The following is a 55417-nucleotide window of genomic DNA, read 5'->3' as shown; positions in this document are numbered from 1 at the left end:
GCTGGGCGTTGGGGATGCGATTCCCCGCCGAGGACCTCACCGGGCTCACCGACGGCGCCATGGCGGCGTTCACCGCGGCACGCACCGAGGCGCTCTGGCGTCACGGCCGGCTCGTCGGCCTCACCTCGGGATACCGCGATCCCCAGGTCCAGCAACGGTTGTTCGACGAGGAGGTGCGGCGCTCCGGCTCCCCGGCCTCGGCCCGCATGCTCGTGTTACCGCCGGCGGAATCCGGCCACGTCAAGGGCATCGCGCTGGACGTACGCCCCCGCGAAGGCGCGCGCTGGCTGGAGGAGCACGGCGCCCGCTACGACCTCTACCGCGTCTACGACAACGAGTGGTGGCACTTCGAGCACCGCCCGGACCGCCGCGGCACGCCACTGCCACGACGCCCCCACCCCGGCGTGAACCCCATGGCCGAGAACGGGGACCAGGTGTAGCCATTGTCCGTCAGGACGTTCAGCCGTCGGGATACGAAGGCGTGTCGAGGTCGCGGATGCGCGAGTGCCGCGCCTGGAACCAGTCGGTGGCGAGGTCGGTTCCGGTGATCCGTCCGATCAGTGTCAGGGCGGAGCTGACGCTCTCGTCCGCTTCCACGGGGTCGACGTTGTCATCGGTGATCTCGAAGCGCAGCCTTCTGCATGGCCGCCTCTCGTCTTGGGGCGTTCCCCAAGACGCCTTCTCCAGGTGGTGCGTTACGGAGTGCTTTCGATGGCCGTGATCTTTTCACACCGAAGAAGTCAGGCGCGGGAACCGGTTGTCGCAGCCCGGGGCGCGACTGGTAAAAGCCCAGCCAGCAGCCCCGTTCAGGGGATATCTGGGGAAGGTACGGGTGAGCCGTTGGGTTTGTACCTACGGGAGGGTGCTGAAGCGGTACCCGACTGTGGGCCTGGTGCTCTCCCAGCCGCCGATCGCTTTGGGGGGATGACCATGGCTATCCGCTACTACCTAGTCGGCGCGTCCATCCGCTTGGTGCAGCCAGAGCCGGGAGACGGCTTCGAAAACGGCGAATCAGCGTCACGCCGACGCCGCCGCAGTAGACGACGCCGCCGTTGAGCGGTCCAGTGTCAGGGCATCCCTGCGTCTCAGGGGAGCCCTGACGGCACTTCTGTGACGAGATCCCAAGGCTTCGAGCCGGACGCTCTGGCGATGGCGAACTTTTACCTCCGGCATCGGGGCAGTGGACGAAGCCGGGGGGATTTCTGTGGCGAGGCCCCTTGGACATCGCGGCTCGCCGTTCTCGCGTCCAACGGTGCCGCCGTCGTCTTCACCTGGGGAAGACGCCACACAGGGGGAGACTTCCGATGGTACGAAAGGCTCGTCTGGCTCTGGTCGTGATGCTGGGCGTGGGAGTGGTCGCACTGAGCGCGGCCGCGCTGGGAGCGATGATGCCGGCGCGGGACGGTGCGCCGGCCGGTGCCGTGATCAAGAATGCCGAAGGCCAGACGGTCGGCTCGCTCCAGGTGGAGGACGCCGGGAACGGCAAGTCCAAGATCACGGTCGGGGTGACGAACTTGCCGGCCGGTTTTCACGGCTTCCACGTCCACGCCAAGGGCGTCTGCGACGCGCAGTCGAAGGACCCCGACACCGGCAGCCCCTTCTTCAGTGCGGGAGGACACTTCGACCTGGGCTCGCAACCGCACGACCGCCACACCGGGGACCTGCCCAACCTGCTGGTCGGCGCGGACGGCACCGCCACCGCCTCATCGGTGACCGACCGCTTCCAGGTGGCACAGCTCTTCGACGGCGACGGCAGCGCCATCATGATCCACTCTCTGGCCGACAATTACGCCAACATCCCCGACCGCTACCGGAACGCGGAAGGTGAGGCCGGGCCCGACGCCGAGACGCTGAAGGCCGGCGACTCCGGCAGCCGCATCGCCTGCGGTGTGATCACCAGAGGCTAGCGGGGTCCACGCCCTCCCACGCGCCTTGACGTCGGGAGCCTGAAAAACGTCGACGTGGTGATGAACCAAACCGCCGGTTGCGTAGTCGATCAGATAGAACCCTTGGCAACGGCGGATCGCCGCCCGAGCGAAAGGTGATCCTTAGTGGAATCGACATCTTCGCCCGGCATGCTCTTCGTTCTCGGGCTGGCGAACCTGGCGTGCGGCGTCTGGCTCCTGCGCAGGGCACGGCGGTTCCGCGCCCACGGGGTCCGGGTGCCCGGCCTGGTCACCGGCCTGGAGAGGAGCAGGGACCCTGACAGCAAGGCGTGCTATCCCGTCTTCCGCTTCACGACCCGCGATGGCCAGGAGGTCGAGATCACCTCGCGTTACGGCGAGAGCAGGCCTCCTCGACCAGGAGATCGCGTCACCGTCCTCTACGACCCTGAGAAGCAGCGGAACGCTCGCATCGACACCGGCGGCCAGGACGGTTCCACGATGGGGAGGTGGGTCGTGGGCATAGGCCTTTTCCTCATCACCCTCGGCGCGCTCACCGCCTTCACCATCATTTGATTCCGGCTGGCTCCGCGGCCGTCGTTCACCCGATCACTCAAGGAGTGTTCATGTCCACGCTGGTGTTAGTCCACGGTTTCTGGCACGGCGCCTGGTGCTGGAACGAAGTCGTCCCCCATGTGGTGGCCGGCGGCCGCCTGACCGTCGCGGTGGACATGGCGGGGCATGGGCTGTACGCCCGCCGTCCTCGATGGTCAACCGAACAGCCGTACAACCCCGAGGCGGTCGGGACCGAGGTCTCGCCCGTGGCGGACGTGACTCTCGACGACGCGGCCGAGTTGTTGACCTCGCAGATCAAGCGGATCGGCGGTGGCGAGCCGGTCACGGTGGTCGCCCACAGCGCGGCCGGTCCCGTACTGACGCGAACGGCCCAGCGGACACCCGAGCTGGTGGCGCACGCCGTGTACCTCACCGCGTACATGCCGGCGTCGGGCGTGTCCGCGGCGGCGTACACGCGGCTTCCCGAGGCCGCCGACGACCGGGTCGCGCCGTTGCTGCAGGGTGACCCGGCCGCCATAGGCGCGCTGCGGCTCGACTTCGCCACGGACGACGCGGTCTACCGGCAGGGGCTTCGCGAGGCGTTCTACGGAGACGTGGACCCGGTCCTCGCCGACGCCGCCACCGGCCTGCTGACACCCGACGGCCCGATCGGCGTCATGCTGGGCGCCACCACCCTGACTCGCGACGGCTGGGGGTCGGTGCCGCGCACGTACATCGTCTGTACGAGGGACATGGCCATCCGGCCGGGCCTGCAGGCGAAGTTCGTCGCGGAGGCCGACGCCGCGTTCCCGGACAACCCGACCTCCGTCGTCACGCTCGACGCCTCCCACTCGCCATTTCTCTCCAAGCCCGGCGAACTGGCCGACCTCCTCATCCCGCTCGGCTGAAACGACGGCGTAGGACACCCATGTACGGCGGGCCCACGGACGAGCTCCTCGACAGAGCCGCTGACCCCCGCGCGCAGGGGTCAGAGCAGCTTGTCCTGGGTGAAGGGGACGTCCCTGAGGCGCCGGCCGATGGCGTGGTAGATCGCGTTGCCGATGGCCGCGGGCACGCCGGTCCCGGGCGTCTCGCCGAATCCGCGGATCCCGGCCAGCTCGGCGTCCGGTTCCGGCCGGTCCACGAACAACGCCTCCACCGACGGCGCGTCCGCGCAGACCGGGACCAGGTAGGTGGACAGGTTCGGGTTGACGACCCGGGCGGTGGCCGGGTCCACCATCGTGTGCTCCATCAGCGCGAAGCCGAGCCCCCACATCACACCGCCGATGACCTGCCCGCGCGCGGTCCGGTGGTTGAGCACCCGCCCCAGGTCGTGCGCGGTCACCACCCGGGTCACGCGCAACCTGCCCAGCCTCGGCTGGATCCGCACCTCCAGGAACACCGCGCCGAACGAGTGCCCGGGTGTGCTGTTCCGCTTGTCGCCGGTCACCTCGACGGAGCGGCCGTGCCGGGTCATGACCGCGCGGTAGGTGTCCACGCGGTCGCCCCCGGCGGACAGACGGCCGTCCCGGGCCACGACCTCCTCGGCGGGCACGCCGTGCAGCGGGGAGCGCGGGTCGGCGACGGCGAGCGCGATCACGGCCTTCCGCGCCTTCGCCGCCGCGTCGGCCGCCGGGGCGGCCACGCTGGGCATGGTGGACGACCCCGCCGACAAGGACGCGTCGGGGTAGGCGGTGTCGCCCAGCAGCGTCGTGACCTGGTCGAGCGGCATGCCGAGCCCTTCGCAGACGATCTGGGTGAGCACGGTGTAGGTGCCGGTGCCGATCTCCTGGGTGGCGGCCCGCAGGGTCGCGCGCCCGTCGGGGCCGATGGTGAGGCGAGCCCGGGACGGGATGACGGTGTGCGTGTGGGTCTCGGTGGCCATGCCCCAGCCGACGTACTCGTCTCCGTCCCTGGTGGTCCCCGGCCTGGGGCTGCGCCGGGCCCAGCCGAACGCCTCCGCCGCGGCCCGGTAGCACTCCAGCAGCCGCTTGTCGGCGTACGGCACGGGAGGATCGGGCTGCTGGTCGACCTCGGTGTGGTTGCGTATCCGGAGCTCCACCGGGTCGATGCCGAGCTCGTAGCTCAGCTCGTCCATGGCGGTCTCGAGGCCGAAGTGAGCGGTCGTCTCCGGCGAGCGCATGTAGCTCGACGTCGGCAGGTCGAGCCGCACACCCAGCTGCCGTACGTGGACGTTCGGGCAGGCGTACAGGCGCACCGTGGAGTCACCGCCGTTGTAGACGTTCTCGTCGACGCGGGTCACCTGAGCCGTCGAGGTGCTGACGACGGCGGTCAGCGCGCCCTGCCGGGTGGCGCCGAGCCGGAGGTGGTGGCGGTACTCGGCGCGGTGACCGTTGGAGGTGTACATCTGCGCGCGCGTCAGCACCAGCTTCACCGGCCGGCCGCAGAGTCGCGCCGCCGCCGCGGTGAGCAACGTGTGCGGATAGGTGGGACCCTTGGCGCCGAAACCACCGCCCAGGTAGGGGGAGACGACCCTGACGCTCCCCTCGGACATGCCGAACGCGATCTGGACGGTGTTGCGGGCGAAGACCACGCCCTGGGTGCTCTCGTACAGGGTCAGCGTGCCGTCGTCCTCCCAGACGGCGGTGGTGGTGTGCGGCTCGATCGGGTTGTGGTGCTGCATCGGGCTGCTGTAGGTCCGGTCGACGCGTACGGCGGCCTGTCCGAGTGCCGCGGCGGCATCGCCGCGGCTGTACTCGTTGGGCTTGTCGCGGAAGTCGTCCGGCAGGAACGCCTCGTCGAGCACGTCGGCCATCCGGGCGACCGGATCCTCCGCCCGATAGCGCACCTTCACCAGGCCGGCGGCCTCCTGTGCCTGCTCCAGGGTCTGGGCCACGACGTACGCGACGGGCTGCCCGTGGTGGTGCACCCGCGTGTCCTGCATGGGGATGAAAGGCCTGTTGTACGGGAAGTTCGGCAGGTTCAGCCGCGGCATGTCGGCGTGGGTGTGGACCGCGACGACGCCGGGATGCGCGAGCGCCGCCCTGCGGTCGATCTCGAGGACCTCGCCGCGGGCGATCGTGCTCATCACCAGGGCGCCGTGCAGCACACCGGGCACCTCCTGGTCCGCGGCGTAGCGGGCCGCGCCGGTGACCTTCGCCCGGCCGTCCACCCGCGCCACGCCCTGCCCCACCAGCCCGCTCATCGAAGCCCTCCCAGCTCGCCGAGAACGCTCACCAGCGCCCGCTGGACGAGCTCGACCTTGAACCTGTTCCCCTCGTACGGTTTCGCGTCCCTGACCAGGATCCGGCCCGCCTCGTCGATCGCCTGCCGGGTGAGCGGCCGGCCCCGCAGCGCCGCCTCGACGCGGGTGTCCCGCCACGGGCGGGTGCCCACGCCGCCGAAAGCCAGCCGTACGTCCCGTACGACATCGCCCCTCGTCCGCAGCGCGGCCGCCACCGACACCACCGCGAACTCGAACGTGGCCCGGTCGCGCAGCTTCAGGTAGCGCGACTGCCCGGCCAGGGCGGTGCGCGGCACGTCCACCCTGGTGATCAGCTCACCCGGGCGCATCACGGTCTCCCGGTCCGGCGTGGACCCGGGGAGAAGGTAGAAGCCGGCGATGGGGACGGCGCGCTCGCCGCCGGGACCGAGCAGGCGCACGGTCGCGTCCAGGGCGGTCAGCGCCACCGCCAGGTCCGACGGGTGCGTGGCGATGCAGTGCTCGCTGCCTCCCAGGATCGCGTGTCCCCGGTTCTGCCCGCTGATCGCCGGGCAGCCGCTGCCCCGTACCCGCCTGGCGCAGGGAGAGGCCGCATCGCGGAAGTAGCCGCACCGGGTGCGCTGCAACAGGTTCCCGCCGATCGAGGCCATGGTGCGGATCTGCGGGGACGCCGAGGCCAGCAGCGCCTCCGACAGCATCGGGAACTCCCGCCGCACTCCGGGGTGCTCGGCGACCTGCCGCATCCGGGCCGCCCCGCCTATCCGCAACGAGCCGGAGCCGACGGTGATTTTGCCGAGGTCCAGCCGGTTGACGTCCACGAGGTGGTCGTGCGCCTCCGCGCCGTCGCGCATCAGGTTCAGCAGGTCCGTGCCGCCTGCCACGAACGTCGAGCCGGGGGTGGTCGCGGCCAGCCGCACCGCCTCGGCCGGATCGCGCGCGACCGTGTAACCGAAGGCCCTCATCGCCGCACCTCCTTCGCGGCGTCGGCGACGGCGGCGACGATGTTCTGGTAGGCCGCGCACCGGCACAGGTTGCCGCTCATCCACTCGCGGATCTCCGCCTCCGAGCCCGCATGCCCCTCGTCGATGCAGGCCACGGCGGACATGATCTGACCGGGAGTGCACGCGCCGCACTGGAAGGCGTCGTTCCGGATGAACGCCTCCTGTACGGGGTGCAGCTCCTCTCCTCGCGCCAGCCCTTCCACCGTGGTGATCTCGGCCCCCTGCCGCATCACCGCCAGCGTCAGGCACGACTTGACCCGCTCGCCGTCGGCCAGCACCGTGCACGCCCCGCACTCGCCCCGGTCGCAGCCCTTCTTGGTGCCGGTGAGGCCGAGCCGCTCCCTTAACGTGTCCAGCAGCGTCACCCGCGGCTCCAGGACGACCTTGCGCAGCCGCCCGTTGACCGTCATGGCGACCTCCACCGAGGCCCCGGGGGCGACGGTGTACGCCTGAGCGGTGGTGGCCGGGGGAGTCGCGGCGGCGGGAGCGGCGACGCCCGCAGCGGCCACGGCGGTGCCCGCCGCGGCGGCCTTGAGCACCGCACGACGGCTGGGCGCGGGCGTTTCAGGGGCTTTCGTCCGTTGTCCCGGTGGCACGTCCGGTTCGGAGGTGGATCCGCTGCCGTGGAAGATCATCATGCTCCTTCTCCGTACGGAACCGGCTCTGCGACAGGGCCCGGTCCCTGGTCCCGGGAGCTCCTTCCGGCCGGTGACCGGATGACATGTAATCGATGGCAACAATATTTCGTTAACGGCGATGCGGTCAAGAGGTGCTAACGGGAAAGTGTTAACGGTGATACGGCGCGGGCCTTTCCGGAGGGGTCACGATCTTGTCACGCGACCTCCGGCATCCTGGCCGCTTGAGCATCATCAAGCCCATGGCCAAGAAGAGCTCTAAGCGGTAGTCCGGTCGGTGAAGCCTTCGTCGATCATCGTGGGGGCGCTGGTGCTCGTGACCGTCCCGGCGCTGGTGTGGATGCTGGGCCCCGGGAGCCACCTGGGTTCTGGAGAACATCGACGGCGTCACCCTCGATGACGGCATCCCACCACCGGCCACCTCGCCCCCGAACGAGCTGACCGGCACCGACTGGGCCGCCGCCGTCGCGGCCGTTCGCGGCAACGTCCTGGCCGTGGCCACCGGCCTGGCCGCGTTGCTGGCGGTGTTCTACACCGCGCGCAACGCCGACACCGCGCGGCGCACCTTCCGGCTCGGCGAGCGCGGCCATGACACCGACCGCTTCAGCAAGGCGGTCGAACAGCTCGGCGGCGGCCCGGCCCCGGTCCGGCTCGGCGGCCTGTACGCGCTCGAACAGCTCGCGCAGAACAACCCGAGGCTGAGGCAGACGGTCGTGGACGTGATCTGCGCGTATCTCCGGATGCCGTGGACTCCGCCGCGCGAGGAGGACCGGCAGCAGCGGATCCGCGCCGCCCAGCGCGCCGCCCGCACCCGTTCGCCTGGCCGTACCGAGACCCGGGCCGGCCGGGCGCCGGAGGAGGAACGCCAGGTTCGGCTCACCGCGCAGCGCCTTCTCGCCGACCACCTGGCCTGGTGCGAACGCCGCTGGTGGCAGCGCCCCACCTCGGTCAACCCGCGCTTCTGGCCGGGCATGCGCCTCGACCTGTCCTACGCCACCTTGCTCGACTTCGGTCTCGCCAACTGCCGTGTCCTTCACGCGGACTTCCACGGGGCGACCTTCATCGGCCGCACCTCGTTCAGCCGCGCGACCTTCGTCGGCGACGCCTCGTTCACCGGCTATGCCTCGTTTCACAGCGCGACCTTCACCGGCCACGCCGATTTCGGCGGGGCGGCCTTCACCGACTACACCGCGTTCCGGGGCGCGACCTTCGCCAGTTACGCCGACTTCTACGGAGCGACCTTCGGCGGCTCGACCTGGTTCGAGAAGGCGTCCTTCAGCGAGGAGGCTTCGTTCCTCCTGGCGACCTTCAAGGGCACCACCTCTTTCGACGAGGCGACCTTCAGCGGCCCTGTCTCGTTCAACGAGGCGACCTTCGCCGGCCGCGTCACCTGCACAGACGTCCGGGTGACGCACCCGAATCCTGGGAACACATGGCCGCCGGGATGGCGTCTGGAGTACGGGCGCGGCGGCGCGGTATTGACGCCGGACGGGTGACCCTCGAGAAGACGAAGACGCCCCCACCGGGTGACAGGCGGGGGCGTACGTCGTCGTTCCGAGGAGGCTGGTTCAGCAGACGCTGATCCACTCCGTCGCGTACAGGATTTCGTTGGGGATGCCGTGCCTGCCGTTTCCGTAGGACGCGATCTCCGCCTGTGAGGCGTTGTAGAGCCGCACCCTCGCGCCGCCGTACTGGTTGTTCACGACAGCGCCCGCGTTGATGAAGTTGTAGACCTTCCGCCATCCGCACTTGAACATGGGGAAGCCGGTGTGGGTTCCGTCGCCGTCTCCCACGGTGATGCATGCGTAACCATTGAATTGCTCGGTCTCGCAGATATCCAGGAACTCCTCCCGCATCTCAGGGAAACTCAGGTCCATGCGAGGCTCGCCGGAGTAGAGCGGAACGACCCGAGGGGTCCAGGCCGCGGTCGCGATGGCCGTCGATGTGGCCGTCGCCGACGTCGTCGACGCGACGATCATGGTCGGCACCACCAGTGCCAACCCGATGAGCATGACAAGTGCCCTGAGCGCGCGCCTGGGGCCGGGAATGCTGCGAGTTCCCATCAGTCCTCCTGACTGTCAGTTCTGGGCTTCATCCTCATGCGGTGCGAATAGATCAGCCCAGGACACCCTGAGGACATTCACCGGACACAGCGGCCCCGCCCGAAGGCGTCGATGGGACGCCGGTGCACGGGGCCCACCACGCGTCGACCGCGGCGATGTCGGCGTCGGTGGGATGGGCGAGCCGGTTCACCAGGTCCACGGTCGGCGACGGCTGTCACGTGTGTGCCCGGTGACCTGGGGAAGCAGGCTAATTGCTTCGCCCCTTCTGCACAGGAGGACGGATGATGCGTGTCCGTGAAGTCCCGGCCCCGATGACCGTTGCCCCCGACGCCCAGCTCGCCGACGTGGTGTTCGCCGACGACCGGGTCGACGGCGACATGGTCCTGTTCCGGCGCCGGTCGGCCGGCGGCTGGCGTCCGGTGACGGCCGGGCAGTTCGCGGCCGACGTCCGCAGCTTGGCGGCAGGATTCCTCGCTGCCGGGATACAGCCCGGCGACCGGGTCGCGCTGCTGGCCGCCACCAGCTACGAGTGGACGCTGGTGGACTACGCCCTGTGGGCGGTGGCGGCGCTGCCGGTCCCGATCTACGAGACCTCCTCGGCCGAGCAGGTCCGCTGGGTGCTGGAGGACGCCGGCCCGGTCGCGGCGGTGGTCGAGCACGAGACGCATCGCCGCTTGGTCGAGGACGCGGCCGAGGGCCTGCCCGGGCCGCGGGTGTGGCAGATCGACGACGGCGGTCTGGACCGTCTCCGCGAGGACGGGCTGGCCGTGGACGAGGCCCGGCTGCGTGAGCGCCGCCGGGCGGTGTCGGCAGACGACCTGGCGACGATCATCTACACCTCGGGCACCACGGGCCGCCCGAAGGGCTGCATGCTGAGTCACGGCAACCTGCTGTACGAGGCGCGCGTCGCGATCGACAGCCTGGAGCGGATCTTCGGCCGGGACGCCTCGACCCTGCTGTTCCTCCCACTGGCCCACGTGTTCGCGCGGGTGATCCAGGTGGCCTGCGTGGAGCGGGGTGTGTGCCTGGCGCACAGCGCCGACCGGGCCAGGCTGACCGAGGACCTGGCCGCCCTGCGACCGACGTTCCTGCTGGCGGCGCCCAGAGTGTTCGAGCGGGTCCACAACAGTGCTCAGCAGCGGGCCCAGGCCGAGGGCAAGGGCAGGATCTTCGACTGGGCCGAGCGGACCGCCGTGGCCTACAGCCAGGCGCTGGACGACGGGCGGCCGGGCTGGCGCCTGCGGCTGGCACACCGCCTGTCCGACCGGCTGGTGTACGGACGGCTGCGGGCCGCGCTCGGCGGCCGGGTCGGCTACGCCATCTCCGGCGGAGCGCCGCTGGGCGCACGGCTGGGCCACTTCTTCCGAGGAATCGGCATCACCGTCCTGGAAGGGTACGGGCTGACCGAGACCAGTGCCGCCGCGACCGTCAATCTGCCCCACGCGCAGAAGATCGGCACGGTCGGGCCGCCCCTCCCCGGGGTCGAGGTCCGGATCGACGACGACGGGGAGATTCTGATCAGGGGCCCGATCCTGTTCCAGGGCTATTGGCGCGACGAACAGAAGACCAGGGAGAGTCAGACCGCCGATGGCTGGCTGCTCACCGGCGACCTCGGCGCCCTGGACGAGGACGGGTTCCTGACGATCTCGGGCCGCAAGAAGGAGATCATCGTCACCGCCGGCGGCAAGAACCTCGCCCCGGACCCGCTCGAGGACCGCCTGCGCACCCACCGGCTCATCAGTCAGGCCGTGGTCGTGGGCGACCGTCGGCCGTACACCGCCGCCCTGATCACCCTGGACGCCGAGGCGCTGGCGTCATGGAAGCGGGCCGCCGGCAGGCCCGAGCACGCCGGCCCGGCCGAGCTCCGTGACGATCCGGATCTGCTGTCCAGGCTGCAGACGGCCGTGGACGAGGCCAACAGGGCGGTGAGCCGGGCCGAGTCGATCCGAAGGTTCCGGATCCTCGCGGTCGACCTGACCGAGCAGAACGGGTATCTGACCCCGACCCTGAAGGTCAAGCGTTCCTTGGTCCACAAGGACTTCGCGGCGGACATCGAGGAGCTGTACCGCTGAGCGCCGGACGCCAGGACCGGCAGACCGGCCGCGTCGCGGGCAGGCGATCGACGCTGGACCGGATGGTGGCGGACACGCCGGCGTCCCGTGACCGGGTGGTCGACGCCGCCCGCGCGCTGTGCATCGTGGTCGTCACCCTCTGGCACTGGACCTTGTCGGTCAACCATCGCACCGCCGACGGCAGCCTGGCCATGCCCAACCCGATCGATGCCGTGCCCGGTGGCTGGCTGGCCACCTGGGTGCTGCAGATCATGCCGGTGTTCTTCCTGGTCGGCGGGTACGCCAACCTGGTCGGCCGGCAGCGGGCCCAGGCACGCGGGACGACCGCCGGCCAGTTCGTCCGGGGCCGGTTGCGCCGGCTGCTGTGGCCGACCGCCGTCTGGGCCCTGGTCTGGCTCGCCGGCGAGCTGATCGCCGCCGCCCTGCCAGGCCCGCACCGGTGGATGTGGGAGTGGTTCCCCGGTTACCTGACGCCGCTGTGGTTCCTGGGTGTGTACGGCCTGCTGATCGCCGCGGTGCCGATCACCGCGAGCTTGCACGACCGCTACGGAGCCGGAGTCCTGGCGGCGCTCGTGCTGCTGATCGCCCTCGGCAGCGTGGCGAACCGCGGCGCCGGCCTGGCCTGGGCGGGCTGGGTGACCGCCGCCCTGGTGTGGGTGTTCTGCCACCAGCTCGGCTACGCCTGGCGCGGCTGGGAGCTGGGGCGGCGGCCGCCGGCGCAACGGCTGGCGGTCGCCGGGATCGGGCTGGCCGGGCTGGCCGGGCTGACCGTGGGAGCGGGCTACCCCCTCTCGATGGTGGGCACCACCGGCGCCGAGTCCAACATCTTCCCGACCAACGCCGCCATCGCCGCCCTGGCCGTCTTCCAACTCGGGCTGCTGGCCCTGATCACGCCGGCCGCCGAGCGCCTGCTGCGCCGGCCGGCTGCCTGGAAGCCGGTGGTGGCACTCAACGTGGCCGCGTTGACCATCTTTCTCTGGCACATGACCGCGTACCTGGTGGTGCTGTGGGCCTATGAAGGGCTGGGCGGCACTCTGTCGGCGGAGCCGACCGCCGGCTGGTGGGCGCAGCGCTGGCTGTGGCTCCTGGCCCCTTCGGCCGTGCTGGCCGTGCTGGCCGCCCTGTTCCTCCAGGTCGAGCTGGCCGCCCGCCGGCCCCGTAAAGAGGCAGGTCGCTGACCTCGGCACGCTGATCCGCTCGCCGTGACGGCCCCCTTGCGCCGGGATACCCCACCGCCGGTCCGAGGGCATCAGCCGTGCGGCGTAGTCGCATCAGCCTCCGGTCGTACGAAGGCGGCGCTCTTGTGGTGGACGCGCCCGGCCGCCGCCGCTTCCTACCGTGACGCCGTGACCATCAACGAAACGGCGCAGAGCGGGCGGGTGGCGGCGGGGCTGGCGGCGTCCGCCGGCGGGCTGGCCATGGCCGTCACGGGCGTGATGCAGGCGATGCGGCCCATGGACGATGATCCTCGCGTGCTCGGTGAGGAGCACCTCCTTCTGGGCCTGTTCGCGGCCTCGCTGATCCTTCTCGTTCCCGGCCTCGTCGCGCTGGCCCGCCACGGCGGCCGTACCGCCCTCGTGGGAGCCGTCGTCGTCTCGGCCGGCCACGTCCTGCTGGCGTTCGGCGCCACGTCGTCGAACCTGCGCGGCGAGGACTACGCGTGGTTCCCCTTCGTGGCCGTACCGGCGAACCTCGGCATGCTCGTGGGGGCGATCATGATGGCGGTGTCGCTGTGGCGGGCCGGGCAGGTGCCCCGCGCCGTGGCGGCGGCCCTTCCGGCCCTCTGGGCGTGCGAGATCATCCTCGCCCAACTCGGCGGCGGGCTGATCGCCGGCCTCTACTGGCTCGTCGTGGGCGTCCTGCTCACCTCCGGCACCTGGCGGACTCGCCGGTGAGCTCGCGTTCGGTGGTCCGGACGAGCCCTGATGGAGTGCAGACATCTCCGTCTTCTGAGGGTGACCCCGGGCGGGGCGAGCAGAACCGGCCGCCGGCCGAGACGCTTTTCGCGTGGGGGTCGGAGATCCTCAGGGGGTTCGCCGCCGGTGCGAGTGTCGTGCTCGCCGTCATGTTCGGGTGGGCGATCGTCGTGGGCCTCATCCTGGGACTCGTCGGCGCGCTGCTCGGCATGGACCCGAACACCCCTGAGCTGGACAAGTTCTTCGACGACTACTTCGAGCCGGTGTACTACGGCCTGCCGGGCCTCGCGGTCCTGGTCGGGGGCGGCGGCTGGGGGATACTCCGCCTGCTGGAGCGGCGCGAGGAGCGGGCGGACCGGCACGCGATCGTGCTGGAGAGCAGGGCCAAGGCCGTCCAGGACGTGGTGCGCGAATCGGCGAGCGTGTCGGAGGACCTCGACCGGGAGATCGCGGAGAAGCTCGCCCGGCTCACCGAGCTCAGCGCCCGTCTCGAAGCGGTGCGCAAGGAAGTCCAGCTGACGGAGGAGCAGACCAGGATGGTGGACGTCGTCATCGGCAAGCACCTGGTCGGCCAGGCCAGGGCGCAGCTCGTGCAGCAGGTGGTCTTCCTGGTCCTGGCCTTTCTGCTCGGCTTCGTCGTCAACTGGCTGTCCACGCCGGCGCTCGACACGCTGCGGGGCTGGTGGACCACCTGAGCGTCCCCCAGGCCGCCGGAGCGTCCTCGCGTTCGCGCGTACCGGCTGTGCCGCACGCCGAGAGCTAGCCGGGAGTCCCGTCGCGTTCGCTTCTCCGGGCGAGGCTCTGGGCTTGGCCCGCGTGTATGTCGCTCACCCATTCCCAGCCGGGCTGGGCCGAGGGGCCGAGTCGTGGGTCGTCGGGAGTACGGCCGTCACGCAAGGCGTGCACGTACGCGCGGTCCAGTTCGATCCGCGCGCATATCTGGTCGGCTCCGCCGACGGACCCGTGACCGGGGACGAGGACATCGGCGTCGCCCGCCACGTCCTCGAGCAGTCGCAGCCCGACGAGGTACTCCTCGACCGGGTCGTTGGTGCCGTTGAAGTCGTCGAGCATCGGAACCAGGACATCCGACAGCATGTCGCCGGCGACGAGAACCCCGCGTTCCTCGATCAACAGCGCCGCATGGCCCGGGGAATGAGCCGGATGCTCGATGATCCGGACTTGAGGGCCATCCCACGGAATCCGGGTGGTTCCGGCAGGCAGAGCGGTGATGAGGCCGAACAGGTCCAGCGGTGTCTCGTCAGCGATCTCCGGCGGCAGCCCTTCGGCGACCCGGGCCTTCCAGTCCGCGTTCGAGCGCAGATCTCGCATGGAAGCCGCACAGCGGGCCGTACCGTAACGGGGCGCGTCGCCGAGCGCTGCGTGCCAGAGCACGTGATCCCAGTCAGGATGCGTCGAGAAGCCTGCCACAACAGGCCGGCCCAGCTCGCGAAGGTCGTTCGCGAGGCACGCCATTTCGTCGCCCGTTATCCCGGGGTCGATGAGCATCACGCCGGCCCGGCCTAGCACGACGACGGTGTTGTTCTGGAGCAACTCGCTCTGATGGACGAGCACACCCTCCGCGACCTGCCTCAGCACGAGCTCGCCTCCTTCGCGTCCCGTACGGCGTAGTGATGCATCGTGACGCCCTGCTCGAACGATCGCTGCTCCAGCAGGTCGAGATCGATCGGCAGGTCATAGTCGTCGAACAGCGGCCTGCCGAAGCCGAGGATCGAGGGATGGGTGAAGAGCAGCAACTCGTCAAGAAGCCCCGCCCGGAGCAGCTGCGTCGCGAGCGCCGCGCCGCCCACGCTGATGCTGCCGTCGGTCTCGGCCCGCAGCGCGGCGAGCCGCTCGATCGCGTCGTCCCCGCCGATGATCCGGGTGTTGTGGCCGGCGCTGCGGCGGGTGCGGGAGACGAGCACCTTGGGCTTGGCGGTCCAGATCTCACCGTACTCGCGCATGACGTCCGGCAGCGACGCGTCCTCGCTTGACCGCGGCCAGTATTCCTCCATGGCCTCGTAGTAGACCCGGCCGTGGACCATGAGCGCGAGCGCCCGCGTCCGCGCGTTGGCCTCGCGGTGCAGCTCCTCGTCGACGCGCAGCCACTCGCCGGCGCCGTTGTCCCCCGGAACCTGCTCGATCCGCAGGTCGAGGGATACCTGCATCGAGTAGATGAAGCGACCCATCAGCTCCTCTTCCAAAGTGGTTGCAGTGTGCAACTACTATATGGGGGGCGAAATACCTGTCAAGGAGGAACAAGTGGAACCACGGTCCGGGTGTCCGATCAACGCCGCCGTCGAGGTGCTCGGAGATCGCTGGTCGCTGCTCGTGCTGCGCGACGTCATCTTCGGCGACCGCCGCCACTTCCGGGCGCTGCTCACCGGGTCGATCGAGGGCATCGCCTCGAACATCCTCGCCGACCGTCTCGTACGGCTCGTCGAGGCGGGGATCCTCACCCGCGGCACCGCCGTGCGGGGGCAGCGCGCCCGCTACAGCCTCACCGAAGCCGGCATCCAGACCCTTCCGATCATCTACGCCCTCGGCAACTGGGGCCTCGACTGGCGGCCGGGCGGCGACGAGCTCCGCAGCCGGCAGCGGCTCATGCGCGATGAGGGCCCGGCGTTCATCGAGGAACTGATGGACGAGCTTCGCGTCCGCCACCTCGGTGCCCCGCCGAAGCCGCACGACGGTCCGGGGCCCTTCGAACGCCTCGACGCCGCCTGTGCCACGAGTGACGGAACGGCCCCGCCCTGACCTTCCCGGGCTCCGGTGGCTCGGCGTCACGTTGTTCGGCGCCACCGACATGAGTGAAGGGCTGCCCCGTCGTCCGGGGGAGCCCCTCACCTGCGGTCGGCGTTCAGGCGCAGCCGCGCGCCTTCACGGAGAAGGCCGGGATGGTCAGGCTGGCGCTGCTGGAATGCGGGGTGACGTGGACGGTGCCGCCTTCGAACCGCAGCTCGTACTCGCCCTGTCCGCGGCACGCGTAGTGGTCGGTGTAGGTGCTGGTGTTGCCGGAGCGGGCGATGTACACGCTGTTGCTGCGCGACTCGGTCCAGGCGGGGACGCCGTCCTTCGACAGGGACAGCTTCGAGCTCATCGAGCAGTCGGAGTTGGACCACAGGGCGACGCCGTGCCAGCACTCCAGGGTGAGCGTGTTGGTCGGCTCCAGGGTGCGTTCGCCGAAGGTGTGGGTCTTCCACGCCTCGGTGAGGCAGATCGTGGCCCTGGCGGAGTAGTTGCCGGAGGTGATCTCCTTCATGGCGCAGCCGCGGGGAGGGTTCTGCGAGGACGCGGAGGCGGGGTGTGGGGCCGCCGTGAGGGCCAGCGCGGCGGTGAACAGCATGGTCAAGCTGCGGAACGGTCTCGTCATGGACGCATGTTACTCAGAGCGACTGTCCTAACACGAAGAGCGGTCGGTCGATTTCTTTCGTGGTGCCGGTGTCAGTGGGTGCAGGTGGCCGAGACGGTGACGTCGTAGATCCACCACGCGCCGCCGGGCGCGGTGTAGACCAGGGACGACGTCGTGGCGTAGCCCGTGCACGCCTGGCCCGCCGCCAGGAGCGCCGCGCGGGCGGCCTGCGCGCCGTTCTCGACGGCGACGTTCGGGCTCGTGCCGCCGGCCTGACGGGTCTCGGTGCGCGGGACGGTGTACGACACCGGCGGCGGGACCTCGCAGTTGCCTGACGCGGTCGCCTCGTAGATCCACGCCGAACCGTCGGGCGCGGTGTAGAGGTGCCTGGTGGTGACAGACACGCCCGAGCAGACCTCGCCGGCCGCGGCGGCCTGCTGGTTCAGCGCGGCGCGGGCGTTGGCCTCGGCGGCCGCCTTTCCCGCCGCCGGGCTGGGGCCCCAGCCCGAGGAGGTGGCGGAGCGGTAGGCGGCGGCGAGCGCGGCGGGAGCGGACAGCACCGCGCCGGCGGTCAGCGTCAGGGCGAGGACGAGGGCGAGGCGCAGAACCTGGGCAGGACGACGAGCGCTGAGTGCCATGGTGTCCCTCTCGCAAGGAGGTTCGAGATCGTCACCATAGAACCGGGCAGGCCGGGCCGACCAGCGCCGGGGGCGCGGGCAGGCGTCCGCGCACGTCGAGACTGAAACTTTCACCTGGGTGCGCGCCGCTCGCGTCAGGACATGGCGTAGTCGTCGGGCTGTGCGGCCTCACAGCCGGGAGTTCAGCACGGCGACCTCGGGCCACGGGTCGAAGCCGTGCTCGATCAGCCAGCGGACCGCCCGCAGGCTCCGTAAGGACCACCACGCGCGGATCACGTCGAGGTCGACCTCGGTGCCGTAGCCGGCGACGACGTCGCCGAGGCGCTCCTCGTGTCCGAGCGTCAAGGTGGCGAGGTCGAACAGGGCGTCGCCAGGCCCCGCCTCGGACCAGTCGATCACGCCGGTGATCTCGTCACCGTCGGCGAACACGTGGGTGACCTGCAGGTCGCCGTGCGTGAACACCGGTGTCCACGGCCGGAGCGCGGCCTCGGCGACCCGGCGGTTCCGGGTGACCACGTCGGCGGGGAGGACGCCGTTCGTGACGAGCCACGCGCATTCGCCGTCGAGGCGCGATGCGACCTCGTCGAGGCTCCGGCCGGGCCAGGGCGGCGGCGGCGCGTCGTGCAGCGTGCGTGCGGCGGCACCCGCCGCGGCCCACGCCGCCGACGACGCGGTCGACGGTTCGCCGAGGCGGCCGAGCGCCGTCCCCGGCAGGGCGGCGAGGGCGAGCACGGGCGGCTTCCGCCACAGGACCTCCGGGGTGGGGATCGGCGCCATGGCCATCGCCTCGACCTCGACGTCGGCGCGCGTCCGATCAGCGTCGATCTTCAGGAACACGTCGCCGACGCGCAGGGTCGCGCGCTCCTGATGGGCCACGACGACCTCGACCTCCTCCACATCGGCCATTATCTCGGGATGACCACCGACATCGCCGGATTTATCGCGTACGACTGGACGGCTGACCGCCTTCGATCCCATGCCAGGGTTACGACATGACCGATACGCCATGGGAACCGCCGCTGGCCGGTGACGAGAGCGCCCACCTGCTCGGCGCGCTCGATCGGCTGCGCACCACCTTCCGCTGGAAGGCCGACGGCCTGGACGAGGAGTCGCCCGCTCCCGCGCCACGCTCGCCGCCGCGCTGGCCGACGGCGGCCTCGACCAGCTCGCCCACGTCTCCACCCCCGACGGACGGCACGCCAGCCTGCGCCGCCTGGTCTGCGACCTGATCGAGGAGTACGGCCGGCACACCGGCCACGCCGACCTCCTGCGCGAGGCGGTCGACGGCCGGGCCGGCGAGGACCCTCCACCCGGCTGGCGCCAGGTGAGCTAGGCACCGAACGCTTCGGACTGACGATCAACCTGGCTGGTCGTCGTACCACTTGGGTGTGGCGACCTCCCGGGGATCGGGGGCGGTACCGGATCCGGGGATGACGTAGAGGTCGACCGTGTCGGAGCTGTGGTCGCGCGAACCGTTGACGATCCAGTCGTCCTCGACCCGATCCGCGGAGACCGGCTGGTCGAAGAAGCCGCCCTCGGGAAGGTCCCACAGCAGGCGATAGCCGACCTTCAATCCGCGTCGGTGCACTTCGGAGCGTACGGCCTCGACCGTCTTGCCGTGAACCTCGTAGCCCTCCAGGGATTCGTCCCCCGGGGCGTAGAGAAGGGGGTCCGCGTAGGCCTCGCCCGGTTCGGCAGGACGGCCGACTCCGAAGACGACGCGTCCGGGGAAGTCCGAGGGCATCCAGACCTTGCCGCAGAATGCCGACGCGCACGGTGTCACCGCCTGCGTCCCGATGCTTCCGTGCCAGTCGAAGCCCTCCGGCACGGCCGGGCCGATCAGGTTGCCGACCTCGGCCGGCGCCACCGGAATGACCTTCACCGTGACGTTCAGCCCGACCGCGCGGAACGCTTCCTCGAAGCGCCGGCGGTCGGCCGTGGGGTCGGTGATGGTCACGGCGAAATGGTGGCCGGACTTGTTGATGGAGACCGCCGCGTTGGCGTACTCGGTCGCCGGACCGCCTGGCGATCTGCTCGCTGGTCAGCTCCTCCCAGCAGGCCAGCGCCAGCACCTCGCGGCCACGCCGTACAGCCACAGCAGCCCCGCTCACCGTCGGGCCAGGCGGTGAGGAACGTCTCGGAGATGACATCGGCGGTGTCGTCGGCCGAACCGGTACGGCGGGCTGCGTACTGATGGATGGCCGGGTAGTACGCGTCATAGATCGCCTCGAAGCGATCTCGATGTGTCACAAAGTCTCCTCGCGAAAGTGCCGGACACCTTGGTAAATGTCCGGCACCCTGCGCCGTGTTGCAGGTGGCCGGAAAGGAGTCCGGTCCGAGGTGCTCGGGGCACGTCGGGTACATCTTCCGAATACGCGGGTACCGTACGAAACGGATCTCCCCCCGGAAGGCCCGGCGCCGCCTGAGCGCCGGGACCGGTACGGCGTTCGGGGGATTCGGGGACATGACGACGTTGACCGTCAACGGCAGGGACTATCCGCTCGACCTGGATGACGCCCGCCTCACCCTGCTGGACGCGCTCCGCGACCGGCTGGGTCTGACCGGCACGAAGAAGGGCTGCGACCAGGGCGCCTGCGGCGCGTGCACGGTGATCGCGGACGGCAGGCGCATCCTGTCCTGCCTCACGCTCGCCGCCCAGTGCGACGGCCGGGCGATCACCACGATCGAAGGGCTGGGCTCCGAAGGCGGCCCGCATCCGATGCAGGAGGCGTTCGTGCGGCACGACGCCTTCCAGTGCGGCTACTGCACCTCCGGGCAGATCATGTCGGCGGTGTGCCTGCTGGCCGAGGGGCGCGCGGGCTCGGACCCGGACATCAGGGAGTTCATGAGCGGCAACCTCTGCCGCTGCGGCGCCTATCCGAACATCGTGGCGGCCATCCGCGAGGTCGCCGGGGCGGGTGGCGGCGATGCGTGAGTTCACCTACGTCCGGGCGGCCGAGGTGGGGCAGGCCGTCGCCACGGTGAGCGCCGACCCGGAAGCCTGCTACCTGGCAGGCGGCACGACCCAGCTCGACCTCATGAAGGACGGCGTGCTGGAGCCCGGACGGCTGGTGGACATCACCAGGCTCCCGCTGCGCGGAGTCCGGCTCGACGGCGACACGCTGCGGGTGGGGGCGCTGACCACGATGGAGGAACTCGCGGCCGACCCGTACGTGAGCGCGCGGGCGCCGTTCGTCCGCGAGGCGCTGCTGCTCGGCGCATCGGTCCAGCTGCGCAATATGGCCACCATCGGCGGCAACCTGCTGCAACGCACCCGCTGCCGCTACTTCCGCGACCCGACCGTGCCCGACTGCAACAAGCGCCGCCGCGGCACCGGCTGCGCGGCCGTCACCGGCGCCGCCCGCATGCACGCGATCCTCGGAGCGAGCGAGCACTGCATCGCGTCGCACGCCTCCGACCTGGCCGTCCCGCTGGTGGCGCTCGACGCGATCGTGCGCGTCCGGGGATCCGCGGGGGAGCGGACCATCCCGCTCACCGACTTCTACCTGCTACCGGAGGCCACGCCCGATGTGGAGCACATGCTCGGCCAGGGCGAGCTGATCACCGCCGTGGACGTCCCGCTGCCTCCGGAAGGCACCCGGTCGGGCTACCTGAAGGTCCGCGACCGCATGTCCTACGAGTTCGCGCTCACCTCCGCGGCTGTGACCCTGCTGCTCGACGGCGGCCTGATCCGGGAGGCACGGGTCGCGCTCGGCGGGGTCGGCACCGTACCGTGGCGGGCCCGCGAGGCGGAGGAGATCCTGCGCGGCGCGCCGGCGGGCCCGGCCGCGTTCCGGGAGGCCGCCGAGCGGGCGGTGCGTGACCCGTTCACCATGCCGGGCACCGCTTTCAAGGTGGAGCTGGCCAAGCGCACGCTCACGCGCGCGCTGCGTACCGTCGCGGGGGTGGCGTCATGACGACCGTCGAACGGCCCCGGATCGTCGGCGCCGGAACGGACCGGGTGGACGGCCCGCTCAAGGTGACCGGCGCGGCGCCGTACTCCAACGACGTCAGCCTGCCCGGCATGGCCCACGCCGCCGTCGCGCGGGCCACGATCGCCTCAGGACGGATCACCCGGCTCGACACCGGCCCGGCCGAGAGCGCCCCGGGCGTGCTGGCGGTGCTCACGCACCTCAACGCGCCGCGACTCGGCTCCGGCCCGGAGTCCCTCCTGCGTACGCCGCCGCCCCCGCTGCAGGACGACCGGATCCTCTACTACGGCCAGTACGTCGCCGTCGTCGTGGCGGACACGCCCGAGCAGGCCAGGGCGGCGGCGCGGCGGGTCGAGGTCGGCTACGAGCGGGCCGAGCCGCTGCTGGATCTCGACGACCCGCGAGCGGAGCGGGTGGCGGACCCGTGGGGCAGCGACGCCTCATGGGGCGACGTGGCCGCCGGGCTCGCCCGCGCGGACGCCGTCGTCGACGCGTCGTACACCACCGCAGAGAACACCAACAACCCGCTCGGCCTGTTCACCACGCTGGCCGCGTGGGACGGCGACGCGCTCACCGTGCACGACTCCACCCAGTGGCCCGTCCTGGTGCGGGCCACGCTCGCGCGGATGTTCGGCGTGCCGGAGGCGGGAGTGCGGGTGCTGGCCCCGTACGTCGGCGGTGGCTTCGGCGCGGGGCTGCGCGTCTGGCCGCATGTGGTGCTCGCCGCGATGGCGGCCAGGCGGACCCGGCGGCCGGTCAGGCTCGAACTGGCCCGCCCGGAGATGTTCACGGGCATCGGCCACCGCCCGGCCACGGCGCAGCGCGTCCGGCTCGGCGCCACCCGCGACGGCCGGCTGACCGCGATCGAGCACGAGAGCGTGTCGACCCTCTCGATCGAGGGGGACAACATCGAGCCGTGCGCGTCCGTCTCCACGACGGCGTACGCCTGCCCGAACGTCTCCACCCGGGACCAGCAGGTACGGCTGAACATCCCGTGGACCAACTCGATGCGCGCGCCGGGCGAGGCCCAGGGCAACTTCGCGCTCGAGTCGGCGATGGACGAACTGGCCTACATGCTCGGCCTCGACCCGCTGGAGCTGCGGCTGCGCAACTACGCCGAGGTCCACCCGCGGTCCGGCCTGCCGTGGTCGAGCAAGGCGCTGCGCGAGTGCTACGAGGTCGGCGCCGACCGCTTCGGCTGGGCCCGGCGCGGGGCCGAACCCAGCTCGATGCGCGAGGGTGACTGGCTCGTCGGGTACGGCCTGGCCGGGGTCAGCTACTTCTGGTACCAGGCGCCCTGCCGGGCCAGGGTGACCGTGCGCGGCGACGGGACGGCGTACGTGCGCAGCGCGGTGACCGATATCGGCACCGGCACGTACACGGTCATGACGCAGCTGTCGGCCGAGCTGCTCGGCCTGGAGCCGGGGCGCGTCACGTTCGGGCTCGGCGACACCGGCATGCCCCCGGGGCCCCAGGCGGGCGGCTCCGGACTCACCGCGGCCCTGGGCAACGCCGTGCACGCGGCCTGCCGTGCCCTTCTGCGGGCCTTCCTCGACCTGGCGGGCGCCGACCCGGCCTCGCCGCTGGCCGGCTGCGGGGCCGATGACGTCACCGTCACGGACGGGCGGATCCACCGCGTCGGCGAGCCCGGGCGGGGCGAGTCCTACACCGGCATTTTGGCCGCGCACGGGCTGGAGGAGCTGAGCGCGGACGGCGACAGCGAGCCGCGCCGGGCGGAGGAGGCCGGGATGGCGCCCGCCGGGCCGTTCGGCGCGCGGTTCGTGGAGGTCCGGGTGGATCCCGAGCTGGGGCGGCTGCGCGTGGCGCGGGTCGTGTCGGTGATCGACGGCGGCCTGATACTCAACGAGAAGCTGGCCAGGAGTCAGATCATCGGCGGCACGGTCGGCGGGATCGGGATGGCGATGTTCGAGGAGACCGTCACCGATCGGGGAACCGGCCGGATCGCCAACGCCACCCTGGGCGACTACCTCGTGCCGGTGAACGCCGACGTCCCGGACCTCGACGTGACCTTCGTCGGGGTCCCGGACGCGTACAACCCGGTCGGGGTGAAGGGCGTCGGCGAGATAGGGCTCGTCGGGATGGCCGCCGCCATCGCCAACGCCGTCTTCCACGCCACGGGCAGGCGCATCCGCTCCGTGCCCATCACGATCGACGATCTTCTCTGAGCACCGCGACCCGGCGGCAGCCCTCGCTACGGCGGGCCTATCTGCAGACGCGGCCAGCCGGCGAGGTCCCGCAGGAGCTGCCGGTCGTGCGTGGCGACGACCACGGCGGCGCTCGTCTTGAGCATCGCGTCGGTCAGCTCGTCGACGAGCGCCGGTGACAGGTGGTTGGTCGGCTCGTCCAGCAGGATCAGGCCGGGCCGCCCGGCCAGCGCGAGCGCCAGGTCGAGGCGCCGCTGCTGTCCCTGGGACATCCGCCCGACCGGCGTACGCATCGCCTCGGAGTCCAGCAGCCCGAGCGATCCCAGCGGGACGGCGTCGGCGTCGCGCAGTCCCTTGTGGGCCACCAGCCGTCCCACGTGGCGTGCGTACACCTCGCGGGCGGTGAGCGCGGGGTCCTGCCCGGCGGTCTCCTGGGTGACCTGGGTGATCCGTGCCCCCTGCGCCGTCCAGACATGCCCTTCGGTGGGTTCGAGCGCACCGGCCAGCACCGCGAGCAGCGTGGACTTCCCGGCGCCGTTCGGTCCGGTGACGAGCAGCCGGTCGCCCCCGTCGAGGGTGAGATCGATGGGCCCGGCCAGCCGCCCGCCGACGGCGACGCCATGCGCGCGCAACTGCGGCGCCCCCGGCCGGACGCCCAGGTCCGGCCACCGCAACGACGGCGGCGGTTCGGGCACGTCGATCCGGTGCGCCAGCAGGGCTTCCCGCTGACGGTTCAGGGCCTGCACGACGCCCGGCGCGCGGGACTGGCGCTGGTGCTTGCCGGTCCCCTTGTCCGGCCGCCAGCCGGTGGAGAGCCGGTCGCGGGCCTTCGACACCGCGTCCTGCAGCCGCCGGTGCTCGGCCTGCTGCTGCTCGTGGTCCTGCTCCCAGCGCTCACGCTCGCGACGCCGGGCGTCCTGCCAGGCGTCATAGCCGCCTGCGTACAGCCGCGGCTTCCCGTCACGGGCCGGGTCGAGGTCGAGGAACCGGTCCGCGACGTCGCGCAGCAGCGCCCGGTCGTGGCTGACGACGGCGAGGCCGCCGTCGTGCTCGCGCAGCCTGCGGGTCAGGAAGTCCAGCCCGCCCGCGTCGAGGTGGTTGGTCGGCTCGTCGAGCAGCAGCACGTCGTGCCGCGCGCCGAGCAGGCAGGCCAGCCGCACCCGGTAGCGCTGACCGACCGACAGCGTGGCCAGCGGACGGTCGCGGTCGGTGCAGGCGCCGAGGGCTTCGAGGGCGACGTCGACGCGGCGCTCGGCGTCCCACGCGTCGAGCCGGGTGGCGGCGTCGAGCGCGGTGGCGTAGCGGTCGTCGGCGGCGGGGTCGCCCTCGGTCATGGCGAGGGTCGCCTCCTCCAGCGCGTCGAGGGCCGCGAGCGACGCGGCCAGCGCCTCGGACGTCAGGGTGCCGACGGTCTCGCCCTCTCGCGCGGACAGCTCCTGGCGGGCCAGGCCGATCGTGCCGGCACGGTGCACGGCGCCGTCGTCCGGTGTGATCAGTCCGGCGAGGACGTGCAGCAGCGTCGTCTTGCCGCGGCCGTTCTCGCCGACGACGGCCACCCGCGACCGGGCGGAGACGGTGATCGAGACGTCGTTCAGGACACGCCGGGACCCGCGGGTGACGGTGACGCCCGTGGCGCGTACGTGTGCGCTGTCACCCGCCTCGACGGGCAGGGACATGGTTTCGGTATTGGGGATGAGGTTCAACGGTGCTCCGCAGCTCGCAGTGGAGCCGGGCAACAGCAGAGGGCCGCCCGGCGGGAACCGGGACGGCGAGCGCGGATTCAGCAGGAAGAGGGCGCCGCCGTCAGCGGGCGGAGCGGATCTTCTGCGACCAGATACCTCGTGCCATGACGGCCACGTTAGCAGCCTTGAGGCGCCACACTCATCCGGATTTCGCCCGGGGCGCATGATGGTGACTTCCGTCTCACGAGGCAACCTGGACGGCGACTGTGCATGGAAGAGGTATGCGATTCGCGATTCAACGAACGGTGGAGGAGCCGGAGCCACCGCCTGCCCCGGCCGTGGACGAGGCTGTCGTGGCCGAACTCTTCCTGACTCAGCGGCTGGGCCTGGTCCGGTTGGCGTACTTGCTGGTGGGCGATCAGGAGACGGCCGAGGACGTCGTCCAGGACGCCTTCGCGGCGCTGCACCGCCGATGGAGCCGGTTGACCGACCGTGATCGGGCGCTGCCCTACCTGCGGGCGAGTGTGGTGAACGGATGCCGCATGGTCCACCGCCGCCGGTCCATCATGAGCAGGTTCACCGGCGATCGGCAGAAGCCGTTCCGGTCGGCGGAGGCTGTCACGCTGCTGGGGGAGACGCGCCGGGAGGTGTCCGACGCGGTACGCGCCTTACCTCGCCGCCAGCGAGAAGCCGTGGTGTTGCGTTACTACCTCGACCTGTCCGAGGCCGAGATCGCCGAAGCCATGGGAGTCAGCCGCGGAACAGTGAAATCGACCGTCTTTCGAGCCCTGAAGGCGCTCACCGTCAAACTGGAGGGAAACCGATGACTTCCTGGCTCGAAGATCAGCTCAAGGACGCCCTCACCGCCGACGCCGAGCGGATCCGCCCGGAAACCCTGCGCCCGGCGGCGCGGGCCCTTCCCGCGCGCCGGCTCGCCCTGGCGGTCCCGCTCGCGGCCGCGCTCGTCGTCGTGGTCATCGGCGCGGTCGCCGCCATGGTGGCCGGGACACGAGGCGCGCCCACCGCGCCCGCGACGCACGCTCTCACCGGCCCGCGTTTCCTGCTGATGGCGAGCGCTGACGGCGTGACGGTCCACGACGCCCGTACCGGGAAGGTCACGAGCCGGCTCGGGCTGCCCCCCACCCCTGAGGGAAGCTTCCGGGAGCCCGGTGGATATCTGCTCGCGGGCGCCGGCGACGGTGAGACCTTCTACATCGCCCAGAGCGTCCAGTCGCGCGAGACGCAGGTGAGCAGCACCAGGTTCCACCGAGCGCGGGTCGACGGACAAGGGAGGCCGGCCGAGCTGGTTCACGACGTGATCCCCAAGGTGCTCGGTACGACGGCGAGCTCCCTTGCTGTCACCGGCGACGGCACCCGGCTCTCCTACAGCCTCGACGGCAAGGTGTGCGGTAAGGGGAAGACGTTGCGCTTCTGCCCCGGGGCCCAGCTCACGGTCGTCGATCTGCCCACGGGTACGACACGCACGTGGACGACGAACGTCTCGGGACAGATCGAGAGCCTGTCATGGGCGGCCGATCGCCGCACCCTCGGTCTCGTGGTCGGATCCGAGGCCCGGGTCCTGGACACGGCCGCCTCCGGCACCACACTCGCGGCCAGTCGCGTCGTAGCGCCAGGGCAGGAGGTCACGGCCTCGACGATCAACCCGGACGGCCGCAGCATGCTGATCGGCCACAGCCGGCTGTCCGACGGCCGGCGACCGCACCGCTACACCGTGGACGAGTACTCCGTCACAGACGGACGCAAGATCCGCACCCTGTTGAGCAGGGACCACGAGGGCGAGAGCATCGCGCGCTGGAACCTGATCCGTTACGACGGCACCGGGCGCCACCTGCTGCTCGCGGGCAACTTCCATCCACTGAGCAGAGTCGACGAGGGACACGTCACGTCCTTGGTCCACCCCGGATCTCCCGATCCCGAGCTCTTGGGGTCCCGCCCGGTGATCGAGGCGGCCTGGTAACCGGCCCTCGACGACCCGTTCCCGTTCGGTGGGGCGCGATGTCGGGCGGCTGGACGGGCCGGCCGATTCCTACGCCTGCGAGCTGTCCGTCCTGCCGTCGCCGCGCCGCGCTTCGGCATCGTCTGGTGAGCCGTCGTCCCCGTCTGAGGCCTCGTCGTAGCGGGTGTAGAGCGCGGCCACGGCCCGCGACGGGTCCAGCTCGGCCAGGATGGCGTCGCTGATGGCGGTGACCTGGTCGAGCTGCTCGTCGGTGAGCACATCGACGATGTGGTGCCGGACGGTGGCCACGTGCCCGGGCGCGGCCTGCCGCACCTTCGCCCACCCCTGGTCGGTGAGCCGGGCGTTGATCGCCCGGCGGTCCTCCGGGCAGGGGACGCGCTCCAGCAGGCCGCGGTCCTCCAGGCGGGTCACCACGTGCGAAAGCCGGGGGAGCGTCGCGTTGGTCTGCTGGGCCAGCTCGGTCATGCGCAGGGTCCGGCCGGGCGCCTCGGACAGCATCGCCAGCGTGTAGTACTCGAACTCGGTCAGCCCGGAGTCACGGCGGAGTTGCGCGTCCAGGACCCCGGGGAGCAGTTCGAGCACCGCCCGCAGGCGGATCCAGGCGCGTAGCTGCCGCCGGTCGAGCCACGGAGTGTCCACGTCAGGTCCCTCGTCCAGGAATAGTTGTAGCGACAAGTTTGCTCTCATGGGTACCAGTCGTGCAACAACCACTACAAGGAGCACCGACATGACACAGGTGAGCATCATCGGCCCCGGCGCCATGGGTTCGGCCATCGCCGACCTGGTCCGCAGGAGCGGCAACAGCGTCGAACTCCTCGGCCGGGACGACACCGGCAAGCCCGTCACCGGTGACATCGTCGTCCTCGCCGTCCCGTACGGAGGGGTGGCCGGAGTCATCGCCCAGCGCGAAGGACAGTTCGACGGCAAGGTCGTCGTCGACATCACCAACCCGGTGGACTTCTCCACGATGGACTCCCTGACGGTCGCGGCCGACGGCTCGGCCACCGCCGAGATCGCCGAGGCGCTGCCCCGCTCCCAGGTGGTCAAGGCGTTCAACACCAACTTCGCCGCCACCCTGTCCCAGGGCAGCGTCGGCGAGCAGCCCACGACCGTGCTGATCGCCGGCGACGACGCCGGCGCCAAGGCCGCGCTCGCCCAGATCGTCACCGACGCTGGCCTGCGCGCCGTCGACACCGGCTCGCTGAGCCGGGCCCGCGAGCTGGAGGCCCTCGGCTTCCTGCAGATCGGCCTCGCGGCCGGCGAGAAGATCGCCTGGACCGGCGGATTCGCCGTCGTCGCCTGACAGCCGCCCCGCGACCCCGCGCGGGATGACCGACGGCCGCGCCCCCGGCGGCCCTCGGCCCGATGAGACACCCATGATCTCCCCGACGAGGAGCCCCGATGACCACCACCACGACCGCCGCCGACGCCCGCATACCCGCCGCGCACCCGTTCGCCACGCACCTGAAGCGCGCCGCCGCCCTCGAGGCCGCCGAACCGCACCGGCCGTGGACGGCCCAGGACGGGCCGCTGCCCAGCCTCTACCTGTCCCACGGCGGCGGACCCATGCCCTTCGAGAGCCCCGAGTGGCTCACTCCGCTGCACGACTGGGCCCGGGCCCTGCCCAAGCCGAAGGCGATCCTGGTCGTCTCCGCGCACTGGGAGTCCGCGCCGCTGTCGGTGAGCGCCGAACGACCCAGCGAGCTGGTGTACGACTTCGGCGGCTTCGACGCGTTGTACTACACCTTCCGCTACGACACGCCCGACGCCGGTGAGCTGGCGCGGCAGGTCGTGGGAGTCATGCCGGACACCGGGCAGGTGCACCGGCACACCAGCCGCGGGCTGGACCACGGCGCCTGGGTCCCCTTGAAGATCATGTACCCGGCCGCCGACATCCCGGTGCTGCAGCTGAGCCTGCCCACCGAGGACCCCGATCGGCTGCTGTCCATCGGCGAGCGGCTGCGGCCGCTGCGCGAGCAGGGCGTGCTGGTGATCGGCTCGGGGCACATGACGCACGGCCTGCCGTTCCTGACCAGGGAGATGTTCCTGGAGAACAAGGTGCCCGGCTGGTCGTCCGACTTCGACGCCTGGGCCGCCGACGCGCTGGGCCGCGGTGACGTCGCCGAGCTCGCCCGCTTCCGCACCGCCGCCCCCGGCATGCCGTACGCGCACCCGACCGTCGAGCACTTCACCCCGCTGTTCGTCGCCCTCGGCGCGGCCACCGACCCCACCGCCCCGGTGGTGACCACACTCGACGGCTACGGCGTCGGCCTGTCGCGGCGTTCCTTCCAGGCGGCCTGAGCGCCCGTGTGATCGCCGGAGCCCGCCTGACGCCTCCCACGAAGATCCCCGAGACCCGGAGACGCCGATAATCGAACGGGTCGATCCACCGCACCGCCCTTCGGAAGGTCCGCATGCCCCCTGTCCCTCCCTCCGCCCCTGACCCCCTCGACCCCCACGACCTGCTGGCCAGGCTGATCGCCATCGACTCCGTCAACCCGGACCTCGCGGGCGACGGCGCGGGCGAGAGCGCCATCGCCGATTTCTGCGGCGAGTGGCTGGCCGCCCGCGGTTTCGAGGTGCACCGTCTGGACAAGCGCGGCGGCCGGCCGTCGGTGGTCGCGATCGCTCGCGGGGCCGGTGGCGGCCGGTCGCTGATGCTCAACGGTCATCTGGACACGGTGGGTGTGGCCGGCTACGACGGTGACCCGTTCGATCCGGAGATCCGTGACGGGCGGATGTACGGCCGCGGGTCCTTCGACATGAAGGGCGGTCTCGCGGCGATGATGATCGCCGCCGTCCGGGCCACGGCCGGCGGTCCGTTGCGCGGCGATGTGCTCCTCGCGTGCGTCGCGGACGAGGAGCACGGCAGCACCGGTACGGAGGAGGTGCTGGAGTCCTTCACCGCGGACGCGGCGATCGTCACCGAGCCGAGTCATCTCGAAGTCACCCTGGCGCACAAGGGCTTCGCCTGGTTCGACGTGGTGATCGAGGGTCGTGCGGCCCATGGTTCGAGGCCCGACCTGGGTGTGGACGCCATCGCCAAGGCCGGGCACTTCCTGGTCGCGCTGGAGGAGCTGGGGACGCGTCTAGCTCAGGGTCCGGCGCACCCCCTGCTCGGCACCGGCACCGTGCACGCCTCGGTCATCGCCGGAGGCCAGGAGCCCTCCACCTACCCGGCGCACTGCCGCATCACCCTGGAGCGGCGCACCGTACCGGGCGAGAACGCCGACACGGTGGAGGCGGAGCTGACGGCCGTGCTGGATCGCCTGGCCGCCGCCGTGCCCGGCTTCCGCTACCGCCTCACGCGAGGCCTGCACCGCGAACCGTTCCAGGCCGACCCGGAGGCGCGGATCGTCCGTACGCTGACCCGCCATGCGGAGGCGGTCCTCGGGCATCCGCCGGTGGTGCGCGGCGAGCCCTTCTGGACGGACGCGGCCCTGCTGGACCGCGCCGGCATCCCCTGTCTGCTGTTCGGCGCCGACGGCGAGGGCGCGCACGCGGCCCGCGAGTGGGCGGATCTGGCCTCGCTGGACCGTCTCACCGGGATCTTTACCGCCACCATCACGGACTTCTGTTCCTGACATCCCGGCCGATGCGTCCTGGTCACGTGCCGTCCGGTACGAGGGGCAGGAGGATCTCGTAGAGCTCGCGAAGCCGGTCGGCGTCGACAGGAGGGTAGACGACGCTCGCTCCGACCGCGAGCAGGTAGGGCAACAGGGCCGCGGTCCGTGCCTCCTCGTCGCCGGCGACGGCTGATCGCCACACCCGCTGGAGCGCGGACAGTCTGGCCTCGTCCAGGCGGGTCTGCACGACCCGCACATCCGCGTCCCACGTCGCCCACGCCCGCAGGGCGGTGTCGATCTCCGGCCGATAGAGCCCGGTGTCCCCGGGGCGGACGAGCTCCGTCAGCCGGGTGAGGATCGCCCGGGCACCGGCCGATTCCCCGATCTCGGAAATCGCACTGTTGAGCGCTTCGACCGACAGGCGCTCGAAATGGGCGAGAAGCGCCTTCTTGTATCCCTCGGCGCCATCGAAGTGATGGTGGAACGACCCTTTCGACAGGTTGAGCCGGGCGGCGATCCGGTCGATGCGAATCCCCGCCGCACCTTCTTCTGCGAGAATCTTCAGGCCTTCGTCCAGCCACCGGTCTCGTGCCGTGCTCATCAGATCAACGTACCATCGGGTATGGAACGCTCCGCGCTCTCGGAGAGTCACGTCATGAAGCTGTAGACGCCCACGGCGACGCAGATCAGCAGCATCCCGGTGGCGTTGAGGAAGAGGTTGCGGCCGAAGTCCCGGGCCGCGATGTGCATCGCGATGGCGACCACGAAGTAGAGGACGAGCGCGGCACAGGTCACGGCGGCGAGGTAAGGCAGCCAGATGCCCAGGATCAGCCCCGCCGCGGCGGCGAACTTCAGCGGCGGCATGATCCACCAGTAGCGCCGCGGCCAGTTCACGTCCTCGAAGCACCGGGCGATGAACGGAACGGGCTTGACACACATGACGGCGTCCCCGGCCTGGATGATCGCCAGGACGACGATCGGCCAGACCGGATCGGGCAATGCTGACACGTCTGTCCCTCGGTCGATGGATACCTGAACCGTACCATACCGTATAGTACGGTCTCGGTACGAGCTGATGTCCCGGATCAGACGTGGGCGATCTTGACGCTCCGAGCCGGTGAAGGCTCCTCTAGAAGGTCGGCGGTGTGATCATCCAGACGGCGACCAGGGGCTCGGTGCCGGTGGCGACCCAGCGGTGGGGCACGGTGGAGTCGAGATAGATGGAGTCTCCGGCGGCGAGTTCCAGATCGGCGTTGCCCACCCAGAACCGCATCGAACCGAAGATGACGACACCGCACTCCTCTCCCGCGTGCGAGTGGGGATGACCGCCGCTCGTCGCCCCCGGCTGCGCCTCCACCCAGATCGCCTCGAACTGGCGTTGCAGGTCCGGCGTGAGCAGTTCGTTGAGGATGCCGGACCCCGGATAGCGGATCTGCTTGCGCATGCCCCGCTTGGTCACGAAGAAGCGGGAGCTCTCCGGGGACCCGTCGCCCTCATCGACGAACAGGTCGCCGATCCGCATGCCCACGGCGTCGGCCAGCCTCTTGAGCGACTCGAGGGACGGGTTGGCCAGGCCCCGCTCGACCTGGCTGATGTAGCCGGGGGAGAGGCCCGACGTGTCAGCCACCTTGTGCAGAGAAAGGCCCGAGGCCAGCCGCCAGCTGCGCAGCCTGGACCCGATCTGGATGGACTCCAGACTTCCCGGCTCTTCCTTCATCGCCTTGCCCCCGAGCATGTCATGGTCGTATTGCGTTCGGCGCCCGGACAACCGGAGGTTCAATCACCCGGCGGGTCATCGGATGTCGCGAGGCCGGCGGACGCCGACCGGCGGAGGTTCTCACGGAGCAGTCCTTTTTGGATCTTACCGGTGGAGGTCTTCGGCAACTGCCCGAAGAGTACGGTCTTCGGAGCCTTGAAATGTGCCGTTCTCGCTCGGACGTACCGCACCAGTTCAGCCTCCGTCGCCGCCTGTCCGGGCCGGATCGTCACATAGGCGACGGGCACCTCGCCCCACGTGCTGTCCGGGCGGCCCACGACCGCGCACTCCAGCACCGCGGGATGGCTCTCCAGCACCCGTTCCACTTCGACCGAGGCGATGTTCTCGCCGCCCGAGATGATGACGTCCTTCAGCCGGTCACGGATCTCGACGTAGCCGTCCCCGTGCATGACGGCCAGATCGCCGGTTCGCCACCAGTCATCGGCAGGCGGCGCCTCACCCAGGTAGCCGAGCATCACGTCGTTGCCCCGCACGGCGATCTCGCCCACCGTCTCGCCGTCCCGCGGCACGTCGGCTCCGGCGTCGTCGACGACGCGGAGCCGGTCGGCGACGATGTTGCCCACGCCCTGGCGGCTCAACAGGCGGGCGCGCTCACTCGGTGCTTCACGGTTCCATTCGGGAAGCCACTCGTTGATCGCGATGGGGCCGAAGGTCTCAGTCAGGCCGTACAGGTGCGTGACGTCCATAGCGAGGGCGTCCAGCCGCTCCAGAAGCGACGGCGACGGAGGCGCGCCGCCCGTGGCCACGCGCACCCGAAGACCCTCCCGCCTGTCGCCGGGGTGCCCGGCGGCGAGCATCGTGAGCACGGTCGGGGCGGCGCACAGGTGGGTGACGCCGTGCTCGCGGACCAGGCCCCAGGTGCCCGCCGGGTCGAAGGACCGCTGGCAGACATGGGTGGCGCCGGCCGCCGTGACGGCCCAGGTGAAGCACCAGCCGTTGCAGTGGAACATGGGAAGCGTCCACAGGTAGACGCTGTCGGCGGCGAGCCCCAGGTGGTAGGCCATGGCCAGCGACTGCAGGTAGGCGCCCCTGTGGTGGTACATGACCCCTTTGGGAGTGCCGGTGGTGCCGCTGGTGTAGTTGACGGCCACCAGCGCCGCCTCGTCCGCGACGGGTACGACGGTCTGGCCGGCCGCGGCGAGCCGGTCCTCGTAGTCGTCCTCCGGGCCGCCGGCCACGACGAGCTCGGCGTCGCACGCCAGAGCGACGTCGCGGGCCCGGTCCAGGAGCTCGGCGGTCGCGATGATCGTTCTGGCGCCGGAATGCCTGACGATGTAGGCGTGCTCGTCCGAAGACAGACGAGGGTTGAGGGACACCAGGGAGGCGCCGGCCCAGGGGACGCCATGGTGCGCCTCCAGCATGACGTGGCTGTTGAGGCAGAGGGCGGCCACCCGGTCGCCCGGACGGACACCCGTCGCGGTGAGCGCTCCGGCCAGGCGCCGGCAGCGTTCGCCGAACTCCCGGTAGGTGAAACGGCGGTCGCCGTCGACGATCGCCGTCCTGTGACCGTGAACCACGGCCGAGCGCTCCAGGAACGCGGTCGGCGTCAGGGGAGTGAAGGTGTATCCGGCCATTCATCGCCCCTCGGGGGTCGGGGAGTCTCCGCCGCCGCGCCGCCACGGCCACCGCGAGAAGCGGGCGAGCCAGGCGGCCAGGACCTCGCGCAGCGACAGCCGTACGGTGCCGGGAGCCGGACGCTCGTCCCGCAGCCGGGCGGAGACGTTGGCCGCCATCCCCGCGAGCAGCTGCTCGACCACGTGCCGCCCGCCGCTTTCCGCGAAACCGGCCAGCGGCCCGCTGATGGCGACGTCCGCCGAGGAGACGAGCCGTACCGAACCGTCGCCGGGGACGAGGCGGAACCGCAGCGTGCCCGACGCCCTGCTGCGGCCCTGCCGGTCGGCGCCCCGCGCGACGATGGTCCCGCTCATGTCCTCCGGAGCCATGACGATCTCCGCCACGCCGGAGAACGCCACCCGCGTCGGCCCGAAGCTCACGGTGAGCTCGCCCCGGTGGTGTCCGTCGTCGTCGCGCCCGTCGAGCCGGACTCCCGGCACGCAGCCGGCGGCCGACTCGGGTTCGCACAGCAGGGCCCAGACGCGGGCCGCGTCGGCGTCGATGACGACGGACTGCTCCAGCTTCACCGCGTCTCGTCCGCCGGCTCGACGGGCACATCCGACGGGGTCAGGGAGCAGAGCACCTCGGCGGCGCCGGTGGCGACGACCTGCCGGAGCTGGTTGACGGCTTCCAGCCGGATGCCGATCACTCCCAGGCCGTCCTGCTCGGTGAGCGTCTCGACCTCCCCGCCGATCCAGACGGTGTCCCCCAGGATGTCGGGCCGCCGGAGCCGGATCGACAGCGTCCGCAGGAAGGCGGTGTCTCCCATCCAGTTGGTGACGGCGTGGGAGAACCACCCGCACCGCTGAGGGCCGTTGTCGTAGGCGTTGGGCATGCCGATCTCGCGCGCGACGTCGGCGTCCTGGTGACCGAGGCTGGGCAGCACGGTCTCGGCGAAGTAGCTCGGGTCGTAGTTGGACGGCAGCCGGGAGGGGTCGTTGAGCGCCCAGTCGCGGTACTTCCAGGCGACCTCGCACGCCTTGTAGCCGGGCGATCCGATGCATCCGGCGTAGTAGGAGGTCATCGTGATGCGGTCGATCGGCCCCTTGACCACGGACGGGATCGGTGTGCCGGGCGCGAGCTCGCCGAAGACCAGGGGCGCGGAGCCCCGCCGGTACTCCGACAGCGCGTGCTCGCGGATCCGGTCGAGCTCCGCGTCGGAGTAGACGTACTCCTCGCGGGGCTCGTAGGCCAGCCCACCGCCGGAGGCGTCCCGGCGCGGCAGGCGGAAGGTGTGGGCGCGGGCGGTCGCGACGGGCGAACCGGCTACGCGGTACTCGATGTCGCAGCTCTGCAGGACCATGTCGCTGCTCGTGGAGCCGCTCAGCCGGCGGACACCGCTGAAGACGGCACTCGGATCGACCTCGTCACCGCGGCGTACGCGCCGATGGAACACCCACTCGGTTCCCGCGTACACCGGCTGCACGCCGGGCAGGCCTGCCCCGATCGCGCCGTCGAAGGCCGAGTAGAGGAACGTCGGCGGGGCGAGCAGGTCGCCGTGCGGCCCGGCGGCGGCGTAGGCGGGGTCGCACCACAGGGGGTTGTCGTCCCCGATGCCGAGCGCGTAGTGGCGGATGGTGTCCCGGGTCGCCTCGTGGTTGAAGGGCTCGATGCGGATCGGTGTGCCGACCAGGCTTTCGATGTGGGCGAACTGCTCTGGATCGATCTGGGGCGCGAGTCCGAGTCTGGATGCCATCGCCTGCTACCTCCTGGGGCGGAGACCGGCCGGTCTCCGCCGGCACGGGTCGAGGGGTCCTCGACGGAGTCTTGTATAGCAACATATTTTCTCTGAGCGAAGAGTCAAGCTAGAACTTTCGTCGGCTCGCCACGTTTTCCCTGCTCCAAGAGGTGTGATCGACAGGAGATCTCCGCTGCCTCTTGACGCGGTGTTTCCTCTGACTCAATATTTGCTGCTAGCAAACACGTCGAGGCCCGCACCTCGACGGGCACCGGGAGGACTCGTGCTCCTGTACGACTACCTGGCATCCGCCTTCGAAGCCGAGGGCGTCGACACACTCTTCGGGCTCATGGGCGACGGCAACATGTTCTGGATGACCGCCATGGCCGAGCGGCCCGGCGTCACCGTCATCCACGCCCGTCACGAGAACGCGGCGGTCGCCATGGCGGACGGTTACGCCAGAGCCACCGGACGCGTGGGCGTCGCCACGGTGACCTGCGGCCCCGGCCTCACGCAGGTTCTCACCTCGCTCACGGCGTCGGTACGGCACCGCACCCCGATGGTGATCCTGACCGGGCAGACACCGGTCGAGGCCGCCTTCCACCTGCAGGAACTCGAACAGGAACCCCTGGTGCGCGCCGCGGGCGCGGAGTTCATCAGGGTCTCCACCGTCAACCAGGCCCTCGACGCGGTCGCGCGGGCCTTCTTCACCGCCCGCACGCACCGGGCGCCGGTCGTGCTCAGCGTGCCGTACGACCTCCAGGAGACCGACCAGCCATGGACCGAGGTCATCACCACCTCCGCCGCGCTGGTGCCTGAGCAGGCGCCGCTCCGGCCGTCACCCGAGTCCGCGGCCGAGATCGCCCACCTGCTCGGCGCCGCGACCTCTCCCGTCATCGTGGCGGGCGCCGGAGCGGTCCGGGCCGGCTGCCGGGCCGACATCCTCGAACTCGCCGAACGGGCGGGCGCGCGCGTCGCCACTACCCTGCGGGCCAAGGACTGGTTCGAAGGGGAGCCGCGTGACGTGGGACTCGCGGGCGCCTTCGCGTCCGAGGCGGCCAGGGAGATCTTCGCCGGAGCGGATCTCGTGCTCGGCGTGGGGGCCCGCATGGGCTACTACACCACCGAGGGCGGATACCTCTTCCCCGCCGCCCGCGTCGTCCAGATCGACACCGATCCGGCCGGCTACCTCGACGGTCAGCGGGTCGCGGACTCCTACACGAGGGCCGACGCGGCCGAAGCCGTCGCCGAGATACTCAAACTGATGCCACCACGCGGCGCGGCCCGTGACGCCCCCTCCGGGCGGCCCCGGCCCGACCGGGCGGACGATCAGCCGGACGGCCCGGCGCCCGGCACGCACCATCCCGAAGCCGCCGTCGCGACGATCGACCGGGCCCTGCCGAAGGACGCGTCGATCACCGTCGGGGTGGGCCATTTCTGGAACTACGTGGTGCCCGGGATGACCGGCCGGGGCCCGGCGAGCTACCACTTCACCTACGACTTCGGCGCGATCGGGCAGGCGGTGCCCACGGCCATCGGCGTGGCCGTCGCCCGGAGATCCGCCGGGATCGACACTCCCTGCGCGGTGATCGAGGGCGACGGCAGCCTGCTGATGAACGTGCAGGAACTGGAGACCATCGCAAGGCACGACATCCCGCTGCTGGTCATCGTCATGAACGACGGCGCGTACGGCGCGGAGTACCACAAGCTCGCCGCCCGCGGCATCAGCGGCGAGCAGGCGGTGTTCGGCCGGACCGACCTGGCCCGCACCGCGCGGTCCTTCGGACTGCGGGCCGAGCGTTGCGACTCCGACGAGGAACTCCGCGCGGCCGTCGCCGCCTTCGTCGCCGAGCCGGCGCCCACCCTCGTCGACGTCCCCATCGACCATCGCGCCGTGAGCGTCCAGTACCGCCGCCTGCACTACGGGACCGGCACCGTCTCCTTCGGGGGTGACGAATGAGCGTGACCGGCGCCCGCGAAACCGCCGGGAGCTCGCGTCTCGACGGCGCCGGGCTGGTGGATCTGATGTGCGCGCCCTCCGAGGTGGTCGTGGTGGGCGCCTCCGCCGACGAGTCGAAGCTCTCCAGCCGCGCGCTGGCCTTCCTGCTGCGGTACGGCTACCGCGGCGGACTGCACGTCGTGCACCCGCGGCACGAGTCGATCCTGGGGGTGCCGTGCGTGCCCAGGATCAAGGCGCTGCCCCGGCTCGAACGCGCCGTCGCGATCGTCAACCTCCCCGCGCACCTGGTCCCCGCGGCCGTCTCGGACCTCGACGAGGCCGGCGCGGGCGCCGCGGTCGTGATCGGCAGCGGCTTCGAATCGCCGTCCAGCCGGCCACGGCGGGAGCTGGAGGAGGTGATCCGGCGGCCCGGCTTCCGGATGCGGGTCATCGGCCCGAACTGCGTGGGCACCATGTCGGTCGGCTCGGGGGCGCACCTCAACTTCTCGACCGTGCTGACGCGGCGAGCCCCCCGCCTGGGCCGGATCGGCCTGGTGACCCAGAGCGGCGCGCTGGGCAACGGCCTGCTGATGGGCCTGCTCCGGCGCGGGGCCGGGATCGCCCACTGGTTCAGCACCGGCAACGAGATGGACACCGGCGCCATGGAGCTGACCGCCGGCCTGCTGGCCCGCGACGACGTCGACGTCGTCGGGATCTTCCTGGAGGGCCTGACCGACATCGACTGGTTCGACCGCGTGTCAGCAGCGGCCCACGCCTGCGGCAAGCGGCTGTTCGTCTACAAGGCCGCGCGTACGGCGGCCGGTCGCGCGGCGGCGGGCGGACACACCGGGCGGCTCGTCGGCCCCAACGACGCCACCGCGGCCGTCCTGGCGGAGGCGGGATTCACCGAGGTGGACGACCTCGCGACCCTCGCCGACTGCCTGGTCGTCTCCGCGGCGTGCGGGACCGGGCACCGCGACGCGGCCGTGGGCATCGTCACCGTCTCGGGCGCGAGCGGCGTGATCGGCGCGGACCGGGTCCACGAGGCGCCCGGCCTGAGGCTCGCCGAACCCGGCCGAGACCAGCAGGCCGTACGGCTCGACCCGCGGCTGGAGTCCGCCAACCCGCTCGACATCCCCTTCCTGAACGAGACCGGCGTGTTCACCTCCGCCATAGGCGCCTACCGCGCCTCCGGGATCTTCGACGTCACCGTGGCGGTGACCTCGGGTCTGGCTCACGATCCCGCGACGCTCGTCTCCGATCTGGTGGCCCAGGATCGCGGGCCGTCCGCGCCCGTGGCGCCGCTCGTCCTGTGCCACCTGTCCGAGGACGACCGGCTCGGGGAGGAGGAGACGGCCAGGCTCGCCGCCGCGGGAGTCGCGGTGGTCCCCACGGTCGAGCGGGCCGTCGCCGCACTCGCCCTCACCTCCGCCCCCCGCACGCGAGCGCCGGACGGCGGCTCGGGCGCACATGTCCCGAGCCGCGGCGGAGGGCTCGGACTGGACGAGGCGCGTGCCGTCCTGCCGGGCCTGCCCTGGGTGGACTGGGCTCCCGCGCCGACGGTGGAGGCCGCCCGCCGGTTCGGCTTCCCGGCCGTCGTCAAGGCCGCTGGCCGCGGCATCGTCCACCGGTCCGAGCTGGGCGCGGTCGCCGTGGTGACGGGCGAGGACGAGCTGCGGGAGGCGTTCGCGAGAGTCGCCGCCGCCTGCCGGGAGCACGACGACGACGTGCTGGTGCAGCGCATGGCGCCGCCGGGCGGGACGGAGTTCTTCGTCTCGGCGATGGAACACCCCGAAGTCGGGCCGTTCGCGCTCGTACGACCGGGGGGTCTGCTCACCGAGCTGATCCCCGGCCAAGCGATCATCTCGCACCGATGGAACGCTCCCACCCGCCGGCGCCGGTTGCTCGGCTCACCGGTGGGGCGGCTGTGCGACGGATACCGGGGCCGGCCCGTCCTGGACGTCGACGCGTTGCTCGACGTCGTCGCCACGGCGCTCGACGCGGTGGCCGCCGGCCAGCTGGGCTTCGTGGAGCTCAACCCCGTCTTCCTTTACGAATCCGGCGCCGCCACCGTCGACGTGGTCGCCGGTCAGGCGTGACCCCCAGGAGATCAGCCGAGGAGAACAGCATGGAACCTGCCCAGGTCAAGCGGCGGAACCTGCCGGAGTTCGGGCACCCCGTCCGGCCGGCGAAGTTCTGCAACACCGACCGCATGTTCGAGGTCATGGAACAGCGGGGGATCGACGGATTCGTCAGCTACTACGACACCAACGTCTACTACTTCTCCGGCTTCACCCCGTCCGCGAGGCACGCGCTCCAGGAGGCCAACGGCCTGGCCGCGATCGTGCTGTCGCGGCACGCCCCCGACCACCCGATCATGCTGGTCGGTGACCAGCAGTTCCCCTTCTTCCTGAACCAGCCCACCTGGATCACCGACATCCGTGCGTACGCGGGCGGCATCCGCCAGCTCGACCTGCCGGACGAGCACAACGGGCTGCACCGGTTCCTCCCGAAGGCCTGGGCGGAGACCGAGGCCGGCAAGCACGCCGCCGCGAACTACTACATCGGGCTCAAGGCCGCCGTGATGTCGGCGATCAGCGACCTCGGGCTCGGGCGGGGCCGGGTCGCCACGGACAACCTGTCCTTCGCAGGCTCGCTCGACCTGCCCGACGCCGAGATCGTCGACGGCTACGGGATGATGAAGTTCGTACGGTCGGTGAAGACCGCCGAGGAGCTCACCATGCTCCGCCAGGCCACCCGGATCAACCAGCTCGCCATCGAGCGGACGGCGGCCGGCTGGGAGAAGGGCCAGACCTGGCAGGAGATCAACCACTCCTACTTCCGCCATGCGGTCGAGCTGGGCGGATTCGTCCGCGGTCCCTCCCCGCTGGCCGTCGCCAACCCCCTGCCGGGGGAGCCCGACGCGCTGCTGATGCAGAGCCTGCGTGAGATGGACTACGTGATCCCCGAGGGGGCTCACATCGTCATCGACGGTCACGGCGAGTGGCTGGAGTACTGCTGGGACGGTGGCAAGACCTGGATCGCCGGCAACGAGCCGACCCGAGAGGGACAACGGGTGGCGGACGCCTGCGGCGCGGCCCTGGAGGAGATCAACGCGGCGCTGGTGCCGGGAAGCACGGTGAGCGGTCTGCAGGCCCTGGGCCGTGACGTGCTGCGGCGGCACGGGCTGCCGCGTCCCGAGGCCGCGTTCATCTACTTCCACGGGATGGGTCTGGAACACGGCGAGCTGGAGGCTCCGCGAGGGGGCGGTTACACCACCGGCGGCGCCCTCGACTGGCGGATGGAGAAGGGGATGGTCGTCGCGACGCACATCTTCTACCCCGGGGACATCCGCACCCGTCACTGGCTGGAGGACATCACCCTGGTCACCGACCACGGAGGCGAGACCTTCTTCACCTGGGGCACCGACTTCATCTAGCGGCGTCCCACCGTCCATCCCCCCAGGAGGTGGGACCCCATGACACGACTGAGCCTGCTCGTCGTCCCCCAGATGCTCCGTGAGCAGGACGAGCATCGCGACAGCCTGGCGCGCGCCGTCGAACTGGCGGAGGCGGCCGACCAGGCGGGCTTCGACGCCTGCTATTTCCCTGAACACCACGGCAGGGACGACGACTACCCGTCGGCGCCGCTCACGCTGGCCGCCTATGTGGCCGGCCGGACGCCGCGCATCGGGATCGGCACCGGCGTCGCCCTGCTGCCGCTGCACAACCCGCTGGCCTTCGCCGAACAGATGAGCACTCTCGGCGCGCTCGTGGGTGACCGCCTGCACCGGGTCGGCGTCGGGATGGGAGGCCTGGACGGCGACTACGCCGCCATGGGCGTGCCCCGCGCGGAGATGAGACGCAGGTTCGCCGACTCCCTCGCGGTGATCCGGCGGCTGTGGGCAGGTGAGACCGTCACCGCCGACGTGGGTTCGCTGCGCCTGGCCGAGGCGCGGCTGTACCCGCGGCCGTCCCGGCCGCTCCCTCTCGCCGTGGGCGCGATGGCCGAGCCGAGCGTGCGCCGCGCCGGCCTGCTCGGCCTGCCCTGGATCACCGACCCCTCCCATTCGCTGACGACCCTGGAGCGTCTCGCCGAGATCTACTGGTCCGCCGCCGGATCGGAGGGCGAGGTGATCCTCATGCGCAACGCCTGGCCGGCCGCCGACCACGAGACCGAGCGGATCTGGTGGCCGCATGTCGAGCGCTCCTTGGTGGAGTTCAGCGTGGGCGCCGGCCGGCTGAGAGAGGAGCCGGGCGTGCGGATCGGCTGGTCCGACTTCCGCGACAGGCTCCTCTGCGGCCCTCCGGAACAGCTCGTGAAGGAGGCGTGCGCGGCCGCGGCACGGCTCGACGCGGCCGAGGTCGTCATCCGCCTCGGCTTCCCCACCGGCCCCGGTCATGACGCCGTCCGGGCCGCGATCCGTTCCTTCGGCCGTCGCTCCCGCTGAGCGCAAATTCATCTGTCAGATGAAAGCGTGGAGGGGCAGGCGCGCCGCGAACAGTGCCGGCGGTGTGCTTCGTCGTGCCTGATTTCCCGGAATTTGCCAGGCAGTAGACCCTCTCCGATGCCGATATGTCAATACGCGACAGCTATTGACACTCATGGCCCGGCCGCCCAATGTTAGGTACCAGTAAAAATTATGTGTCGATGAGATGTCCTCGCCCCCGAGCGCATCTCCATCCGGTGTCCAGCGCACAGCCCTGACACCGTTCCCCGCCCACCCCCCACCGAGGTCCCGCCGCGGCGATGCCGGGCCCGCGGGCTCGAAGCAATCAGCCGTAGCCACGGGAGACACCACCAAGGAGCGCGCGTTGAACATCGACCGCCTACTCGCGACCATGAAGGAGGTCGGCGCGGACGCCGTCCTCGCCACCAGCTATCCGAACGTCCGATACGCCGGGGGCTTCGCGTCCGCGACGGGGAGGCTGTACCCGCAGAACTCCTACTGGGGTCTCGTCACCGCCGACGACCCCGAGCGCCCGCACTTCGTGATGCCCTCCGCCGAGATCGCCGACATGGTCGACGCCGGCATCGGCACCGACCGGATGCACGTCTACGGGCGTCCGATCCTCGCCGTGGCCGACTCCGGTCCCGGCCCCGACGCCGGCATCCTGGAGGTCGAGGGGCGGCTGCACGCCGACCCGGTCTCCGCGCTGCGCGCGCTGCTGACCGAGCTCGGCCTGGAGCGGGCCGCGATCTGGGTCGACACCGACGACGGCGGAGTGGCATGGCGCCGCCTCCAGGAGGAGGACGTCGCCGCACGCTGGAGCGACGGCGGCGCGGACATCCTGCAGTGGACGCGGATCATCAAGACGCCGGCCGAGGTCGAGGCGTTGCGCAAGGCCGGCGAGATCAGCCAGCAGGCGCTGACCGAGGCGTTCGCCGTGCTCGGGACGGGCGGCACCGACGTGGACGTGGAACTCGCCTGGCGGCAGGCGATCTCCAGGCGACGAGCCCTGCCGACGTTCTTCATGGCCGGAAGCGGCGACCGCAGCGCGGTCTTCCGCCGCCCCGGCCGCCGGCGGGCGAGCCCCGGCGAACGGTTCCGCTGGGACTGCGGCCTCGTCGTGGACGGCTACTGTGCCGACACGGGCGGCGTCGTGCAGGTCCTTGCCGAGCCGTCGCCGTCCGAGCTGGACCACTACCGGGCCGTCACCGCCGCCGTCGACGCCGTGCTGGCGGCCGCGCGGCCCGGCGTGACGGCGTCCGCTCTCTACACGCTCGCGCGGGACACGATGCACGCCGCCGGAATCACCCGCTTCCGGCACTCGCACGTGGGGCACGGGATCGGCGTCGAGGCCCGGGACGCGCCGCTGCTCGCCCCGGCCCAGCCCTGGATGCCCCGGTTCCGGCCCGGGGAACGGGACCTCACGCTGCGCGAGGACATGGTCCTCAACGTGGAGGTGCCTTTCGGCATCCTCGGTGAGGGCGGCTACCAGCACGAACTCACCTTCCTCGTGGTCCGGAACGGCATCCGGCTGCTCACCCGCCGCCACCCCTACTACGTGGCCATGAGCGACCACGTCGACGAGATCGAGGTGTAGACATGGACACGTCCAGGGAAGTGCGCGCCGCCGAGGAACCGCGGATCCCCGCTTCGACCGGGGCCTGGTTGCGGACGATCGGCCCCGGCCTGGTGCTGGCCGCCGCGGCGGTCGGATCCGGTGACATGATCACGGCGCTGGTGGCGGGCGGACAGTACGGCATGGGCCTGCTGTGGGCCATCCTGCTCGCCGTCGTGCTCAAGTTCTTCATGACCGAGGGCATCGCGCGGTGGACGCTGAGCTCGGGCACCACCCTCATCACCGCGTGGCAGTCGCTGTCCCGCTGGGTGCTGGTGCCGTTCGCCGCCTATGTCCTGGTGCTGGCGATGGTGTTCGGTGCGGCCGGTCCGAGCGCGGCCGGGCTGGCGGCCAACGCCATGGTCCCCGGGCTGTCGCCGACCGCCTGGGCCATCGTGCACGCCGTCGTGGCGTTCATCGTCGTGCTCGTCGGCCGCTACCGGCTTTTCGAGCTGGTGATGAAGATCCTCGTCGGCATGATGTTCGTCTGCGCGGTCGCGGTCGCCGTCGCGATCCGGCCCAACGTGGGCAACCTGCTGTCGGGATCGATCCCGTCGCTGCCCGACGGCTCGCTGCTCTACGTCGTCTCCATCATCGGCGGGTTCGGCGGCACCCTCTCGATCATCGCCTACGGCTACTGGGCACGGGAGAAGGGCTGGCGCTCGCCGCCGTGGGTGCGGGTGATGCGCGTGGACGTGGTCATCAGCTACGTCCTCGCCGGCATCTTCGCGGTCGCGATGCTCATCGTGGGCGCGGAGTTCCTGACGATCGCCAAGTTCGGCATCGAGGGCAACGCTGACCTGGTGGGCGTGGCGAACCTGCTCGGGCAGAGCTACGGCGCCCCGGTCGAGTGGCTGTTCCTCCTCGGCTTCTGGGCGGTGGTCGCGAGCTCGGTTCTGGGCGTCTGGAACGGATTCGGCTACCTCTTCGCCGACGCCGTGCGGGCCTTCCGGGGAGTGCCGGAGGAAGAGTCCGAACAGCACACCTCGACCCGCAGCCCCGCCTTCCGCGTCTTCCTGGTCCTCATCACGTTCCCGCCGATGATCCTCGCCGCGGTCGGGCAGCCGGTGTTCCTGGTCATCCTCACCGGGGTCCTCGCCGCGGTCTTCGCGCCGTTCCTGTGCGCGACCCTCCTGTGGCTGCTCAACTCCCGCCGGATCGACGCCGTGTACCGCAACCGCCCGCTGTCCGTGTCGAACCTCGTGCTCGGCGGCGCGATCCTGCTGTTCGCCGTGCTGGGCGGACAGTCCCTCCTGTCGATGTTCGGGTAACCGGCCGACCACCCCCAACCGAGAAGGGAGCCACGCCGTGAGAACCATCACGAGGCGTGCCGGTGCGGTCGCCGCCATGCTCGCCCTGACGGCCGCCTGCGGGTCCGGCGGCACGTCCGGCGGCACGCAGGACGCGGACGGCAAGATCACTGTCCCCATCGGAGTGTCGCTGGCGCTCAGCGGCCAGTACGCCTCCGTCGGACAGTCGTTCCGCGAGGCCATCGAGCACGCCGTCGACGCCTATCCGTACAAGAACTTCAAACCCGAGATGACCTACGAGGACAATCGGCTCGACAACGGCGCGGCCGTCCAGGTCTTCACGAAGTTCGCCTCCCAGGCGAAGGTGCCGGTGGTGCTCGGCGGCTTCGCCGGGCCGTCCATCGCGGTGGCCCCCGTGGCCGACCGCACCAGGACGGTCTACATCAACCCGCTCGCCCCGACCGACAAGCTGGCCGGCCACGAGTACCTCTTCAACACCCTGCCGATGACCTCGGAGGAGATGCGCACCGTCGCCAAGGCGATGTGGGATGCCGGGCACCGGAAGATCGGGGTCGTCTTCGCCCCCGACATCGACGGCGGATCGGCCACCGACGTGCTGGCCGAGACGTTCACCCGCCTCGGCGGCACGGTGGCGGAACGCCAGAGCGTCGCCGCCGACGCGGTGGACTTCTCCTCCCAGGTGGCCAAGCTGAAGGACGCCGATCCCGACGCGATCTTCGGTTTCGCCGCCTACAGCGTCTTCGCCCAGGTCGCCAAGCAGATCAGGGAGGCCGGAGTCGACGTACCCCTGTGGAGCTACCGCGGGTTCGGCGAGCCGACGATCTTCACGATAGCCAAGGAGGCCGTCGAGGGCACCAAGTACTCCGACCCGAGTTACTCACTCGACGGCACCCCGGAAGCGGCCGCGGCCACGCGGAAATACCGCGAGAAGCACGCGGGCAAGGACCCGGGCGCCTTCTTCACCTCGATGTACGACGCGACCTGGGTCGCGCTGAGCGCCATCGACGCCATCGCGGGGGAGACGAAGGCGGCGCCCACCGGCGAGGACGTCAAGAAGCTGTTCGACTCCCAGGCGTTCGAGGCTCCCTACACGGGCACCACCCGGTTCCTGAACAGCGGACCCGAGCGGGGCACGGTGAAGAAGCCCTTCGCGCTCTTCGAGGCCCGCGACGGAGCGTTCGTCCGTGTCGAGACGCTCGAACCCGTTTCCTGAGTCAGGTGAGGGAAAGTGGAACTCCTCCTGCAACTGCTGGTCAACGGCATCGCCGTCGGAGCGGTGTACGGCCTGTTCGCCGTGGCCTTCGGCACGACCTACCTGGTGGCCAAGGTCTTCCACGTCGCGCTGGCCGCGGTGTTCGCCACAGCGGCGTTCGCCTACCAGACCGCGCTGGCAGCAGGACTTCCAGCCGCCGCGGCGGTCTTCGCCGCGGCGGCGGCCGCCCTGGTGACCGGGCTGTTCTGCGAAGGCGTGGTCTACCGTACGCTGCGCCGCCGGGGCGGCGACGAGATGATGCTCCTCGTCGGATCACTGGCCGTGATGGCCATCGTCTCCTCCACCATCGCCCTGGTCTGGGGACACACGCCGCTGCCCGTGCCGGGGTTCGGCGACGGAACGTCGTACACGTTCGGCGGTGTGAACATCACCCTGCGGCAGATCATCATCGTCGCCTGCGGCGTGCTGGCCACCGTCGGCGTCGCGGCCTTCATGAACGGCACCGCCGAAGGACGCAAGATGAGGGCGGTCTCCGACAACCCCGTGCTCGCGGGCGCGGCGGGCATCTCCGTCCAGCGCTCCTATCTGTGGGCGTTCGCCATCGGATCGCTCGTCGCCGCGGTCGCGGCGATCCTGTTCTCGTCGGGACGGACGATCACCCCGTTCCTGGGCCTCCAGCCCACCCTGGTGGGCGCGGTCGCCGTCATCTTCGGCGGCACCGGGCGGCCCGTACCCAACTTCCTGGTCGGCATCTTCCTCGGCATCGTCCAGAGCGTCGCGCTCTGGCGCGTGGAGTCGATCTGGGAGACGGCCATCCTGTTCGGCATCCTCTTCCTCGTCCTGCTTCTGCGCCCGCACGGACTGTTCGGCAACGCGCGCACGGCGATGGAGACCTGACCCCGGGTTCACGGAGAGGAAGGGAAACCGGCTATGGAATACGTCATCAGCCTGGCGATGTTCGCCGCGGTCTACATCATCGTGGTCACCGGGTACGGCCTCAGCGCCGGTCTCGGCAAACAGTTCCTCATCTCGCAGGCGGCCATGTGGGGTGTCGGCGCGTACGTCTACGGCATCCTCTCGCTCGAGACGGACTGGCCCACCGCGGTCTGCGCCCTGCTCGGCGTGGCGGGAGGCGTCGTCGCGAGCGCGGTCATCGCGCTGACGGCACTGCGGGTCAGCGGCATCTACCTGGCGATCGTCTCGTTCGCCTTCCAGATCGTGTTCGTCACGGTGCTGCAGAACCTGGAGATCACGGGAGGGCAGAGCGGGCTCGCCGGCATCCGCGGGATGTCCTCCATCGGGCCGCTGACCGAGACCGAGTCGGCGCTGCTCGTCGCCGTCGCCGCCTGCGCGCTCGTCGTGCTGGCCTACCGGGTGCTGCACGGCAGCGCCTTCGGCCTCACCGTGCGGGCGCTGGGGGAGGACCCGCAGGTCCTGGAAGGACTGGGGGTGCGGCCCGCCGTACTCAAGATCAAAATCATCTGCCTGAGCGGGGGCACGGCCGCCCTGGGGGGCGTTCTGTACGCACAGTACCTGTCGTACGTCGACGCGAACGCCTTCAGCATCCACGTGTCGATCACCCTGTTGTCCATGCTCATCGTCGGGGGATCGCGGGCGGTGCTCGGGCCCGCGGTCGGCGCGCTGTTCTACCAGCTCATCCCGCAGCTCCTGCAGTATCTGGAGATCCAGGCCGCCGAGGCCGCGGATCTGCTGCAGATCCTGTTCGGGCTGCTTCTTCTGCTCTTTCTCCTGTTCCGGCCCGAGGGCATCGTCGCGCCTCCCGCGCCGGCCCTGCGGGCGGCGCGCACGAGCCGCCCGCCCCCGTCACCGCCCCCCGGCCCCGGCGTCGGCCGTGACCGCGTGGCGGCGGCCGAAGGGAGGTCCTGATGGCGACCATCGCCAGCTTGTCCGGGGTGACGGTCGCCTTCGGCGGCATCGTGGCCATGAACGACGTCTCGTTCGACGTCCCGTCGACCGGGATCATGGCGCTCATCGGCCCGAACGGCGCGGGCAAGACCACGGCGTTCAACGTGCTCTCGGGTCACATACGGCCGAGGTCGGGCACCGTCGAGGTGTTCGGGACCGCCGCCTCGGCTCTCGGCCCGGCGGGTCTGGCCGGCCGGGGTCTGGCCCGCTCCTGGCAGGACGGCCGTGCCTTCCTGGACATGACGGTCCTGGAGAACCTCGTCGTGGCGGTGCGGTGTCCACGCGCGGAGAGCCCGTTCTGGCGGCTGGCCCGCCCGCGCCGGGCGGCCCGCCTGGAGGCCGGCCTCGTACGGCAGGCCGACGAGGTTCTCGAGACGCTCGGCCTGTCGGCGTTCCGGGACCACAGAGCGGGCGACATCGGCTACGCGGAGCAGCGCCTGGTCGGCATCGGCCGGCTGCTGATCCGGCGGCCGAGGCTCCTCCTCCTCGACGAGCCCGCGGCGGGGCTGGACGGCGAGAGCATCGACCGCGTCGTGGGGATCGTCCGCGACATCGCCGCCGGGGGCCTCCCGGTGGTCATCGTCGAGCACAGCCTGTCCGTGGTGCGCTCCCTCGCCGACTCCTGCGTCTTCATGAGCAACGGAGAGGTCGTCGCCCGGGGCACCCCCGAGGACCTGTTCCGCAGGGACGAACTGATCGACATGTACTTCGGGAAGGGGTGGCGGGCGTGAGCGGCACGGCGACGGCTCTGCGCGTGACGGGTCTGGCCGCCGGATACGGGCGCGGCGACGTCGTCAAGGACATCACCTTCGCCGTGCCCAGGGGCGGCAGCCTGCTGCTCGTCGGCCACAACGGCGCGGGCAAGACCACGATATTCAGGGCGATCATGGGGCTCTGCGCGGTCAGCGCCGGAAGCGTGGAAGTCACCGGCGCCTCGCTGGACCGGCGTTCTCCTGCCGAGCGCGCGCGTGACGGTCTGTCCTATGTCATGCAGGAGCACGGCACCTTCCGCGGCATGACCGTCCAGGAGAACCTGGAAGTGATCATAGGCCTGTCCGGAAAACTGAGCAGGGCACAGCGGTCCGAGGCGTTCACCCGCGTCTACGACTGGTTCCCGCGCATCCACGAGCGCCGCGACAGCCCGGCACGAGCCCTGTCGGGCGGCGAGAACCGGATGCTCGCGATCTCCCTCGGGCTCATCCGGAAACCCGCCGTCATGCTGCTGGACGAGCCGACCCTGGGCCTCGCCCCGGCCACCGCCGAATCCATGGTCGAAGTCGTCCGGCGGATCCAGGAGGAGACCGGCGTCGCCCTCGTCATCACCGAGTCGAGCCTGACAGCCGTGCGAGCCCTCGCCACCGAGACCAAGGTCGTCCGACGAGGTGGGCTCAGCCACACCATCGACGACCGCACCGACATCACGAGCCTCGACGAGATCCTCTGACCTCGTCCCCCAACCCACACCCGGAGGCTGACCATGACCGATGCGATCCCGGCCATCCGACTGGACCACGCGCGCACCGAACGGGAGTCCCTGCTCCCCGAACGGCTGTGCAACCTCGAACGGCTGCTGGCGACCATGGAGGCCCGCGACATCGACGGCCTCGTCTCCTACTACGTGCCCAACGTCCTCTACCTGAGCAGCTTCTACGCCGCCGGAGGCCACGCCCACCTGGAGGCCAACGGCCTGGCCGCCTTCGTCTTCTCCCGGCACCACCCCGACCACCCCATCCTGGTCGTCCAGGACACCGAGCTGGCGTTCTTCCGCCACCAGCCGAGCTGGGTGTCCGACATCCGGCCGTTCAGCAGCCTGGTCCGCCAGCTCGACCTGCCGGACGACCCCGACTTCATCGACAACTTCCTCCCGCGGGATGCGCTGAACACCGACTGGGCGCGCAGGATGCGGGAGAACCTCACCCCCAGCCTCGTGCTCGGCGTCCGCAAGGCCGTCGGCGACCTCGGCCTGTCCCACGCCCGCGTCGCCTTCGACAACCCGAGACTGGCCCGGCAGCTGCGTCTCGACGACGTCGAGGAAGTAGACGGGTACGGTCTGATGAAGCACGTGCGGCTGGTGAAGACCCCGCAGGAGCTGGAGATCCTCAAGACCGCGGCCGACATCAACCAGCGCGCGCTGCAGGCCACCGTGGACAGCTGGACCCGGGGCATGACCTGGCGCGACCTCGCCAGGGAGTACGCGCGCAACGTCACCGCACGCAGCGGACTGTGCCGTGACCCCTACCCCTTCGTCGTGTCGAACCCGCCGCACGGTGACCCGGCCTTCCTGGTCCACGCGGGCCTCGACCCCGACTACGCGATCGAACCCGGCATGCGGATCATGTTCGACTGCCACGGCACCTTCAAGGAGTACGGCTGGGACGGCGGGAAGACCTGGATCGTGGACGGCGGCGACGATCCGGCTTCCGTACGGACCGCGAACGCGTTCTCCGAGGCCCTGCAGGAGATGGAGGCCCGCATGGTCCCCGGCACCAAGATCAGCGAGCTGCAGGGGACCGCACGCGCCGTGCTGCGACGCCACGGTCTCGCGGACCCGGAGCGGGCACTGTTCTTCTTCCACGGCGTCGGCCTGGAGCACGGCGAGATCGAGCTGCCGGCCGAGGGGGAGAACCAGAGGCTCGCCGACTGGTCGGTGACCGAGGGGATGGTCATCTCCACCCACCTCTACTACGGCGGCTCCGTACGCGAACGGTACTGGCTGGAGGACGTGGCGATCGTGCACGACGACGGCGCCCGATCGATCTACGACTGGGGTTTCCAGCCGCTCACCCGGTGAACCCGGGCGGCTTCGGCTCGTGGTTCCGCCGCCGACCCGCGGGCGCCGGTCAGGCCGGCCTGGCGGTGAGGTAGCGCAGCATCTCGGCGGCGTCCGGCGGGTCCGGCTGCGGGTCGCGGTACGTCACCGCGCCGGCCATCAGGTCGATCAGCACGTCCAGGTCGGCGTCGGCGGCCACCACGCCGTCCTGCTGGGCGCGCCGGAACCTCCCTTCGTTCACGGGACGTGCTCGTGAACGAAGTCGTGCGCCCGTCGATCCGTTATGTCCAGGGGTACAGCTCGGCGAATTTGTGGATAGGGTCGTGTCAGGTGAGCCGGGAAGTCTGGTCGGCGCGTCATGCTGTCGAGGCTTGAGGATGCACTGTGCGCGCCCGTGACCTGATCATCGACCTTCCCGTGCTCGACCTGAACGCATCCGTCGGCGACGCGGTGCGGCTGCTCGCCGAGCGGGATCTGCCCGGACTCATCGTGGTCGGCGACGACGGATCGCCGTACACGGTCCTGCCGGGCACCGAGGTTCTGCGGCTGGCCGTCCCGCACCACTTCCAAGTTGATCCGAACCTGGTCCGGGTGGTGGACGAGGCGGGCTCTGACGATTTCCCGCATCGGATGAGCGGCCGGCCCCTGCGCGCCTGCCTTTCCGCCCGCCCCGGGAATCTGCCGATCTGCGGCCCCGACGCCACCACGCTGCAACTGGCGGTCCTGATGACGCGCACGCGCAGCCCGCTGGTCGCGGTCGTGGAAGGGGGTCGTCTCCTGGGCGCGCTCACGCTCAACACCCTGCTGGAGGGGACCCTCGCCGCGTGACGGCGGTCAGTTCTGCCGGGCCTGGTCGGGCTCGTACACGTCCGGGACACCGTCCTGGTCGAGGTCGGCGGTCTCGATCTCGTGGATGCGCCGGTAGGCGCGGTTGCGCAGGCGAAGGACCACCGTCGCCAGGAGCGCGGCGGTGACCGATGCGGCCAGCACCGCCACCTTGACGTGCGCGTCGTCACCCACGCCGAAGGCCAGTTCGCCGATCAGCAGGGAGACGGTGAACCCGATCCCGGCCAGCAGCGACAGTCCCAGCATGTCGACCCAGGACAGGTTCTCGTCCAGGTCGGCGTGGGTGAAGCGGGCCATGAGCCAGGTCGCCGCCATGATGCCGATCGGCTTGCCCGCGATCAGGCCCACGACGACGCCCAGCACCACCGGGTCGCGGAAGGCGCTCATCAGGCCGTCCGCTCCGCCGAGGGTCACTCCCGCGGACAGGAACGCGAACACGGGCACGGCCACCCCGGCCGAGAGGGGACGGAACCGGTGCTCGAAGTGCTCGGCCAGGCCGGGGCCCGCGTCCGGGCCGCCGGACTTGGGGCTGCGCAGGACGGGTACGGCGAAGCCGAGCAGGACGCCGGCGACGGTGGCGTGCACGCCCGAGGCGTGCACCAGCGCCCACGTGATGGCGGCCAGCGGAAGCAGCAGCCACCATGAGCGCACGCGGCGCTGCACCAGCACGGTGAACAGCGCCAGCGGTGCCAGCGCCGCCAGCAGCGGGACCGGCGAGAGGTGGTCGGTGTAGAACAGCGCGATGATGACGATGGCCACCAGGTCGTCGACCACGGCCAGGGTGAGCAGGAAGGTGCGCAGCGCCGTGGGCAGGAACCGGCCGATGACCGCCAGCACCGCCAGGGCGAAGGCGATGTCGGTGGCCGTCGGGATCGCCCAGCCGCGGGCCGCGCCTTCCACGCCCCCGGCGAAGAGCAGATACAGCAGAGCGGGGACGATCACCCCGCCCAGCGCGGCCGCGATCGGGACCGCGGCCCGCCGCGCGTCGCGCAGGTCACCGGCGACGAACTCGCGTTTGAGCTCCAGCCCGGCCACGAAGAAGAAGATCGCCAGCAGGCCGTCGGCGGCCCAGGTGGCCAGGCTCAGGTTCAGATGGAGCGCTTCGGGCCCGAACGTGACGCCGCGCAGCGTCTCGTAGGCGTCCGCCCAGGGGGAGTTGGCCCAGACCATCGCCACCACCGCGCCGACCAGGAGCAACGCCCCGCCGACGGTCTCCTTGCGGAGGATGGCGCCGATCCTCAGTGTCTCGCCCCAGGACCCCCGGCCGAGCAGGGCAGGCTTGCGGGGCGGGACAGGGTTGGTCATGAGGCGCTCCGGGATTCGGGTACGGGTCGGTCATTTGCCGACCAGACTTCCCGGCGCACCTCATCCCACTGTACCGACCGGCCGGGAGTGCCTGTCGAGCGGAGGGGGCCCGGAGCCATCGCGCGCGGATCCGCGCGGCACGTCGTGGCGGGGCCGGGTCCGGGAGGGGAACGCCTGTACGTTCGTCCTGTTCGATGTCTCCGCCACGAGCGAGGAGCCGTCATGCTGGCCATCACCGTTCGAGACCGCGCCGCCGGTCTGGCCGGGCTTTCCCTGACGGAAGAGCCGTACCCGCACGCCGCCGAGAACGACGTCGTCGTCCGGGTGCATGCCGCGGGGTTCACCCGCGGCGAGCTCGACTGGCCGGCGACGTGGTCCGATCGCGCCGGCCGCGACCGGACGCCCAGTGTGCCCGGGCACGAGGTGTCGGGTGTGGTCGCCGAGCTGGGATACGGGACGACCGGCCTGACCGTCGGCCAGCGGGTGTTCGGGCTGACCGACTGGGCCCGCAACGGCTCGCTGGCCGAGTACGTCGCGGTGGAGGCCCGCAACCTCGCGCCGCTGCCGGCCGGTGTCGACCACACCGTGGCCGCCGCGCTGCCGATCTCAGGACTGACCGCGTGGCAGGGCCTGTTCGACCACGGCCGTCTGGCCGCCGGCCAGACCGTCCTGATCCACGGCGTCGCGGGCGGTGTCGGCTCTGTCGCGGCGCAACTCGCGCGCGAGGCGGGAGCCCGGGTGATCGGCACCGGCAGGGCCGGCGACAGGGACACCGCGTTCGGGCTCGGCGTGGACGCCTTCCTGGACCTGCGGGCCGATCCTCTCGAAGACGCCGGTCAGGTCGACGTGGTGTTCGACGTGATCGGCGGTGACGTCCTGGACCGCTCGGCCGCGCTGGTGCGGGCCGGCGGCACGCTCGTCACCATCGTCTCGCCGCCCGCCGTCCGGCCCCCCGACGGGCGGGCGATCTTCTTCGTCGTCGAGGCCGATCGCGCCCGGCTGGCGGACTTGGCACGGCGGGTCCAGGACGGACGGCTCCGCCCGATCGTCGGGGCCGCGCGGACGCTCGCCGAGGCGCCCTCCGCGTTCGCGCCGACCCAGCGCGTCTCCGGCAAGACGATCATCCGGGTCACGGAAGGCGGATGACCGGGCCGTCACCAAACACCTACAGCGTGGATGCCCCGTCCTTCAGGGCGGGGAGGAAACGCGGAACAGCCGGACACTTCTGTCTCCTGAATCATTGTCGGTGACAGTCAGTAGTGTGATCGGCGTGTCCCGCTACCGACTCCAGCCCAGGCCTGCCCAGGAGCAGGCGCTGCTGGAGCACTGCGGGCACGCCCGATACGTGTGGAACCTGGCGGTCGAGCAGCACGCCCACTGGAAGCCAGGGCGTAAGAGCGCGCCCGGTTTCGCCGAGCAGTGCCGCCAGCTCACCGAGGCGCGGGCGGCCTGCGCGTGGCTCCGTGCCGGGTCGACCATCGTCCAGCAGCAGGCGCTCAAGGACTTCGCCCAAGCCATGGCGAACTACTTCGGCGGAACCCACCGGCGCCCGACGTGGCGCACACGCGGGCGGGGGGAAGGCTTCCGGATCGTCGCCGTCAAAGCGGGTGACGTGCGCCGCCTGTCCCGCCACGTCGGCGAGGTCAAGATCCCCAAGGTGGGCTGGGTGCGGTTCCGCTGGTCCCGCACCGTCCCCGAGGGCGTCAAGTCGTTCCGGGTGACCCGCGACCGCGTCGGGCGCTGGCATGTGGCGTTCGCCGCGATCCCGGAGCCGATCCCCGCGCCCGGCACGGGCGACATCGTCGGCGTGGACCGGGGCGTTGCCGTCTCGGCTGCGCTGTCCACCGGCGAGATGCTGAACGCACCCACCTTGCGTGATACCGAGCAGAGGCGGCTGGCGCGTCTGCTGCGGAAGTTGGCGCGGGCCAAACGCGGGTCGAACCGGCGCGACCAGGTGAAGGCGGCGATCGCGAAGCTGAAGGGGCGTGAGACTGACCGGCGCAAGAACTGGGTGGAGAAGACCAGCACGGACCTGGCCCGCAGGTTCGACGTGATCGCCGTCGAAGACCTGAAGATCCGTAACATGACCCGGTCGGCGTCCGGCACCCTCGAAGCGCCGGGCCGCAACGTCCGCCAGAAAGCGGGCCTGAACCGGGGCATCCTCGCCAACGGGTGGGGCCGGCTGGTGGCGCGGCTGGAGCATAAGGCTCCCGGCCGCGTCCAGAAGATCAACCCCGCGTGTACGAGCCAGCGGTGCTCGGCGTGCGGGATCGTGGACCGGGCGGCGCGTGAGAGCCAGGCGCGCTACCGGTGCCGGTCCTGCGGATACGCTGGCAACGCCGATGTGAACGCGGCCAGAAACATCGCACACGCGGCAGGGCATGCCGTTGCTGC

The 55417-nt window shown here is 71.0% G+C and carries 57 protein-coding genes (2 of these 57 running past the window's edge); 35 read left to right on the top strand and 22 right to left on the bottom strand.

The window, feature by feature from the left end:
- Positions 1-440 carry the 3' portion of a D,D-peptidase/D,D-carboxypeptidase VanY-N gene (vanY-N, locus tag ABD999_RS11985; protein WP_271275068.1) on the top strand. Its footprint begins 133 nt before the window's first position, so the window shows 440 of its 573 coding nt (coding positions 134-573); its start codon lies off the left edge, out of view; the stop codon is at positions 438-440.
- Positions 441-459: 19 nt separating this feature from the next.
- On the opposite strand, the gene ABD999_RS11980 is transcribed toward vanY-N, so the two are convergent.
- Complete coding sequence (locus ABD999_RS11980) at positions 460-597, bottom strand: hypothetical protein (protein WP_271275069.1); 138 nt, start codon at positions 595-597, stop codon at positions 460-462.
- A gap of 707 nt (positions 598-1304) precedes the next feature.
- On the opposite strand from ABD999_RS11980, the gene ABD999_RS11975 reads away from it, so the two are divergent.
- The 3 genes from ABD999_RS11975 (at position 1305) to ABD999_RS11965 (ending at position 3346) form a co-directional block, all read left to right on the top strand.
- Positions 1305-1907 carry a superoxide dismutase family protein gene (locus ABD999_RS11975; protein ID WP_271275070.1) on the top strand — a complete coding sequence of 201 codons (603 nt, stop codon included), beginning with the start codon at positions 1305-1307 and terminating at the stop codon, positions 1905-1907.
- A gap of 168 nt (positions 1908-2075) precedes the next feature.
- Positions 2076-2459, top strand: coding sequence for a DUF3592 domain-containing protein (locus tag ABD999_RS11970; protein WP_271275071.1), 384 nt, complete (start codon positions 2076-2078; stop codon positions 2457-2459).
- A gap of 50 nt (positions 2460-2509) precedes the next feature.
- A complete protein-coding gene (locus ABD999_RS11965) occupies positions 2510-3346 on the top strand; it encodes an alpha/beta fold hydrolase (RefSeq protein ID WP_271275072.1) in 837 nt (278 codons plus the stop codon).
- An 80-nt stretch (positions 3347-3426) separates the two neighbouring features.
- Here the strand turns inward: ABD999_RS11965 and ABD999_RS11960 are convergent, their stop codons facing one another.
- From ABD999_RS11960 to ABD999_RS11950, 3 genes are read right to left on the bottom strand one after another with little or no spacing between them, the layout of a single operon-like run.
- Positions 3427-5604: a xanthine dehydrogenase family protein molybdopterin-binding subunit gene (locus tag ABD999_RS11960; RefSeq protein ID WP_271275073.1), complete on the bottom strand. Its 2178-nt coding sequence runs from the start codon at positions 5602-5604 to the stop codon at positions 3427-3429.
- Positions 5601-6584, bottom strand: a complete 984-nt coding sequence (locus ABD999_RS11955; RefSeq protein WP_148030875.1) for an FAD binding domain-containing protein — start codon at positions 6582-6584, stop codon at positions 5601-5603. The genes ABD999_RS11960 and ABD999_RS11955 overlap by 4 nt, the downstream gene beginning before the upstream one ends.
- Positions 6581-7033, bottom strand: coding sequence for a (2Fe-2S)-binding protein (locus tag ABD999_RS11950; protein WP_219547344.1), 453 nt, complete (start codon positions 7031-7033; stop codon positions 6581-6583). The genes ABD999_RS11955 and ABD999_RS11950 overlap by 4 nt, the downstream gene beginning before the upstream one ends.
- A 719-nt stretch (positions 7034-7752) precedes the next feature.
- Between ABD999_RS11950 and ABD999_RS11945 the strand changes: the two genes are divergently transcribed.
- Positions 7753-8754 carry a pentapeptide repeat-containing protein gene (locus tag ABD999_RS11945; RefSeq protein ID WP_271275074.1) on the top strand — a complete coding sequence of 334 codons (1002 nt, stop codon included), beginning with the start codon at positions 7753-7755 and terminating at the stop codon, positions 8752-8754.
- A gap of 72 nt (positions 8755-8826) precedes the next feature.
- Here the strand turns inward: ABD999_RS11945 and ABD999_RS11940 are convergent, their stop codons facing one another.
- Positions 8827-9321 (bottom strand): hypothetical protein, encoded by a 495-nt coding sequence (locus ABD999_RS11940; protein ID WP_271275075.1) that lies wholly within the window; start codon positions 9319-9321, stop codon positions 8827-8829.
- A 281-nt stretch (positions 9322-9602) separates the two neighbouring features.
- Here ABD999_RS11940 and ABD999_RS11935 point away from each other — a divergent pair, with 281 nt between their 5' ends.
- The 4 genes from ABD999_RS11935 to ABD999_RS11920 all read left to right on the top strand — a co-directional run bounded on the left by ABD999_RS11935 (position 9603) and on the right by ABD999_RS11920 (position 14004).
- The gene (locus ABD999_RS11935) at positions 9603-11393 is read left to right on the top strand and encodes an AMP-dependent synthetase/ligase (RefSeq protein WP_333485685.1); all 1791 of its coding nucleotides are present in this window, start codon (positions 9603-9605) and stop codon (positions 11391-11393) included.
- A 62-nt stretch (positions 11394-11455) separates the two neighbouring features.
- A complete protein-coding gene (locus tag ABD999_RS11930) occupies positions 11456-12571 on the top strand; it encodes an acyltransferase family protein (protein ID WP_271275076.1) in 1116 nt (371 codons plus the stop codon).
- Between the two features lie 168 nt (positions 12572-12739).
- Positions 12740-13288 (top strand): hypothetical protein, encoded by a 549-nt coding sequence (locus tag ABD999_RS11925; protein WP_271275077.1) that lies wholly within the window; start codon positions 12740-12742, stop codon positions 13286-13288.
- Positions 13289-13323: 35 nt separating this feature from the next.
- Positions 13324-14004 (top strand): hypothetical protein, encoded by a 681-nt coding sequence (locus ABD999_RS11920; protein ID WP_271275078.1) that lies wholly within the window; start codon positions 13324-13326, stop codon positions 14002-14004.
- 64 nt (positions 14005-14068) lie between these two features.
- Here the strand turns inward: ABD999_RS11920 and ABD999_RS11915 are convergent, their stop codons facing one another.
- Together ABD999_RS11915 and ABD999_RS11910 are read right to left on the bottom strand one after the other, a co-directional pair.
- Positions 14069-14905 (bottom strand): MBL fold metallo-hydrolase, encoded by an 837-nt coding sequence (locus ABD999_RS11915; protein WP_271275079.1) that lies wholly within the window; start codon positions 14903-14905, stop codon positions 14069-14071.
- Complete coding sequence (locus tag ABD999_RS11910) at positions 14899-15495, bottom strand: dihydrofolate reductase family protein (protein WP_271275080.1); 597 nt, start codon at positions 15493-15495, stop codon at positions 14899-14901. Before ABD999_RS11910 ends, ABD999_RS11915 begins: the two co-directional genes overlap by 7 nt.
- Before the next feature lie 73 nt (positions 15496-15568).
- Here ABD999_RS11910 and ABD999_RS11905 point away from each other — a divergent pair, with 73 nt between their 5' ends.
- Positions 15569-16063, top strand: a complete 495-nt coding sequence (locus ABD999_RS11905; protein WP_271275081.1) for a winged helix-turn-helix transcriptional regulator — start codon at positions 15569-15571, stop codon at positions 16061-16063.
- Between the two features lie 103 nt (positions 16064-16166).
- Here ABD999_RS11905 and ABD999_RS11900 read toward each other — a convergent pair whose 3' ends face one another.
- From ABD999_RS11900 to ABD999_RS11890, 3 genes are all read right to left on the bottom strand, one after another.
- Positions 16167-16679 carry a hypothetical protein gene (locus ABD999_RS11900; protein WP_271275082.1) on the bottom strand — a complete coding sequence of 171 codons (513 nt, stop codon included), beginning with the start codon at positions 16677-16679 and terminating at the stop codon, positions 16167-16169.
- Positions 16680-16750: 71 nt separating this feature from the next.
- Positions 16751-17296, bottom strand: a complete 546-nt coding sequence (locus tag ABD999_RS11895; RefSeq protein ID WP_345482685.1) for a hypothetical protein — start codon at positions 17294-17296, stop codon at positions 16751-16753.
- Between the two features lie 168 nt (positions 17297-17464).
- A complete protein-coding gene (locus ABD999_RS11890; protein ID WP_271275084.1) occupies positions 17465-18202 on the bottom strand; it encodes an aminoglycoside phosphotransferase family protein in 738 nt (245 codons plus the stop codon).
- 86 nt (positions 18203-18288) lie between these two features.
- Between ABD999_RS11890 and ABD999_RS11885 the strand changes: the two genes are divergently transcribed.
- Both ABD999_RS11885 and ABD999_RS11880 read left to right on the top strand, forming a co-directional pair.
- On the top strand, positions 18289-18525 hold the full coding sequence (locus ABD999_RS11885; RefSeq protein ID WP_271275085.1) for a hypothetical protein: 237 nt from the start codon (positions 18289-18291) through the stop codon (positions 18523-18525).
- The gene (locus ABD999_RS11880) at positions 18438-18629 is read left to right on the top strand and encodes a mycothiol transferase (protein WP_246640571.1); all 192 of its coding nucleotides are present in this window, start codon (positions 18438-18440) and stop codon (positions 18627-18629) included. Before ABD999_RS11885 ends, ABD999_RS11880 begins: the two co-directional genes overlap by 88 nt.
- Positions 18630-18653: 24 nt before the next feature.
- Here the strand turns inward: ABD999_RS11880 and ABD999_RS11875 are convergent, their stop codons facing one another.
- The gene (locus ABD999_RS11875; protein WP_271275086.1) at positions 18654-19253 is read right to left on the bottom strand and encodes a hypothetical protein; all 600 of its coding nucleotides are present in this window, start codon (positions 19251-19253) and stop codon (positions 18654-18656) included.
- Positions 19250-19660 (bottom strand): RNA polymerase sigma factor, encoded by a 411-nt coding sequence (locus ABD999_RS11870; RefSeq protein ID WP_271275135.1) that lies wholly within the window; start codon positions 19658-19660, stop codon positions 19250-19252. The genes ABD999_RS11875 and ABD999_RS11870 overlap by 4 nt, the downstream gene beginning before the upstream one ends.
- A gap of 100 nt (positions 19661-19760) precedes the next feature.
- Between ABD999_RS11870 and ABD999_RS11865 the strand changes: the two genes are divergently transcribed.
- The 3 genes from ABD999_RS11865 to ABD999_RS11855 are packed head-to-tail and all read left to right on the top strand — an operon-like array spanning position 19761 to position 23414.
- Positions 19761-20231: a (2Fe-2S)-binding protein gene (locus ABD999_RS11865; protein ID WP_148030888.1), complete on the top strand. Its 471-nt coding sequence runs from the start codon at positions 19761-19763 to the stop codon at positions 20229-20231.
- A complete protein-coding gene (locus ABD999_RS11860; RefSeq protein ID WP_271275087.1) occupies positions 20224-21213 on the top strand; it encodes an FAD binding domain-containing protein in 990 nt (329 codons plus the stop codon). Before ABD999_RS11865 ends, ABD999_RS11860 begins: the two co-directional genes overlap by 8 nt.
- A complete protein-coding gene (locus tag ABD999_RS11855) occupies positions 21210-23414 on the top strand; it encodes a xanthine dehydrogenase family protein molybdopterin-binding subunit (RefSeq protein WP_271275088.1) in 2205 nt (734 codons plus the stop codon). The genes ABD999_RS11860 and ABD999_RS11855 overlap by 4 nt, the downstream gene beginning before the upstream one ends.
- Positions 23415-23440: 26 nt before the next feature.
- Here ABD999_RS11855 and ABD999_RS11850 read toward each other — a convergent pair whose 3' ends face one another.
- Positions 23441-25069 (bottom strand): ABC-F family ATP-binding cassette domain-containing protein, encoded by a 1629-nt coding sequence (locus ABD999_RS11850; RefSeq protein ID WP_271275089.1) that lies wholly within the window; start codon positions 25067-25069, stop codon positions 23441-23443.
- 359 nt (positions 25070-25428) lie between these two features.
- Between ABD999_RS11850 and ABD999_RS11845 the strand changes: the two genes are divergently transcribed.
- Together ABD999_RS11845 and ABD999_RS11840 are read left to right on the top strand one after the other, a co-directional pair.
- Entirely contained in the window at positions 25429-25902 is a 474-nt protein-coding gene (locus tag ABD999_RS11845; protein WP_261808476.1) for a SigE family RNA polymerase sigma factor, read from the top strand.
- Complete coding sequence (locus ABD999_RS11840) at positions 25899-27053, top strand: hypothetical protein (RefSeq protein ID WP_271275091.1); 1155 nt, start codon at positions 25899-25901, stop codon at positions 27051-27053. The genes ABD999_RS11845 and ABD999_RS11840 overlap by 4 nt, the downstream gene beginning before the upstream one ends.
- A 69-nt stretch (positions 27054-27122) precedes the next feature.
- On the opposite strand, the gene ABD999_RS11835 is transcribed toward ABD999_RS11840, so the two are convergent.
- Positions 27123-27692 (bottom strand): MarR family winged helix-turn-helix transcriptional regulator, encoded by a 570-nt coding sequence (locus ABD999_RS11835; protein ID WP_271275092.1) that lies wholly within the window; start codon positions 27690-27692, stop codon positions 27123-27125.
- An 88-nt stretch (positions 27693-27780) separates the two neighbouring features.
- On the opposite strand from ABD999_RS11835, the gene ABD999_RS11830 reads away from it, so the two are divergent.
- The 3 genes from ABD999_RS11830 (at position 27781) to ABD999_RS11820 (ending at position 30637) form a co-directional block, all read left to right on the top strand.
- Positions 27781-28356, top strand: a complete 576-nt coding sequence (locus tag ABD999_RS11830; RefSeq protein ID WP_271275093.1) for an NADPH-dependent F420 reductase — start codon at positions 27781-27783, stop codon at positions 28354-28356.
- Between the two features lie 98 nt (positions 28357-28454).
- Positions 28455-29354, top strand: coding sequence for a dioxygenase family protein (locus ABD999_RS11825; protein WP_271275094.1), 900 nt, complete (start codon positions 28455-28457; stop codon positions 29352-29354).
- Positions 29355-29467: 113 nt separating this feature from the next.
- A complete protein-coding gene (locus ABD999_RS11820) occupies positions 29468-30637 on the top strand; it encodes an ArgE/DapE family deacylase (protein ID WP_271275095.1) in 1170 nt (389 codons plus the stop codon).
- 22 nt (positions 30638-30659) lie between these two features.
- Here the strand turns inward: ABD999_RS11820 and ABD999_RS11815 are convergent, their stop codons facing one another.
- From ABD999_RS11815 to ABD999_RS11790, 6 genes are all read right to left on the bottom strand, one after another.
- A complete protein-coding gene (locus ABD999_RS11815; protein WP_271275096.1) occupies positions 30660-31220 on the bottom strand; it encodes a TetR/AcrR family transcriptional regulator in 561 nt (186 codons plus the stop codon).
- Positions 31221-31267: 47 nt separating this feature from the next.
- The gene (locus tag ABD999_RS11810; RefSeq protein ID WP_271275097.1) at positions 31268-31627 is read right to left on the bottom strand and encodes a DoxX family protein; all 360 of its coding nucleotides are present in this window, start codon (positions 31625-31627) and stop codon (positions 31268-31270) included.
- A gap of 121 nt (positions 31628-31748) precedes the next feature.
- The gene (locus tag ABD999_RS11805) at positions 31749-32354 is read right to left on the bottom strand and encodes a helix-turn-helix domain-containing protein (RefSeq protein WP_271275098.1); all 606 of its coding nucleotides are present in this window, start codon (positions 32352-32354) and stop codon (positions 31749-31751) included.
- A gap of 41 nt (positions 32355-32395) precedes the next feature.
- Complete coding sequence (locus ABD999_RS11800; RefSeq protein WP_271275099.1) at positions 32396-33970, bottom strand: AMP-binding protein; 1575 nt, start codon at positions 33968-33970, stop codon at positions 32396-32398.
- Positions 33971-34537 (bottom strand): SRPBCC domain-containing protein, encoded by a 567-nt coding sequence (locus tag ABD999_RS11795; protein WP_271275100.1) that lies wholly within the window; start codon positions 34535-34537, stop codon positions 33971-33973. It abuts the gene before it with no gap.
- On the bottom strand, positions 34534-35706 hold the full coding sequence (locus ABD999_RS11790) for an FAS1-like dehydratase domain-containing protein (protein WP_271275101.1): 1173 nt from the start codon (positions 35704-35706) through the stop codon (positions 34534-34536). Before ABD999_RS11790 ends, ABD999_RS11795 begins: the two co-directional genes overlap by 4 nt.
- A gap of 265 nt (positions 35707-35971) precedes the next feature.
- On the opposite strand from ABD999_RS11790, the gene ABD999_RS11785 reads away from it, so the two are divergent.
- The 12 genes from ABD999_RS11785 to ABD999_RS11730 all read left to right on the top strand — a co-directional run bounded on the left by ABD999_RS11785 (position 35972) and on the right by ABD999_RS11730 (position 50893).
- The gene (locus tag ABD999_RS11785) at positions 35972-37648 is read left to right on the top strand and encodes a thiamine pyrophosphate-binding protein (protein ID WP_271275102.1); all 1677 of its coding nucleotides are present in this window, start codon (positions 35972-35974) and stop codon (positions 37646-37648) included.
- Complete coding sequence (locus ABD999_RS11780; RefSeq protein ID WP_271275103.1) at positions 37645-39726, top strand: acetate--CoA ligase family protein; 2082 nt, start codon at positions 37645-37647, stop codon at positions 39724-39726. The genes ABD999_RS11785 and ABD999_RS11780 overlap by 4 nt, the downstream gene beginning before the upstream one ends.
- Positions 39727-39755: 29 nt before the next feature.
- Positions 39756-41066 carry a M24 family metallopeptidase gene (locus ABD999_RS11775; RefSeq protein ID WP_271275104.1) on the top strand — a complete coding sequence of 437 codons (1311 nt, stop codon included), beginning with the start codon at positions 39756-39758 and terminating at the stop codon, positions 41064-41066.
- Between the two features lie 39 nt (positions 41067-41105).
- Positions 41106-42077, top strand: a complete 972-nt coding sequence (locus ABD999_RS11770) for an LLM class flavin-dependent oxidoreductase (RefSeq protein ID WP_271275105.1) — start codon at positions 41106-41108, stop codon at positions 42075-42077.
- A gap of 364 nt (positions 42078-42441) precedes the next feature.
- Positions 42442-43674 (top strand): M24 family metallopeptidase, encoded by a 1233-nt coding sequence (locus ABD999_RS11765; protein ID WP_271275106.1) that lies wholly within the window; start codon positions 42442-42444, stop codon positions 43672-43674.
- 2 nt (positions 43675-43676) lie between these two features.
- Positions 43677-44963 carry an Nramp family divalent metal transporter gene (locus tag ABD999_RS11760; RefSeq protein WP_271275107.1) on the top strand — a complete coding sequence of 429 codons (1287 nt, stop codon included), beginning with the start codon at positions 43677-43679 and terminating at the stop codon, positions 44961-44963.
- 37 nt (positions 44964-45000) lie between these two features.
- Positions 45001-46176, top strand: coding sequence for an ABC transporter substrate-binding protein (locus ABD999_RS11755; protein WP_271275108.1), 1176 nt, complete (start codon positions 45001-45003; stop codon positions 46174-46176).
- Between the two features lie 15 nt (positions 46177-46191).
- Positions 46192-47073 carry a branched-chain amino acid ABC transporter permease gene (locus tag ABD999_RS11750; RefSeq protein WP_271275109.1) on the top strand — a complete coding sequence of 294 codons (882 nt, stop codon included), beginning with the start codon at positions 46192-46194 and terminating at the stop codon, positions 47071-47073.
- Positions 47074-47106: 33 nt separating this feature from the next.
- Positions 47107-48063 carry a branched-chain amino acid ABC transporter permease gene (locus ABD999_RS11745; protein ID WP_271275110.1) on the top strand — a complete coding sequence of 319 codons (957 nt, stop codon included), beginning with the start codon at positions 47107-47109 and terminating at the stop codon, positions 48061-48063.
- Positions 48063-48833 carry an ABC transporter ATP-binding protein gene (locus tag ABD999_RS11740; protein ID WP_148030913.1) on the top strand — a complete coding sequence of 257 codons (771 nt, stop codon included), beginning with the start codon at positions 48063-48065 and terminating at the stop codon, positions 48831-48833. The genes ABD999_RS11745 and ABD999_RS11740 overlap by 1 nt, the downstream gene beginning before the upstream one ends.
- Positions 48830-49546: an ABC transporter ATP-binding protein gene (locus ABD999_RS11735; protein WP_187281094.1), complete on the top strand. Its 717-nt coding sequence runs from the start codon at positions 48830-48832 to the stop codon at positions 49544-49546. The genes ABD999_RS11740 and ABD999_RS11735 overlap by 4 nt, the downstream gene beginning before the upstream one ends.
- 33 nt (positions 49547-49579) lie before the next feature.
- On the top strand, positions 49580-50893 hold the full coding sequence (locus ABD999_RS11730) for a M24 family metallopeptidase (protein ID WP_271275111.1): 1314 nt from the start codon (positions 49580-49582) through the stop codon (positions 50891-50893).
- Positions 50894-50942: 49 nt separating this feature from the next.
- Here ABD999_RS11730 and ABD999_RS11725 read toward each other — a convergent pair whose 3' ends face one another.
- Entirely contained in the window at positions 50943-51113 is a 171-nt protein-coding gene (locus tag ABD999_RS11725) for a hypothetical protein (RefSeq protein ID WP_271275112.1), read from the bottom strand.
- 143 nt (positions 51114-51256) lie between these two features.
- Here ABD999_RS11725 and ABD999_RS11720 point away from each other — a divergent pair, with 143 nt between their 5' ends.
- Complete coding sequence (locus tag ABD999_RS11720; RefSeq protein WP_271275113.1) at positions 51257-51700, top strand: CBS domain-containing protein; 444 nt, start codon at positions 51257-51259, stop codon at positions 51698-51700.
- Positions 51701-51706: 6 nt separating this feature from the next.
- On the opposite strand, the gene nhaA is transcribed toward ABD999_RS11720, so the two are convergent.
- Positions 51707-53023, bottom strand: a complete 1317-nt coding sequence (gene nhaA, locus ABD999_RS11715) for a Na+/H+ antiporter NhaA (RefSeq protein ID WP_271275114.1) — start codon at positions 53021-53023, stop codon at positions 51707-51709.
- A 222-nt stretch (positions 53024-53245) separates the two neighbouring features.
- On the opposite strand from nhaA, the gene ABD999_RS11710 reads away from it, so the two are divergent.
- On the top strand, positions 53246-54169 hold the full coding sequence (locus ABD999_RS11710; protein WP_271275115.1) for an NADP-dependent oxidoreductase: 924 nt from the start codon (positions 53246-53248) through the stop codon (positions 54167-54169).
- A 115-nt stretch (positions 54170-54284) separates the two neighbouring features.
- A protein-coding gene (locus ABD999_RS11705) for an RNA-guided endonuclease InsQ/TnpB family protein (RefSeq protein WP_345482684.1) crosses the window boundary here: on the top strand, positions 54285-55417 show its 5' portion. It continues 163 nt past the right edge of the window; the window shows 1133 of its 1296 coding nt (coding positions 1-1133); it begins with the start codon at positions 54285-54287; its stop codon lies off the right edge, out of view.

Source organism: Nonomuraea ferruginea (genome assembly GCF_039540635.1).
GTDB lineage: Bacteria > Actinomycetota > Actinomycetes > Streptosporangiales > Streptosporangiaceae > Nonomuraea > Nonomuraea ferruginea.
The sequence above is the reverse complement of the archived record's forward strand: the minus strand, read 5'-3'. Positions and strand labels throughout refer to the sequence as shown.

Excerpts from the sequence above, each read along its gene's own strand:
- ABD999_RS11860 (WP_271275087.1), top strand. The coding sequence starts at position 20,224 with ATGCGTGAGTTCACCTACGTCCGGGCGGCCGAGGTGGGGCAGGCCGTC.
- ABD999_RS11815 (WP_271275096.1), bottom strand. The coding sequence starts at position 31,220 with ATGAGCACGGCACGAGACCGGTGGCTGGACGAAGGCCTGAAGATTCTC.
- ABD999_RS11790 (WP_271275101.1), bottom strand. The coding sequence starts at position 35,706 with ATGGCATCCAGACTCGGACTCGCGCCCCAGATCGATCCAGAGCAGTTC.
- ABD999_RS11780 (WP_271275103.1), top strand. The coding sequence starts at position 37,645 with ATGAGCGTGACCGGCGCCCGCGAAACCGCCGGGAGCTCGCGTCTCGAC.
- ABD999_RS11775 (WP_271275104.1), top strand. The coding sequence starts at position 39,756 with ATGGAACCTGCCCAGGTCAAGCGGCGGAACCTGCCGGAGTTCGGGCAC.
- ABD999_RS11965 (WP_271275072.1), top strand. The coding sequence starts at position 2,510 with ATGTCCACGCTGGTGTTAGTCCACGGTTTCTGGCACGGCGCCTGGTGC.
- ABD999_RS11770 (WP_271275105.1), top strand. The coding sequence starts at position 41,106 with ATGACACGACTGAGCCTGCTCGTCGTCCCCCAGATGCTCCGTGAGCAG.
- ABD999_RS11935 (WP_333485685.1), top strand. The coding sequence starts at position 9,603 with ATGATGCGTGTCCGTGAAGTCCCGGCCCCGATGACCGTTGCCCCCGAC.
- ABD999_RS11930 (WP_271275076.1), top strand. The coding sequence starts at position 11,456 with ATGGTGGCGGACACGCCGGCGTCCCGTGACCGGGTGGTCGACGCCGCC.
- ABD999_RS11975 (WP_271275070.1), top strand. The coding sequence starts at position 1,305 with ATGGTACGAAAGGCTCGTCTGGCTCTGGTCGTGATGCTGGGCGTGGGA.
- ABD999_RS11890 (WP_271275084.1), bottom strand. The coding sequence starts at position 18,202 with ATGGCCGATGTGGAGGAGGTCGAGGTCGTCGTGGCCCATCAGGAGCGC.
- ABD999_RS11955 (WP_148030875.1), bottom strand. The coding sequence starts at position 6,584 with ATGAGGGCCTTCGGTTACACGGTCGCGCGCGATCCGGCCGAGGCGGTG.
- ABD999_RS11970 (WP_271275071.1), top strand. The coding sequence starts at position 2,076 with ATGCTCTTCGTTCTCGGGCTGGCGAACCTGGCGTGCGGCGTCTGGCTC.
- ABD999_RS11825 (WP_271275094.1), top strand. The coding sequence starts at position 28,455 with ATGACCACCACCACGACCGCCGCCGACGCCCGCATACCCGCCGCGCAC.
- ABD999_RS11910 (WP_271275080.1), bottom strand. The coding sequence starts at position 15,495 with ATGGGTCGCTTCATCTACTCGATGCAGGTATCCCTCGACCTGCGGATC.
- ABD999_RS11760 (WP_271275107.1), top strand. The coding sequence starts at position 43,677 with ATGGACACGTCCAGGGAAGTGCGCGCCGCCGAGGAACCGCGGATCCCC.
- ABD999_RS11900 (WP_271275082.1), bottom strand. The coding sequence starts at position 16,679 with ATGACGAGACCGTTCCGCAGCTTGACCATGCTGTTCACCGCCGCGCTG.
- ABD999_RS11960 (WP_271275073.1), bottom strand. The coding sequence starts at position 5,604 with ATGAGCGGGCTGGTGGGGCAGGGCGTGGCGCGGGTGGACGGCCGGGCG.
- ABD999_RS11950 (WP_219547344.1), bottom strand. The coding sequence starts at position 7,033 with ATGACGGTCAACGGGCGGCTGCGCAAGGTCGTCCTGGAGCCGCGGGTG.
- ABD999_RS11740 (WP_148030913.1), top strand. The coding sequence starts at position 48,063 with ATGGCGACCATCGCCAGCTTGTCCGGGGTGACGGTCGCCTTCGGCGGC.
- ABD999_RS11745 (WP_271275110.1), top strand. The coding sequence starts at position 47,107 with ATGGAATACGTCATCAGCCTGGCGATGTTCGCCGCGGTCTACATCATC.
- ABD999_RS11730 (WP_271275111.1), top strand. The coding sequence starts at position 49,580 with ATGACCGATGCGATCCCGGCCATCCGACTGGACCACGCGCGCACCGAA.
- ABD999_RS11800 (WP_271275099.1), bottom strand. The coding sequence starts at position 33,970 with ATGGCCGGATACACCTTCACTCCCCTGACGCCGACCGCGTTCCTGGAG.
- ABD999_RS11865 (WP_148030888.1), top strand. The coding sequence starts at position 19,761 with ATGACGACGTTGACCGTCAACGGCAGGGACTATCCGCTCGACCTGGAT.
- ABD999_RS11805 (WP_271275098.1), bottom strand. The coding sequence starts at position 32,354 with ATGCTCGGGGGCAAGGCGATGAAGGAAGAGCCGGGAAGTCTGGAGTCC.
- ABD999_RS11940 (WP_271275075.1), bottom strand. The coding sequence starts at position 9,321 with ATGGGAACTCGCAGCATTCCCGGCCCCAGGCGCGCGCTCAGGGCACTT.
- ABD999_RS11710 (WP_271275115.1), top strand. The coding sequence starts at position 53,246 with ATGCTGGCCATCACCGTTCGAGACCGCGCCGCCGGTCTGGCCGGGCTT.
- ABD999_RS11855 (WP_271275088.1), top strand. The coding sequence starts at position 21,210 with ATGACGACCGTCGAACGGCCCCGGATCGTCGGCGCCGGAACGGACCGG.
- ABD999_RS11850 (WP_271275089.1), bottom strand. The coding sequence starts at position 25,069 with ATGTCCCTGCCCGTCGAGGCGGGTGACAGCGCACACGTACGCGCCACG.
- ABD999_RS11830 (WP_271275093.1), top strand. The coding sequence starts at position 27,781 with ATGACACAGGTGAGCATCATCGGCCCCGGCGCCATGGGTTCGGCCATC.
- ABD999_RS11895 (WP_345482685.1), bottom strand. The coding sequence starts at position 17,296 with ATGGCACTCAGCGCTCGTCGTCCTGCCCAGGTTCTGCGCCTCGCCCTC.
- ABD999_RS11870 (WP_271275135.1), bottom strand. The coding sequence starts at position 19,660 with ATGTACCCGACGTGCCCCGAGCACCTCGGACCGGACTCCTTTCCGGCC.
- ABD999_RS11820 (WP_271275095.1), top strand. The coding sequence starts at position 29,468 with ATGCCCCCTGTCCCTCCCTCCGCCCCTGACCCCCTCGACCCCCACGAC.
- nhaA (WP_271275114.1), bottom strand. The coding sequence starts at position 53,023 with ATGACCAACCCTGTCCCGCCCCGCAAGCCTGCCCTGCTCGGCCGGGGG.
- ABD999_RS11885 (WP_271275085.1), top strand. The coding sequence starts at position 18,289 with ATGACCGATACGCCATGGGAACCGCCGCTGGCCGGTGACGAGAGCGCC.
- ABD999_RS11840 (WP_271275091.1), top strand. The coding sequence starts at position 25,899 with ATGACTTCCTGGCTCGAAGATCAGCTCAAGGACGCCCTCACCGCCGAC.